This is a genomic window from Chryseotalea sp. (genome assembly GCF_057350905.1).
Map to the genome: position 1 here is coordinate 115,343 of NZ_JBMRCF010000012.1, position 57,671 is coordinate 173,013.

Here is a 57,671-nt window from a genome sequence, read left to right on the forward strand (position 1 = left end):
GGCGGAGTAGTATGGCAGGTACTATTATATTCCCGAAAGGAATTACCATAAAGGCTAACGAGGCTATGTTGATCAGCTTTACGCGATCAAGGTCAAGAGCTGGTACGTCTTCTTGTTGAAGTTCTTCAAAAAGTGTCTTACTCTCTACTTCCAATGCCTTCGCTATACTTTTTAGAGAATAACCCTTGGGCACCATACCGGATTCAATGCGCTGCACAGTTCTCAGTGACAAGCCGGCCTTTAGCGCAAGTTCTGCCTGGGTTAAGCCCAGGCGATTACGGTGAAATTGAACTTTGTTATTCATGACTAAACACAATTGTTACTATCATTTCTGTTTAGTTACCAATCATAATAAAAGCCCCCCAGTAATAAGGTTCCTTGTATTTAGTCATGAGTTGAAGCTGTGCTTGCTTAAATGCTTTTTGCTTGTCGCGTAGCTTTATCCAATTGGTGTAGAAGTTAGTCATGAGTAATTGGGTGGCGGCATCATCTACCTTCCACAGGCTCATAATCAGGGCATCTGCACCGGCCACTAAAAAAGCACGTTGTAAACCATAAACACCCTCACCGTTCTTAACATCACCCAAACCTGTTTCGCAGGCGCTGAGAATGATTAATTGCGTGCCCTCTAAATTTAAATTCATGGCTTCGTAGGCAGTAAGCACTCCGTTGTCGTTGCTTTCCAGACTAGGCTGACTTACGCCACTAACTGTTTTACTGGCGCCTGCCAACATCAGGCCTGAGCGCAGGAGTGGATTCTCCAACGCATTCTCTGCACTAACGCCATAGGCATTGTCTTTTCCTTCTACATCCTGTAAGAAATAGCCATGCGTTGCAATATGAAGTAATTCTGGTGCTTTGATATTTTTCAGATTTTTCTCGCTGGCATCTTTTTGCATAAACTGTGTAACCTGATAACCGTTTAGCTTCAGCATTTTATTAATACCATCCAATTCTGTTTTGGTTCCTGGCAAGCTTGTTAGTTCAGGTCCGCCATAATCCGGGAAACCAATGAGGAAGGCATTCTTTTTAGGTGTGCTTGCTTTACGACCTTTAATCGCGATGAGGTCTTTAGAATTACCCAGCAAGATCATTTCGTATTTCTTAACCAGGTAATCGCCATCAACTTTTTTAAGCGTGTTCAGATTCAATTGGTTGTAAGCACCATCTAAAGACAAATACAATACTTTCTTACCCGTTAAGGCGGGTTCTATTTTGCTCCAGTATTGTTCGTAAGAAACATTGTCTGGTTGCTTTTGTTGAATGGTGTTGCGATAATATTTGGCATAACGTGTTTCCAGTTGATTGCCGTTGTCGAGTTTAATCAACACTGGTTCTTTTGTTCCCTTGGTTAATACAAGTGCCAGATAAACAGACTGGTCAGTAAAGCTTTGCTCGTAAGTATGAACACGTACAATTTCTACAATGGCCTCCTGATCATTTAACAAAGCACTTAATTGTGCATAGGAAATTTTCTGGTTGCTTATGCCTTCTGAGAAATCCTTGGAGCGTTCAGAAATTCTTTTCTCCAATGTATTGGCGGCACGTTCGGTGGAGTCGAGATTGATTTTTTGTTCCTTCAGTTCTTCCTTTGTGTAAGCGTAGTAGCGTGCCAGTGTTTCTTTCTGATCGAGCCAGTTGAAGTAGTCTGTAATCAGTGCTGCATCTTTGCTGGCAATAATACTTTGTTTGATTTTGTTGGTGGAACTTAATAAAAGTGCTTTGGTAGCAATATGGTAATCATATAAATCTTTGATCACCTCTTTGTTGGTAGCTGCAGATGCATTGGCAAAATTGTAGAAGCGTTGAAAACGCGGTGAAAGCACATCCCAATATTTGGTTTTTTCTGCTTCGCTCATGGGAGGAAAATACTGATTGATAAATTCAAGCGACTGATCCATGACAACTTTATATAATGTATACGCTTTATCAACTTCTCCTTTTTTCCAATAATGTATGGCCAGGTCTTCCTGCGACTGTGCATATAGGGGATGCGTTGTGCCTAACGCTTTTTCTCGTATGCTCAACGCCTTCGTCAGCAGTGGTTCTGCATCGGCATAGCGCTCTTTACTTCTGTAAAAATTACCTAAGTCGTTAAGTGTTTTGGCATATACAGGGCTCTCGTCACCCACATTGCTTTTATAAATGGCCAAGGCCTTTATCAAGGGCTCTTCTACTTTTTCATCTTGCCCCATTACACGGTATAACAATGCTAGATTGTTCAACAGGGCTGCATAGTCCGGGCTGGTCTTGCTGATTTTATTTTGCGTACTGAGGTATAATGTCTCTGCTTCCGCATATTTACCTGTTTGCTGATATAGTAACGCCAGGTTAGATATAAACTTCAAATGATTTTTAGATTTGCTGCCCTGCAATTTTTCAGAGATGCTCAGTACTTCTTTCAGGTCTTTGATAGCATCATCGAAACGACCGATGGTTTGCTTGAGCATGGCGAGGTTATTAAGTGCAATGGCATATTGCATGGCCTCTTTCAGATTGTTTTGCGTAAGAATAGATAATGCCTGTTCTATATCTTTTTCTGCTTCATTGTATTTGCCCAGGTTATAACGTAGTACAGCATAGTTATTATAAGAAGCCGCTACACCTGCGTTGGTTTCGCCAAGTTTGCTTTTGCGTAAATCTAAGGCTTCTGCAGTATACGCCTCAGCTTGTGTGAAGCGCCCCATGGTGGCATAGAGCAAACCCTGGTTAGCAATGGTTTTCGAATACCCAATGTCCTCAGTACCGCTGCCACTCTCAAACAATTCGCGTGCTGAGGTGAAGCGCTTCTCTGCAATCGTATACTTATTTTGCGCGTAGAATATCTCGCCAAACTCTAAATGAGCCCTCGCTTTTTCAAGCTCAGTAAGCTCTTCATTCTGCATAAACTTATTGTAGAGGTTAGCACTGGTAATCAGCTTTGCATTTCTTTCACCTTTTTCCTTCACATCGAATAGCCCTGAGTTGTCTGTGACAATAATGGAATAATCGAAATCTGTAGAGTCAAATTGTGCCCTGGTTTTATCGAGATCGTTAAGGACGAGCGTGGTGGCCTTGTTCAGGTTTTCCTTATTAGCGAGCCCCTTGGCTTTATCAAGCGCTGCTTTCTTTAAGCCTTGCAGCGGACTTTGTGCTACTACACAAACTGGAAATAAGAGGATGAATAGGTATTTCATTGTAAGAAACATATAAATTCCATGGTAAAGTTATGAAACAAAGCACAATCTGTGCCTTTACTTTAAGTACTATCCGCCACAGACACCACAGATTTACACAGATAAGGTCCAGTTATCTGTGGGCATTTGTGAAATCTGTGGCAAAAGAAAGTTTTGTGGGATAACACAGACATTTATAAAGCACAATTACTATTTCTATCTTGCAGCGTGAAATTGTATAAAAACACCACCCAGGCCGTTATTGACTCGCTTACACAGATTTTTGGCGAAAAGAAATATGCCGATAAAGTAATTGAGAAGATTCTGAAGCAAAATTCCAAGTGGGGTGCCCGCGACAGGCGCTTTATAGCTGAAACAACCTACGATATTGTGCGCTGGCATCGTCTGCTGATGGAGGTAACCCCCTGCGGCCCGCATGACTACTGGAAATTGCTGGGCGGCTGGTGTGCCATGAATGAACAGGAATTGCCGGAATGGGTAGAGTTTGAAGGCTTGAGTCGAAAGGCTATTTTGCGCAAGTGGGAAGAAGTAAAAACGGTAAGAAAAATAGCTGAGTCTATTCCTGATTGGATGGACGAACAAGGTGAGAAGGAGTTGGGCAGAATCTGGCATGATGAGCTTAAAGCTTTGAACGAAGAAGCGCGCGTGGTGTTGCGTGTCAATAGTCTCAAAACAAATGTTAAGAAGTTATACAAAGAGTTTTCAGAGGAAGAAGTAGAGGTAACGTTGGATGAGCGTTATCCTGAAGCGCTGATTCTGGCCAAACGACAAAACGTATTCAAGCTGCCACAATTTAAAGAAGGCTTGTTTGAAGTACAGGATGCTGGATCGCAGGCCATCGCACCTTTTCTGCAGGTTGAACCAGGCATGCGCGTGATCGATGCCTGTGCCGGAGCAGGAGGGAAGACTTTACATCTGGCTGCACTGATGCAAAACAAAGGCCGTATTATTTCTATGGATACAGAAGAGTGGAAGTTGACAGAGCTGAAATTGCGTGCCAGACGTGCCGGTGTTGGTAATGTAGAAACCAGGGTGATTGAGTCTACCAAAACGATCAAGCGCATGGAAAAAATGGGCGATCGTGTGTTGTTGGATGTACCGTGTTCAGGACTTGGGGTGCTGCGAAGAAACCCCGATGCAAAATGGAAATTGTCACCTGAGTTTATTGAGAAAGTTATTGACCTGCAACAAAATATTTTGCATGACTATAGTATGATGGTGAAACCCGGTGGCAAGCTCGTATATTCTACTTGTAGTTTAATGCCAACCGAAAATGAAAAGCAGGTAGCAAAGTTTTTAGCAAACAATCCTGATTTTACCTTAGAAGAAGAAAAACACATCTGGCCGAGTGAAGGCTTTGATGGTTTTTATATGGCGAGGGTGGTGAGGAAAGCGTAAGGGTAGTGTTGATAGTCGATGGTTGATAGTCGATAGTCAATGGACGATGGACAATGAACCATTGATCTATTATGTTCTCTTAAGTTGCCTCTGTTAAATATTATCAATCGGTGAGATAGGATCACTATTCCTGTAACCTTATACACTTTTTGAAGTATTCCTGCAGTAATCGGGTGCACGGTAGAACTAAATACTTCTCTTGTGCATCTAGGCATCATTAAAACCTACGTCATGCTAAAAAACTATCTCACACTCGCCATTCGCAACCTTTTAAAGCGGAAACTCTATTCCTTTATCAATATTTTCGGACTTGCCTTAGGAGTGGCCGTCTGTTTGGTTATTCTTCAATATGTTGATTTTGAATTGAGTTATGATAGTTATCACACCAAGGCAGATCGCATTTACAGAACAACAAGTTCCTATTATCAAGCGGGTGAATTCAGAGGGACAGGTATAGTGTCCGGTTACGCACAAGGACCGGCCATGCTGGCGGACATACCAGAAGTGAAGTCTTATGTGCGCACACATCCAATGTACGGAGGTGCTGTGGTAAGTTATAAAAGAGAAACAGGCGATCCTTCCACTTTTTTTGAAGAGAACATGCAGTTTGTTGACTCCACTTTTCTGGATGTCTTTACTTATAGAGCCATACAGGGTGATTTAAATACTGCCCTTGACAACCCCAAATCAATAGTACTTACAAAAAAGATGGTTGAAAAGTATTTCCTGCGGGAGGAAGATCCCCTTGGAAAGATTGTACAGATATCTGGCGGTTGGGCAGATGGTGAATATGAAGTGACAGCCGTAATTGAAAACGTGCCACAGAATTCACATTTTCCATTTGATATACTATTACCCACCCATAATTTATTAGAGGGCGGTCAGTATCAGCAAGATGATGGCTGGGGCTGGAACAATTTTATTACGTATGTAGAGTTGCATGAAAATGCAGATGTGAAAAAAGCAGAAGAAAAACTTCCTGCGTTTGTAGACAAGTACCAGGGCAAAGATCTGGCTCAATCGAACAGCAAAAATGTGATTGAATTACAACCCATCCGCGAGATCCACTTAAGTCCCGGACTCCGACATGAATCCAATGCTACCATCAGCATGAACACCATTTATTTCTTTATCATCATTTCCATTTTTATTCTTGCCATTGCCTGGGTTAATTATATCAATCTTTCTACAGCGCGTGCATTGGAAAGAGCGCGTGAAGTGGGTATTAAGAAATCCATTGGAGCGCACCGCACACAATTGATGATGCAATTTATTTTTGAATCGGTATTGGTTAATTTCTTGGGTGTAGTGCTGGCAGTACTAATCGCTTTGGGCTTGCTCCCTACCATGGGTGAAATTGTAGGTAAAGATTTCTATTTCAATTTTAGTGATCCACGTTTCTGGATGATCCTCACCGGATTATTTTTGGTGGGCTCTTTTATCTCAGGCGCTTATCCGGCCTTTGTTTTATCCTCGTTCAACATTACAGAAGTAATTAAAGGGAAAGTTGAAAAAGTGGGTGGAGGATTTTCATTGCGCAAGGTGTTGGTGGTGTTTCAGTTTGCTTCTTCATTGATTTTGATCGCTGGCACCTTTGCTATTTACAGACAGGTAATGTTTATGCGCAGTCAGGACAAGGGACTGACCATGGAGCAAATGTTGGTAGTAAATGGTCCGAGTGTACTCGAGCGACAAGGCGCCAGACAACGACTCATTTCTTTGAAAAATGAATTGAAAGAAATTCCAGGCGTAAAAAATGTGGCAACATCGGGTGCTATACCGGGGGGTGGTTATAACTGGGGCACAGGCATGCGCAAAGATGGAGCAGCTGTTGAAGAAAGTAAAAATGGAAGTGTGGTGTGGGTAGACCCTGATTTTGTGCCGACTTATGGTATTACGGTGTTAGCAGGTCGGTCATTCAACCCTGCTATTGTTTCCGATATGGAATCAGTGTTGGTGAATGAAGCGGCTTTAACGGCTTTTGGATTAGGTACACCAGAACAAGCATTGGAGGAACGCATTATTTTGGGTGGTGATACCGTGGCCATTGTGGGTGTACTTAAAAATTATCATTGGAACTCGCTGAAGACAGAGCACTCGCCCTGGTTGTTGAAGGCGGATAGTATTTCACGCAGAAGTTTTTCCTTGCATTTGAGCAGCGATAACATGCCAGAAACCATCCGTCAAGTAGAAGCTAAATACAAAGAAGCTTTCCCGGGCAATCCATTCGATTATTATTTTCTTGACGACTTCTTTAACAAACAATATAAAGACGACCAGCAGTTTGCCAGCATCTTCAGTTTGTTTGCCATACTGGCCATACTCATCGCCTGTTTGGGTTTATGGGGTCTGGCTTCATTTACCACTACACAAAAGTTGAAAGAGATAGGCATACGCAAAGTATTAGGTGCTTCGGTGAGCAGTATCATGTCGCTTTTATCGTGGCAGTTTTTTAAACTGGTGTTAATTGCCAGTGCGCTGGCCATACCCCTTACCTGGTACGGTATTGATACGTGGTTAGACAACTTTGCCTTTCGCATAGGCATACAGTGGGATATGTTTGTGGTGCCGATTGTAGTGCTGAGTGTATTGGCTATAGGCACTGTTAGCTTACAAATATACCGGGGTGCGAACATTAACCCGGCTAAGACCTTGCGCTCGGAGTAAGAGTAAGTATAACTTGTTAAACAGGATAAAAGTACCCCGCGCGGGGTGCTTTTATTTTTATATGCGTTTCACTATTTCTCGTCTGGGTGAACAAAAAATATATCAAGGAGAACAAGCTGATTTTGAGGTTTTCGGGGTATTTTAGTGGTGTTTTTATAAGTGAAATATATACACGGACGTTGTATGCAATAATTATGACAGGGCAACCAAGAAATAACATCACGACTGAGAGAGCGACCGACCTGTTAACGAAGGGACGACCTTTAACTGATTGTTGTATCGATGGGCAAGTTGAAATTGAAACTAATCAAACTTGGGACAAGGAAGTTGTAATTCAGAACTGCATTTTAGAATATTTTTCGGGTAGTGGGACACGGTTTCAAAAACCTGTAAGATTTATAAACTCGCATTTTAAAAAATGTCAATTTGTCTTCACATATTTTCCTGGAGGACTAATTATTGACAACTGCACATTCGACAACTATTTAGATTTTCAAGCAGGGGGGCATAATGCAGATGGAAATGAAGTCAGAATAACAAACAATGACTTCAATGACTTCGTTAACTTTTTTGACTGTTGGTATCAGGACAAAGTCACTATCTCTGATAACAAATTCCGAAAGGGGACAAATTTGTTGGGAAAACCAAACAAGATTCCTGTAACGTTTGGCATTGAACCTACAATAAATGGCAACATTGGACAGATTGATTTGGATCACGAAGGAGAAAGCGAATAATAAAAACAAACCTCGATATATAGAGAGGATGAGGATAAAAACATTAGTTCTGATAATTGCTATTTTATTGACAAATTATTCGTTCGGACAAGTCAATAAATCTCTTGGATCACTCCCACCATTTACGAAATGGTATCAAAACCCATTAGGAATAAGTCCAATTTCACTGCACACTGGTAATGGAATCTACTTGCCTGCTATAGCTGCAACAGCAATTATAATTTTCACAACGAGGGACACGACACTAAGAAATCGAATCACTTTTTATGACGACATTGGTGTTTCTTATGGATATTACGCAAGTATGACGACTGTCTACCAAAATAACATTGGCCTTTTGTTTAAAATTAGGAAGTATATGTCTTTGGGAGCCGAATTTTCTACAGTCCATGTTATAGACGACAAGAACAATACTTGGGGAGTTGGACTTCGACCTTTTGTGAGATTTTACGCAATTCAGAGAGCCAGTTTTAAACTATTTTTTCAAAGTGGCGCAGGTCTCATTTTATTTGCTGACAATTATCCTAAACCATCAGGCTTCTTTGGTGACAACCGAGAAGGAACACAACTAAATGGCAGTCCTAAATATGGTATAGGGACTGAGTTTAAAATCAACAGCCAATTAGCAGGACAAGTTGGACTTTGGCATATCCATTTCTCAAATGGTGACCATCCAAGTTATGAAAGAAACCCTGGACACGACAGTAATGGATTTTCGATAGGACTAATTTATCGACCAACTAAAGATATGGAGTGATTTTATCTGCGGTCGGTGTTATCACCGATCACCTACTTAAGTGACAAGTTTTGCAATAACCTGATAAAATACACACTGTAAAAGTGAATGCGGTTCGGTGAAAACACCGACCGAGTGTGAAACTACAAGATAGGGTTTGCCATCATTTGAGAGATGGAGTTTGAGCGCTACGAGAATTCAGAATTTTACATCGTCTAATTGTAGGAGTATAGACAGCTACCACCAACAGCAGTTTCTTAAATAATTTCTAAAACTACTTATTGACGGATTTAACTGTTTCGGCCCCTTAATAACATTGTTTTACTGTGCGATCGCTTGATTGTATTTAATGATCTCACCACCAGTAATACCAGAGAATGGCGGGTTAATTTTTTACAGGCTAGGTGTATCACTCATTTTTTTGCTTCTATTTCATTGATGATAGCAAAAAAGCCCTTAAGCTGTGGCGGTTTTATGTTGAGAAGCGAAAGCTGCTTTGTCTCACCATTCATTTTTATTTGAATTTTAGTGGTTCCTCCATCAAGTATATGTTCGTTTGCATATTCTTCCTTCATCTTCATGATCTTTTGGTCTACAATCTCCTGGTAAAGCCTGAGAACGTCTGCATGATTGACAGCGATAGTGAAGTTCTCAACTTCTGAGTATTGTACCAGTTCGAACAAAATCATTTCGGAGGAATCGCCCTTTCGCCTGAGCTCTTTGGAGTAGCCAAAGTCTCCCGGTCCTGCAGGGATAAGTCTTATTTGCAAATTAAAATCAGGTGGAACTTGTCCCTGTTTGGTCATGCAGGTAAGCTGGAGAAACGTAAGTAAAAAGAATAAAACTATAGTGCTTATTTGATTATTTACCCACAACATGGATACGACTATTAAATATTTCCTTCAAAAACTAATGCTCCATTGCCAGATAATTATTAATGGATTTCAATTTATTTCGTTGATTCTCATCTCCAATGATTAAATGTAGGAAATAACATTTGTTTCCCCAACAGGCGCAAGCGTTACGCTTGTGCCATCACATATAGTTATAATTCATTAGGAAGCTCATAATTCAATATAAATGTCCAAGGAAATGCAGTTGAATTAAATTGTATTGTTTAAATAGCAGCACAAACGAGACGTTTACGCCTTTCGAGTATAAGTATCAAATACGCATGAGTAATTTAAATTTCGTTTGCCCATCAGCGCCTGAAGATAAGAGAAAGTATATTGCTGATCTTGGCAAAATTCTGTTAACAGATTATGGAAAAAAGAAGTATTACAAGCCAGAGGAAGTAAAGAAGGCACACAAGAAGAGTCAATGGAGTCATTATGACTTTAGTTGTTGGGGCATGAGTACCTACTCATCGCATACTGACTTCGATAATTACCATGAAGAGGCTGGCGAGCTTTGTGATTATACCACAATGAAAGCTGAAATGTTAGAAGGTATTTCGCTAACAGATTCAATTCATTTGACAGACTTACCTGACATTGACCTGGATGCCTCCTGGCTGGATATTGGTGAATTAACAGACAGTATTCTGGAGGGCGTGGGGGAGTTCTTCTCTGCAATTTTAAGTAATATCGATTAGTAATAAGGGATAAACCAGTAAAGAGGTTATATGACTAGTGTTGTGTTGGTAATCCCCTACAGGTGGGAGTGTCTCACTTGTGTCATTTACCTGTGGTCAGTGTTATCACCGACCGCCTACTTAACAAGTTTTGCAATGATCTGATAAAACACACACTGTAAAGGTGAATGCGGTCGGTGAAAACACCGACCGCAGGTGAATAATTTGATTATCAATTAAAATTTGCCATTAAAGATACATCTCCTTCAATTATATTTATGATTTAAATTGATAGCTAATCAATGAACTATCAAACATTTCAACCTCATCCAGACTTACAAGCGCTAGTCAAGTGTCATTGGACATTAGAGGTACCAGCAGAAATTGAGGCGCCAAAGCAAAGAATAATTTCTGATGGTTGCATTGAAATGGCTTTTGTACTGGGCGATGACATCAAACGCTACACATCAGAGACTGATTTTATTCTACAGCCACGCGCTATGGTGATCGGACAAATCATTGAGCCTTTTTTTATTCAACCCACAGGTTATGTCAACACCTTTGCCATTCGCTTTTACCCTTATGGTTTTGCTAATTTCGTAGATACGCCTATCAATGCCTTGTCTGATAAGGAAACAGCACTTGCAGAACTATTTGGCGAGCCAATAGCTATGGCACTGGAACAAAAAATAGTGGAAGCCCACGATACAAAAGAACGAATAGCGATTGTAGAGGATTTTTTATTAAGTGCACTCAATAGTAAAATCACGATTGATAAAATTGTGAAAACAACTATTGATGCCCTTGTTTCCACAAGGGGGAACAAATCGATCAACAGCATACTCAACAGCGATTCATCCAAAAGACGACAGCTGGAGCGCAAGTTTGCTAAACAAATAGGGCTAAGTCCCAAACAATTGGGTAAAGTAATCAGGTTACAGGCGGCCCTGAAAATGTTGTTAGGCGAAAAGTCAGCGAAACTTTCCAGTATTGCTTACGAGAGTGAGTATTATGACCAGGCGCACTTCATCAGAGATTTTAAGGAATTTACAGGAACCAACCCGACAGCATTTTTAGAGGATAAAAATATGCTGCTTTCTTCCCTGATTTATAAAAAAGACTAAGCTTGTCGCATTTGTACAATTAAAGCATTTTACCTTACAGTAAATTGCCTGCATAATTTAAATTAGAAGCTAATGAAAAAATTGATTATCAGCATGGTCGTGTTTTTTGGATTGAGCTTTATGGCTTGCACAAATCAGACACCATCGAACGAACAAAAAGCAAGTGTAACAGAGCTAGCTAAAACAGATAGTCCTATGAATAATTTAGTGTCGATTGTGGAGATTCCAGTAACGGATTTAGGAAGAGCCACCAAATTTTATCAAAGCATTTTAAACGTCAGCATTGAAGCAGTGGAAATGGGTGATACACAGATGGGTGTTATACCCAATGATGTAGGAACGGTTAATGTGGTGTTAGTAAAAGGAGGTGATTATAAGCCTACCACAGAAGGCGCTGTTCTTTACCTAAATGCAGGTAAAGATTTGCAGGTGATGCTGGAGAAAGTTGAAAAGAGTGGTGGACAGGTAATAGTGCCTAAAACTGAAATCAGTCCTGAGATGGGTTTCTTCGCACTCTTCATCGATACAGAAGGCAATAAACTCGGCTTGCACTCAACTAATTAGAAAAGCCCTAAACCAGGTCGTACTACTTATGGATGTTTAAATTTTGATCTGGTTTGTTGTGGAATGAATCTTTAGATTTCATTGTGAAAAGATGTGTCAAGAAGAGCAAGTGTATTTTTTTGGGCAAATCTGTTTTACTGCCAGTAAATTACAAAAACAAGATCTTTAACTACTAATTATATCTACCAAATCACACTGTTTTGTAACTTGCTGCTACCGGATGTGGGTTAACAACAAGTAGGATGACAAATAAGAAAAAAGTATTAGCCATCGTTGGTAGTGCCAGTGCAGATTCAGCAAATCACAAACTTATTGAGCATATCAAGATAGTAAGTCATGCGTATTTTGACCTAATCATTTTTAACGATCTGAAAAGTCTGCCACATTTTGATCCAAAACTTTCTACGGATAATCCACCCTTAGCGATTATCGATTTCAGAAAAGCCATTGAGCAAGCAGATGGAATAATAATTTGTACGCCAGAATATATTTTTAGTATTCCGAGTGGATTGAAGAATGCCATTGAATGGTGTATAGCAACTACTGTTTTTATGGACAAACCAACAGGGCTGATTACTGCATCAGCACATGGGCAAAAAGGGCACGAAGCATTACAGCTGATCATGCAAACAGCCATGGCTAATTTTACCCATGAGACTACTTTACTGATTCAGGGTATCAGTGGGAAATTTGATAAGCAAGGGGATTTGACAGATACAGAAACCTTACAACAAGTACATGGTTTTATTGAAGCCTATAACAGGCTGGTGAATGGTAATTCTTAACATGATCTTGAATCGAAAAACGGAAGAATTTGGCTGCCAGACTTCAATAATCAATTAACTATTTTGTAATCTTGAGCTTGCAACAGGTAACAAAACTGATGCTATTCATAACGAATTAAGTTAACGAACATGGCTAGAAAAAATACGATGAAGATTATACTAAACAAGGCCATGAAGCCACTGGCCGCCATCCTGTTTTACTTCTTTTTTAGTGTAAACGCTTTTGGACAAGACAACACCAGTAAACTTGAAATATCCCGTTTAGCGGAAAACTTTTATGTATACACTACTTACAGTTATTATCAGGGAAGTCGGATATCGGCTAATGGACTTTATTTTTTAACCGATAGGGGGGTGGTTATGATCGACTCCCCCTGGGATACCACCCAGTTTCAGCCCTTGCTGGACAGCATAAAAGTAAAGCATAATAAAACGGTGGTCATGTGTATTGCTTCTCACTTTCATGAAGACAGAACAGGAGGGCTTGAATTTTATAGAAGTAAAGGGATAAAAACCTATACCACCAGACGGACAGACGAGCTCAGTATAAAAAGAGGAATGAAAAGAGCCGAATTCTTAATTGAGAAGGATACGGTGTTTACGGTCGGCCAATATTCCTTTCAGGTATTTTACCCAGGGCATGGTCATACACCCGATAACATTGTGCTTTGGTTTGAGAAAGAAAAGATCCTGTACGGTGGTTGCTTAATCAAAAGCATGGAGGACAATACCCTCGGTAATTTAGCGGATGCAAGTATTAAAGACTATGCCACTACACTGAAAAACGTGCAGCGAAAATGTAAAAACCCCCAATACATCATTCCCGGCCATAATAGCTGGTCGAATGCAGAAGCCCTGAGCCATAGCTTACGTATGGCCGAAGCACTTAGGTTGAAGACCTATCCGAAGTAAACGAAGATTATTGACGGCCTGATATTCTACTGATGCCCGCTTAAAAATGTGATAAATGATTGGATAAGGATTGATATTTAACAACTTTCCTTTCAGAACTTTATAAAAGCTCCCGATATTAGAGGCTATATACCACAGCCGGGGCTCCAGATATTGGAAATATATTCAATAGTTGAATATAGTCGGACGTAGTAAGACATGTTTCAAATACAGATGAGAACTATAACTGGGGTAATAATACTACTGACTACATTGGTCATCATTAGTTGCAGCGGACAAATCAACATTAACGACTACATAGTCTCATCCCGACCGATTCAATTAAAAATTTACGACAGGACTGACTCAATATCAAGTTTCTATACACCAAGGTTGACAATCGCAAAGGAGGATCAAAAATTTAGAGATTTGATTCTTTGGGGAGGTAAGAATCTGGATAAATGGAAATCGTCTCCAGTAAGTTATGCAATGGCTGACCTTTATGTGACTCAGGACGACTTTCATCTGCGTTATTGGAAATCGGGTTTTGTCGTTGTTGAATTCAAAGACAAAGAAGGGAGACAAAGACAAATGACAAGGAAAACAAGGGACGGAGAATTTGACTCCTTATTTAAGTGAGGAGAAGAAACAGGCCTTACAACAATGTGCCTGTGCAGTTTAAATTTTATTAATTATTTTTAAAGGAAAACTTAAACTGCACATACACGAACGTTGTGGCCAATTGTACCAGCTCGTGAACAATGACTTATAAGCGGACAATTTGATCAAGGGTCATTTAATCGTAAAAGCAAATTTGAATGTTGATTAGAATAAGCTATGGAATTTGATCGTATACTTCATAATGTTGCCAAGCATGTTCAACTTGATAAAACCGAAGCTGATTTCTTTAAATCATTACTGCAAAAAAAGTCTATAAATAAAAAGGACTATTTGCTAAAGCAAGGTGAAATTTGCAAAACAGAGAATTTTATTATCAAAGGTTGCTTGAGAACTTACACAATAGATGGTAATGGCTTTGAACATATCGTCATGTTTGGTATTGAAGACTGGTGGGTCGGTGACCTTTATAGTTTTCTAACTGAAACACCTGCACAATTTTTCATTGACGCAATAGAAGAAACAGAAGTCATACAAATTACAAAGCATAACCTAGATATTTTGTATGAAAGAGTACCGAAATTTGAAAGATTCTTCAGGCTAATTATTCAAAATGCATTTATTGCCCAACAGAATCGAATCAACCAAAATCTCTCGTATACAGCAGAGGAGCGTTATCTTGAATTTGTTAAGAAATATCCGCTCTTTGAACAGCGAATTCCTCAAAAACAACTTGCTGCCTATCTGGGGATTACGCCCGTTTTTTTAAGTATGATTAGGCGAAAGCTTAGTCAAAAGTGATTTATTAAAGTAGTTTAATTTTTTCCATTCCGCCATCCTGCTTCTTTGTGCTGTAAAATCAAAACAAGCACATGGAAACAATCAAAAAAAAATTGGAAGAATTAAATCAGTTGGTATTAGAGGGCAAAGCTTTACAAGCCTTTGAACAGTTTTACCATCAAGATGTGGTAATGCAGGAAAATGACCAAGTCCCGACAATTGGAAAGCAAGCTAACCGAATAAGAGAACAATCTTTCTTTAGTAATATCACAGAATTCAGAAGCGCTAATGTCTTGGCAATTGCAGAAAGCAATAATGTAAGTTTTGTCATTTGGAAGTATGACTACACGCATCGAGAGTGGGGAGTTCGCAACTACACTCAAGTGTCAGTTCAGCATTGGCAAGAGGGTTTAATTGTAAAGGAACAATTTTTTTACGGCAACTAATTTAGCTTAATATGAAATCTATTTTATTTAAGACGAATAACGACTGGGTTGGTTTTGTAAATCGACTTACTATCGGAATCATACTTTTTCCCCACGGTGCTCAAAAAATGTTTGGGCTATTTGGCGGATATGGTTTTTCAGGCACAATGAATTTCTTTACTTCTACAATGCATTTGCCTTGGTTGATTGCTTTTTTAGTAATTATTATTGAATTTTTTGGTTCTATTTCATTAATCATGGGATTTTCAAGTAGAATATGGAGCGCACTGTCAATAATTTTAATGGTAGGTATTATCTTCAGTTCACACATTGACAATGGCTTTTTTATGAATTGGTTTGGTAACCAAAAAGGGGAAGGTTATGAGTATCATTTGCTAGTGATAGGACTTTGTATTACAACTTTAATTAATGGAAGTGGTAAATTCTCTATTGACGGACTAATGAAAAAATAAACAACGACAAATGCCTTTTAGTTGATAAGTCGGGGCTGATACTTAAATTATAAGTAAGCCCCCTTATTTTTTACAGTCGACAGTGACAAAGTGGGTAAAATGAGAGAAAGACTTATGCACTTGTGCAGCAATCCGAGGGCTTCAGAAAAAAATGTTGCCCAACATCAGGCTTAGCCGTGCTCTGGAAATTGGTACATCCTTAGGTTTGTACTGGTTTTCAGATTGCTTACCTTAGTGATTAAACAGATGGAGCCGTATGAAGAGATGCATTCCGGATATATCGGCTTACGCTTTGTGAGAACCTGAGGGAACAACTCCTTGAGATGACTCGACTGGCAAGTATTAAACCTTTACGAGATGAGCAGACTTTTTTGTGGCATACTACTTTTCCTGGTCCTACTTTCTTGTAAACAAAGTACTACGGGTGACATTTTAATTGAAAATGTAAATGTTGTAGATGTAGAGGCAGGTATTATTATTGCCAATCAGGATGTAGTAATTACTGGCAATAAATTAACAAACATCTTTGATCATGGCAGTGAGAATGTTATATCAAAGATTTTGATTAATGGTGCCAATCAATTTCTTGTTCCTGGCTTCTGGGATATGCACGCGCATATGATGAGAGATAAATGGTATGCATCACAAATGCCGCTATTAAGAGCAAATGGCATTACAGGATTTCGGGAAATGTGGGGCGACCGTAATACAGCGAATTTTGTGAGGTCCCAAATTGAAAATGACAGCTTGCCTTATTTTCGTTTTGTTGCCGCTGGACATATACTCGATGGTAAACAACCTTTTTGGCCTGGCGCCATTGCAGTGGAAAGTGAAAACAGGGCCATACAAATTGTAGATTCATTAGTAAATGGTAAAACAGATTTTATTAAGGTCTATAGTTTTTTGACGCCTGACGTGTTTTACGCCATCGCTAAACGATGCGAAGAAAAGAGAATCACATTTGCAGGACATGTACCTCATACCGTTTGGCTAACCGATGCCTCTAAAGCTGGCATGGCTTCCATGGAACATTTATATGGGTTTTTAATGGAGGCTTGCTCAAAGAGTGATTCAGCCATGGCATTGATGCAACGATCTGTAAAGGCTTTCGAAGAAGGAAACAAGAAAGAGCGGAAAAGCGCTTCACTTCTTTTTCATTCTCTTGTTTTAAATCATTTCTCCAATGAGAAAATGAGAACTATCGCGAAAACGTTAAAAAAGAATAATACATATGTTGTACCAACACTTGTAACATTGCGGGGCGAGTATTTTACAAATGATACATCATTCACAAATGATAGTAGATTAGACTACATGTCTGCGGAAACACTGACCTACTGGAAAGAGACAACTGAATATGATATAAACAATAATACAGCGATTGACTGGGAGAATAAAAGAAGGCGTTGGCAGATAGAACAAGAAATAATGAGAATCCTGATTTCAGAAAAAGTTCCTATCATGGCAGGTACTGATGCAGATAATCCCTACGCATTCCCTGGCTTCAGTTTACATGATGAAATGGCTTTATATGTTGAGTGTGGAATGACACCTGTTGAAGCATTACGTTCAGCAACGCTTATTCCGGCAAAATTTCTTAAAATGTCCGATTCGATTGGTACAATCCAAATAGGAAAACTAGCAGATTTGGTTCTATTAGAAGCAAATCCCCTGGAGGATATAAAAAATACAACTAAGGTAACTACAGTGATTGCTAATGGAAAACTATACGACAGAAGTTATATTGATTCTATTTTAAAAAAATAATCATTAGAGCTATCATTACTTATCTTTTAAATCCTTCAAAAGTAATTCTTACAACTACCTATTAAAGAATTAAACTATTTCGGCTTTTTAGTAGTATCAATCAAGCTCTTTCTTTAATTGAGTTGCGCAAAAACCAGAGCAGTCTGTATAGGATAGACACAGTAAAGCCTTGTGCGGATGAATGACCAGTCACACAGCCCTGATCTTCTCAGCGTCAGTAGTAATTAAGAAAAATAGAGTGGCAAAGTGCTGTACTCCTGACGCGCGCGGCATACGTGTTTATCCTCCCTGGGTTGTTGTTACCAGTAAGCAGGCTGCCAACACACAAAGCTGGCAAACAAAGTATTTTATTGGTATAGAACCTAAGAATGAATTTGATCAAAATATAGTAATTTCATATTTCGGAGAGAATCATTGAAAATTGTAAATGTTGAAATATGCTACTAGTAAAATGATGAATAATATAGAAGATCAGGCTTTTGATAAAATCAATTTTCAAACTGAACTCTTTGAGAAAGGTGAGTATGAAAAGTGTATTTTCAATCAATGTGATTTTTCTAAGGCCGATTTGTCTACTTGCCGATTTACGGATTGTGTCTTTACTGCTTGTAATTTGAGCCTTGTTAAATTGAATAAAACAGCTATTCAGGATGTGTCCTTTAAAGAATGCAAGCTACTAGGCTTGCATTTCGAAAATTGTAATGAGTTTGGACTTTCTTTTTCTTTTGAAAATTGTCAGCTTAATCACACTTCTTTTAATAAGCTTAAAATTAAAAGGACAATTTTTAAAGAATGCAAGATTCAGGAATGTGATTTTACTGAGAGTGATTTGACAGGGGCTATTTTTGAAAATTGTGACCTCACTAAAACGTTATTTGAAAACACAATACTGGAAAAAGTTGATTTCACATCGGCCTATCAGTATTCGATTGATCCGACCAATAACCGTATCAAAAAAGCAAAATTCTCTCTTTCAGGTTTGCCGGGTCTCTTGAACCAATACGATATCATCATTGAGAATAATCTTTAAAAGTTTATTAACTAGGCTGGCATAATAATATTGCTCCTTCGGAAGCAATGCGAGAATTGAATGAATTTTAATTCGATGTATTGGCCCAAACTAGATACTTGCCACATTGAGTGCTAGAATACCAGGGGTAATTGAAGTGGGCTACTGCAAAACTGCATCGTCCCTTCGGAGACGATGCGAGGCGTAGTCAGGTTAGCTTGTAAACCCTTGTCCGCTCCTTGTCTCCCGAAGGGGACGAGGAGCTTAAAATATTGTACTATGCTTACTTAACAATCTGTATTCTTGAGAATCTAGTAATGGGTGAATTGAAGATTCCAGGATGAAACTGCATCCTCCCTTCGGAGACGATGCGAGGCGTAGTCGGGTTAGCTTGTAAACCCTTGTTCGCTCCTTGTCTCCCAAAGGGGACGAGGAGCTTAAAATATTGTACTATGTTTCCTTAACAATCTGTATTCTTGAGAATCTAGTAATGGGTGAATTGAAGATTCCAGTATGAAACTGCATCGCTCCTTCGGAGACGATGCAAGGCGTAGTCAGGTTAGCCTGTAAACCCTTGTCCGCTCCTTGTCTCCCAAAGGGGACGAGGAGCTTAAAATATTGTACTATGTTTCCTTAACAATCTGTATTCTTGAGAATCTAGTAATGGGTGAATTGAAGATTCCAGTATGAAACTGCATCGTCCCTTCGGAGACGATGCGAGGCGTAAGGGCTCATTCATTTAACCCAAACCTCATCTGTAAAAATATAGGCATCACCAGAAAACGAATAACCTTGATGCCAGGCTGGTAGCTTACCATAGTTGTGTGCAATAATTTTTACATAACGACCTTTTGCTTTCGATACCATGGCACTAAAATCCTTTGTTTGCTCTTTGTAGTCGTCAGCAGCAATGGTATTTTTCACTTCAGCTATTTTCTTGAAATTTTTTCCATCAGCAGAAATAAAGAACTCAACCAGGGTCGGCATTAAAATCCAGGCACGGGTGTCTTGCAGAAAGCCTGCACCCACTTCGTTTATTTTTTGTGATTTGCCCAAGTCAACAATGGCTTCAAAATTTTGCTTCTGATAGCCCTGCCATTCGCCTTTGCGCCAGTTTACATCACCACGGATACCATCAATAATGCCCTCATCGCCACCGGCTGAGTACTGTGCACTATAAGTGGATTTGATTTCGACTTTTCTATTCGGAGGCATTTTATAGAAGTCAGCCTTAACAATACCACTGATTACATTTGATTCATTAACAGCGATAGCCCTTAATGAAGTTGTCTTGGTTAGTTCCACGGCTTTTTGGTAACGCATAGACTGAAGGTTGGGCTGCGAACCGTCTGTGGTATAGTAAATTTTACAATCAGGTGCGGCACTAATTTTTACTTGTATACTTTCTTTAAAGCTTTTGCCGGGAGCATCAATCACTGGCAGACTTACCCAATCTTTTATTTTTACTTCGGTAGCAGGCATATCTTGTTTACGCTTGCCGAAATCAGATGAAGCTTTGTTACTCATTTTAAAACTCAGGTTACCACCGTCCAGCAATTGTTTGTAACTGATGTAGCTCTTCGCGTACGCCTGATTATTGAGACTTACTTGTTGAATGTATTGATCTTGTTCGTTTGTTCTTTGTCTGTTAATAACAAGCACGGCACCATCTTCAAACTTGATCGTGCTTTTATCGAAGAGTGGATAACCAAAGGTGAAATCTGGCTGGCCAGGTGTCACTTGATAGATGCCTAAACTACTTAAAACAAACCAGGCACTCATCTGTCCGCAATCTTCATTACCGGAAAGGCCATCGGGTGCGTTGTGATAGAGTTCCGTTAAGATTTGTCTGATACGCTCTTGTGTTTTTTCTGGTTTACCTATGTAATTGTATAAATAGGCCATGTGATGACTGGGTTCATTTCCATGCGCATACTGACCAATCAAACCTGTTATGTCAGCCTGATCACGTCCGGTGGTCTGACTACTTTCTGTAAATAATTTATCGAGTTGTGCTTCGAAACGATCGGTACCACCCAGCATTGTAATATGTCCGCTGACATCGTGCGGTACAAAGAATGAGTACTGCCATGAATTGGCTTCGGTAAAATGATTATTAACTTCCCGTGGCTCAAAGGGAGATAGCCAACCGCCATTTTTACGCGGACGCATTAAACCTGTTTCCGGATCTAAGGTATTTTTATAATTGAGTGAGCGTTGCAGAAATTTTTGATGGATTTCATCATTGCCTAATTGTTTTGCGAACTGCGCTATGCACCAGTCGTCATATGCATACTCTAATGTCTTAGAAACAGATTCATGTTCATCATCTATGCTGATAACACCATTGGCCATGTAGGCAGGTAAACCTAAGTGAGACCATGTAGCACTTTTTACCATAGCCTCTAATGCTAGTTTCTGATCGAAGTCAGTGATACCCTTGCTCGCAGCATCATTAATAATGCTTACACTGTGGTAGCCAATCATACAATCCGTTTCATTGCTGGCCAGTTCCCATACAGGTAAACGCCCGCCTTGTTCATACATATTTAAAAATGTATGCACAAAGCTGCGAGTACGTTCACGGTCGATAAGACTGAGCAATGGGTGTAAAGCACGGAAGGTATCCCATAATGAAAATATGGAGTAATGTGTGTAATTCTCTGCCTTGTAAATCTTCTTATCCATGCCACGGTAACGTCCATCCACATCGCTGGCTACGTTAGGGTGTATCATTACATGATAGAGTGCTGAATAAAATTTAACTAAGTCATTTCTGTTTTCACTCTCCACCACAATTTTATTTAACTCCAGATTCCAGCTGATCTGTGCATTTTGGCGAACTGTTTTAAAACTCCAGTGAGGTAATTCGGCTTCCAGATTTTTCTGCGCACCATCAGGGCCAACGGGGGAGAGGGCCACTTTTACTACAATAGGTTTACCATCGCTAATAAAACGAAAGTTAAGCTTGGCATGAGGATCTGAAATACTTCTTTCTGTAGTGGTTATTCCTTTTTGATTGGCGACTGTAAAGTCTTCAAAGGGTCTGGAAAATTCCATGACAAAAGCAATGTATTGATCCGTGGCCCAAGCCTTACTCTTTCTATAACCGACCAGACGGGAATTGCTTTGTACGACCAAGAGTGTTTCTGTACACAAGTCACGGTGCATAAGATCGAACACAAGGTTGGCACTATCTGTTTTAGGGAATGTATATTGATGCATACCAACGCGGGTGCTACTAGTTAACTCTACCTTTACTTTATTGTCGAGTACTACACTGTAGTAGCCAGCTTCTGCTTTTTCATTTTTATGACTGAAACCCTGTGCATATTGCTCGGGAAAATATTTAGCTCTTCCCAAAGTTGGCATTAACATAATGTCACCATAATCACTTACTCCTGTTCCACTTAAATGTGTATGTGAAAAACCATAGATGATGCTATCCGAATAATGGTAGCCCGAACAACCATCCCAACTGCCATCAATTCTTGTATCAGGCGAAAGTTGTACCATACCGAAAGGCATTGTCGCTCCCGGGAAGGTATGTCCATGTCCTCCAGTGCCAATGTAAGGATTTACATATTGAGCTAGATTTTTTTGTGCTGAGGTAGTATGGCTCAACAAGGAAAATACAAAAAAAATTATGAGCGTGAATAATTGATATTGCTTAATGTTCATACGTATCATACAGGCTCTTGAGTTGAAGATGTTTCTTTATTTTTTGCACGGAAGACGGTGTTGTAAAATTAATACGAATTGACTCCCCGGCATTTAAATCGAAATAGTTTTTACTGATTTCCATTGCGGGATCGGCCAAAATTTGTATGTTTTTGGCAAGTGCCTTGCCATTTTTAATGGTTATGACTTTTTTCTTCTGGTTGATTGACCAGGTGAGTTGGGGTTTCGTTAAAGCTAAATCTTTAGGTTCAACAAAGTAAAAGTAATTTTTGTCAAGCAGCCTGCCTCCAGTATCTGATATGCTGGCAATAAGCACCAGGTCTGACGACTTATAATTTTGCAATAGATTAGCACTGTCTTGCTGATACACTACCTGAGCAAAGAGTGCTTTGGTTTTAGTAGTGCTTGTTTCTTCCCATATTTTTTCACCATTTAATTTTTGCAAAACCAGCTTTACAGTAAGTGTTGAAGCATGATCGCTAACCAGGTAAACTTTATATTCATTTCCTTCTTTAATGATAGAGGTAATGTTGGGTGCGAAAGCCCGCATGATTGCATAATGACTTGCCTTGGGAATATTAAGGTGATCGACACTGCTCCAGGATGTAACCGGCCAGCAATCGTTTAATTGCCAATACAAACTTCCCATACAATAGGGTTGATTTCTTCTATGCGCTTCAATAGCCACCTTCATACCGTCAGCTTGCACCAGCTGAGATACATAGGTATAGTCAGTAAACTCTTTCGGTGGGATATACGATTGCTTCACATAATGAGCAATGGTTTCAAAACCGGTGGGATGTTTTTGATGATGTTTTACGGCAGCAGACTGTAAGCTAAGATTTCTGTCATTTGTGATAGTAGCAAATACTTGTTGGGAGGGCATGCTTTGAAATCCGTATTCGCTCATGAATCGCCCGATTTTTTGATTGTATACAACGAATGGTTGCATGCCCCACCAGACGCCCCAGTAGTGGATGTCACCTTCCAATAAACTTTGCTTACGTCCCCAACCATGTTGTGGAGATGATGGCCAGTAGACAGTAGGTTGGTCATACTGTTTTACTACGGCTGGTAGGACTTTTTCAAAGAGATTTAAATAGTCATTCCAAATTTTAGCAGAATCACTTTTGCTGTAGCCTAATTGTTTTTGCCAACCCCAGTTGTGCCAGCCTTCACTGATTTCGTTGTTACCACACCACAATGCAAGACTTGCGTGGTTCCGCAGACGGGTCACTTGCTCAATGGCTTCCTGCCTTACATTATTTATAAAATGATCATCACCCGGGTACATGGCGCAGGCAAACATAAAATCCTGCCAGACTAAAATGCCGGCTTCGTCACACGCCTCATAGAAAGCATCATCTGCGTAAACGCCACCACCCCACACACGCAGCATGTTCATATTGGCTGCCTTAGCCCGCTCAACAATTTCCTGATACTTTTCTTTTTTTACACGTGGCAGGAAATTATCTGGTGGAATATAATTGGCACCCTTACTAAAGATGGGGCGACCATTCAGTTTAAAATAGAAGCTTTTACCAACACTGTCTGGTTCCTGAACTAATTCAATGGTTCGTATACCTATTTTTATTTCCTGTTGCTGTTTTGCTTTTTCCTGTAATGCTTCCGTCTCAATTCTCAGGGTGTACAATTTGGCTTGCCCATAACCATTGCACCACCATAGCTCAGGTTTGTATATGCTTACGGGTGTATGCAGTACACTGTCATCGTTTATTAAATGAATGCTGCTGCCCAAGAGCATATTACTCTCTTTATTGAAAACAGTTATTTTAACGGCAGAGGATTTACTGGCGCGAACGGTAGTCTTAACGATGCCTTTTGCTTCCTGATCATTAAGTTCCGCAAGTAAAAAATGATGATGGTCAACAAGTATATTGCCATGCTCAATAACAAGGCTCACTGGTTTCCAGATGCCACTGGTAACAAAACGCGGCCCCCAGTCCCAACCATAGTGGTATGCTGCTTTACGGGTAAATACTTTTTCATCACCAGGTAAAATATGAGTAAGCTTTTTGGCTTCTGCCTTTCCAAGAAGTGAGGCTGGTTCAAAGAGAACACGAACTGTATTGCTACCTTTTTTTATATGTTGTGTGACATCAAATTTCCAGGCACGGAACATATTATCTGCAAGACCAATAGGGGAGTCGTTGAGGTAGATGGTGGCATACGTGTCAAGTCCCTCAAAATGGAGGAATACCTTACTATGCACTTCACTGAATGAATAATTAAATTCAGTCTGATATTCCCAACGAAGTGTATCAATCCACTGAAGTGCTGCTTCATTAGTTTCGAAAAAAGGATCTTCAATTTTTTTATTGGTCAGTAAATCTGTGTGTACTGTTCCGGGCACAGTTGCATTCAGCCAATCCTGCTTACCGACTTGCCTGAATTTCCAATGTTGATCAATACTTACTTTTTCTACCTGGCAGAACGCAGTAATCCCCTGCAGGCAACAAAGCAGAATGAGTAAGTACTTCATTTCATTAAGGCTTGTGGTTCAGAAAATGTTTGGCATAGTTGGCTTTTTCTACATCCAATACCTGAGCATGTTTCTGCAAGCGAAGGATAAAAGCATTGTAATCTTTTTGCTTTGAATTCGCCCAGAGTGTTTCAGCCAGCGCACACATGCGAGGCAAAGCCATGTACTCTACTTGTTTAAAATCAGGTACATACTCTGTCCATAAATTAGCTTGTGCCCCAAGAATATATTGTTGTTCCTCCTGATTTAGTTCAGTAGGCATAGGGTTATATGCGTATACAGCCTCAAGCGGATTGTAACCGCCAAAGGCCAGGGGTTCTTTATCTTTTTCTTTTACCTGATAATGATCGAAGTAGCAAGGTTGACCGGGAGACATCACCACAGGGTGTTTAAGTCGGGCTGCAGCAATACCACCCTCTGTACCTCGCCAGCTCATCACAGACGCATTGGGGGCAAGTCCTCCTTCAAGTATTTCGTCCCAACCGATAATCTGTCTTCCTTTACTGTTTACGAATTTTTCAATGCGTGTTATGAAATAGCTTTGCAGATCATGTTCGTCTTTTAAACTATGCGCAGTAATTCTTTTCTGACAACGCTGGCATTCCTTCCACCGTGTTTTAGGACATTCATCGCCTCCAATATGGATGTACTTACCAGGAAATAAGTCAACTACTTCAGCCAATACATTTTCCAGAAAAGCAAAGGTCTCATCCTTACCCGCACAGAACACATCATCAAAGACACCCCAGGTAATGGCAGATTGGAAAGTACCATCTGTGCAGGCTAGTTCAGGATACGCAGACAAGGCTGCCAAAGCATGACCAGGCATTTCTATTTCCGGCACTACTGTAATGTGAAGTGTTTTTGCATAAGCGACTACCTCACGAATATCGGCTTGTGTATAAAAACCGCCATAAGGAATGTTATCGCTTGGTGCTGTGGTAGAGTAGGGGCCAATAATGGTTCCGCTGCGCTTTGATCCGACTGTGGTAAGCAATGGATATTTTTTAATTTCAATTCTCCAGCCCTGATCATCCGTTAAATGCCAATGAAAGGTATTGAGCTTATGAAGTGCCAGGTAATCAAGATACTTCATAACTTCTTCTTTATTGAAAAAATGCCGACTCACATCTAAATGCATACCTCGCCACTCAAAGGAAGGCTGATCTTTAATAGTAACCAGTGGTAGTGTTATTTTATTGGTAACCAATTCATGGTTATTAACTATTAATTGATACAAGGATTGTAATGCATAAAATACACCAGCGGTTTTTCCGCGAATGATAATTCCCTTTGCCGTGATATCAAGTGTGTAGGCTTCAGCGTGTGCAGTTGAATTATCCAACACCAGCTTTATTGTTTTTTTAGATTTTGATTTTATAATTGTTTTGAGCGTAAAGCCAAGCGCCTTATTTAATTGCTTATTAAAAACATTGATTTCATTGTAGAATACATTATCCTGATCAACGATTTTAAAGTCGGGGTTAACAGTCAGACTCCCATCTTGAAGAATAGCAGAAGCAGGCTGCGGAATGATATTAATCCCCTGCTGGGCATAAACGAATGTTCCCAGGCAAAGTAAAAAGGCTAATGAAACAATTTTTTTCATACACGAATATCGTTGATGTAAAACACAAAGAGAAGCTACTATTTTTCATTCTGCCAAACAAGCGAAGCAGCTCCCAATATGGCAGCATCACTTTCATGAAGTGTTGAAGTAAGCAGTTTTACTTTTCCTCGGTAAAGATTATGCAGATTTGATTCGAAATATTTACGTGTAGGTTTCATTAACAAATCTCCGGACCGTACTAAGCCACCAAAAAGAATGATAGCTTCCGGACTGGTGTATGCTACTGCATTGGCCAACGCAAGCCCTAGGCGCTTTGCGGTTAATTCAAAAGCCTCTAGGGCCACTGCATTACCTTCGCTGGCCAGCTGATAAATTTTATGTGCGCTTAATGATGATTGTTCACCGCTTAACTCCTGGTATGTTTTAACAATACCAGTAGCTGAGCAATACGTTTCAAGGCAACCTTTACGTCCACAACCACAAGCTCTTCCGTCAGGCTCAACAATAACATGTCCTAATTCTCCGGCAAATCCATCATGACCATATACTAATTGACCTTGCACGACCAAACCACTACCCAGGCCTGTACCGAGGGTGATTAAAATAAAATCATTAAAAGGTTGAGCAGCACCATATAACTTCTCACCTAATGCTGCGGCATTGGCATCATTAGTAACAATGCTATTTACCTGGAGTGCTTGCTTAAAAAGAGCTGCAACGGGTACAATACCTTTCCAGACCAGGTTTGGTGCATATTCAATGGATCCGGAATAATAATTGCCGTTGGGTGCGCCAACACCACAACCGATTAAGTGAGCATTATTTAACTGCAGAACAGCAGTTTGTATTATTTCTGCAGCATGAGAAACAAGCAAGGTGAAATCATCAAATTGTTTCGTAGAGAAACTGTCTTTCCAAATGATTTCACCTTGCCTGTTTACAAGACCAAGGGCAACGTTGGTACCGCCAATATCAATGCCCGCTACCAGTGCTTGTTGTTGCATCGTAGTCTATTCCTTGCGATTTTAAAATACCACTGACCTTCCAGGCGTAATAAGCCAGGTATGCAAAGCAGGCCACACCCACCAGATAACTCCATTGAATGCCTAGTAAATAATCTGAAACTACTCCTTGTAATAAGCTGATAACACCACCCCCCATAATCATCATGATCAGGAAGCTTGAGCCTTCGTTGGTATGTTTACCCAAGCCAGCTACAGCCAAGGTAAATATACATGGCCACAAGGTGCTGCAGAATAAACCTACACTGATGAAAGCATATACACTTACCATTCCATCAGTAAGCATTCCAATAAATAAGGCTGCGATACCCATTAAAGAGAAGATGAGTAATTGACGGGCAGGATTGCCCTTACTCATGTAGTCACCCACAATCATGACTAAGATAACCAATGCATAAACATAGAAAGGTGTGATGTCGTGATTAGCTATTTTAATAACACCCAGGAAGAAGGCGAAAGCGATGTATGGCATGATAAAACGTAACGCTTTTTTAAAACCGTCACCAATATTAAAGGCGCCTACCGATCCTGTTAAACGACCGATCATTAAACTTGCCCAATACAAGGATACAAAAGGAGCAATACGGTCGGTTGGTGTTTTAAGGTATTGCTGCATAAACTCAGGTAAGTTACTGGCAGTGGCTACTTCCACACCTACGTACAAGAATATGGCAATCATACCCATCCATAGTTGAGGATACTTTAAAGCACTCGATTTTTCCGCTGCAACAGGAATATTTCCTTTAACATCATCGGTTACCGCATGAATTTTATTCGGAATGTTTGAAAATTTAAAAATGACAGCAACAATAATAAAGGCCGCGCCTAATATCAGATAAGGCGTTTTTACACTTTCAATGCTGGCCACAGAGGCAACACCTGTAGTTGATAAGCTGCCAAAGATGGCAAAGCTTACAATGAGTGGACCCACAGTAGTACCCATGTTATTAATACCACCGGCAAGACTTAGTCGTTGTGAACCTTTCTTAGGGTCGCCCATGACAATAGCCAGTGGGTTGGCAGCTGTCTGTTGTAGTGAAAATCCCAGACCGACTACAAAAAGTCCAGTGATCATGAGATTGAAGGAAGCGGACTCTGCCGCTGGGTAAAACAATAAGGTACCTAACGCAGAGATGATAAGCCCGATGGCAATACCATTTCTATAACCGATGCGATTAAGAATATCACCACCAGAAGCTTTGGAAGCAAAGAAGTAGATAATGGAACCGACAGTATAAGCAACATAAAAAGCAAAAGAGATCATTTGAGACTGCCATTGCTCCAGGTTTAGTTTCTCTTTAAAAACCGGGATCAGAATATCATTGCTGGCAGCCACAAAGCCCCAGAAGAAGAATACTGAAATGAGCGTGAGGAGCGCTACGTTGTTGGATTTATTTGAAGACATGAAATAACAGGGTTTAAGGGCTGTAATATATCTAAATAAGTTTGAGAAATAAGGAGGATTTTGGCAAATGGTTTATTCCTCATCCTGAAGAGACAACAATTTGGCTACGCAGGAATCTTCTATAATGATTCCTGCAAATTGACTACGCCTTAAAACGTCCAATGAAAAGCTAAAACGTCCGAACAAGTGATAGGTAAATCGGTAGTCCGATGGTAATGTTCAATGGAAAAGTGATCGCCAGCGCCATTGGAAAGTAAATGCCTGGGTTCGCTTTTGGCGCTGCTATTTTCATGGCTGCGGGCACGGCAATATAGGAAGCACTGGCAGCCAATACGGCAAGGATAAACCTGTCGGCCACTTCATGGGTTACAACGCTACTGATGGCGGCCACCAAGGCACCGTTGAAGAGAGGAATGATGATGGCAAACACAGTAAGGAAGCGTCCACTTTTCAGGAAGTCACTCAGTTTTTTTCCGCTCACAATACCCATGTCAAGTAAGAAGATGGCTAAGAATCCTTTAAATAAATCTGTTGTAAAAGGTTTGATCCCTTGTGCTTGCTGATCGCTGGCCAGTAGACCTATAACTAAACTGCCTAAAATAAGCAATACACTTCCATTGGTGAGTGAATGTTTAAGAATGCTTCTCATTTTTGGTGCCTCTTGATTCTTTTCACTGCATAAACGAATCAACATAACACCAATAACAATGGCCGGTGCTTCCATTAAAGCCATCACGGCTACCATGTGTCCGCTGGATTTTAAATTTTGAATCTCAAGAAAGGAGAGTGCAGTAACAAAAGTAACCGCACTAACCGAACCATAAGCAGCAGCAATGGCACCGGCATTCTCTGTGCTCAATCTTTTCTTTAAAATAAGGAAAGTGTAAAGCGGTATAATGCATGCAATGGCGATGCCGAAAAGAATAGACCAAAGAATGCTGATGGAAAAATCACTGTGTGCCAACTCTTGTCCTCCTCTGAAACCAATGGAGAACAAAAGGTATAGTGAGATAAACTTGGAAGAGTTTGGAGGTATTTCAAGATCGCTTTTTAATCTTACCGCCAAAATACCTAAGACAAAGAAAAGTAAAGCAGGATTAGTAAGGTTATCAATGAGCAGCTTATAGTCTATCATGATGCCGATTGCACAGATTTAATATTTAATACGTAGCTTATACAAGCTCTATAGTAATAGGACAAGAAATTTTTACCTCTCGGTTATTTTTCTCTGCCTGGATAAGCACCTTCTTTAATACTTCCATGGTATCCAGGAGCTCATTCATCCTGTTTTCAGAATGTTGGGTATTGCCTCCCGAATGCTCTTGTATTCTGTGAATTTGCCTGCTGTGAAAATTTACTTTGTTATTAAGCATTTCCAGCAAAATTCTTTTTGCATCTTCTGCCTTAAAGGTACCCTGAATAAGTTTGAACTTATGGACATCGCCATCCTGTTGTTGATCGATAGATGATAAAAGCGCTTCAATATTCATATACGTCTGTTTTAGTTTGGTGCTGCAAAACTCATCATCTTTAAACATATATTTTTATATATATTTGTAATGATTAACATAAATAATATTTATGAATTATACCCTTCATCAGCTTCAGGTTTTCTTAAAAGTCACCCAGGTGAAAAGTATCACCAAAGCAGCCGAAGAGCTGCACCTGACGCAACCAGCGGTTTCCATTCAGTTAAAAAACTTTCAAGACCAGTTTGATGTGCCCTTAACCGAGGTAGTGAGCAGAAAATTATATGTCACTGATTTTGGTGCTGAAATTGCCAGGGCAGCTGAAGATATATTGGATAAAGTAAATGCCATCAATTTTAAAACAGTTGCTTTTAAAGGTCAGCTAAGTGGGCGATTGAAGATCTCCGTTGTGTCAACTGGTAAATATGTAATGCCATACTTTCTCACTGATTTTTTAAATGCTAACCCTGCTGTGGAGTTGTTGCTTGACGTAACCAATAAGAGTAAGGTTATAGATGATCTTGAAAAAAATGCAGTAGACTTCGCGCTGGTATCTGTACTTCCACAACACTTGCAAATTGATAGGATAGAACTTTTACAGAATAAACTTTTCATGGTAGGCAATAGCGATCAGAAATTTAAAAGTAAAGAGTATGACAAAAAGATTTTTGAAGCACTACCCCTTATTTACAGAGAGCATGGATCGGGCACACGTTATGTGATGGAGAAATTTATACAAAGAAACAACCTGCCGGTAAGAAAGAAAATGGAGTTAACAAGTAATGAAGCGGTTAAACAAGCTGTAATAGCCGGACTCGGCTATTCCATTATGCCCTTGATTGGTATAAAAAACGAACTGCAAAATGGAGACTTACAGATTATTCCGGTGAAGGGATTTCCAATTAAATCTGTTTGGAATTTGATTTGGATAAAGGGTAAAAGCTTTTCGCCTGTTGCCAAGGCCTTGTTAGCGCATTTAAAAACGGAGAAAACTAAAATAGTAAAAGAGCGATTTGAGTGGTATGAGGCTTATTAGTGAATGAAACGGAATTTTAATAATTTCAAAGATGCACCCTTATCTTATCCAGCACCAATGGCATCTCCTCTAATTCCTCGTTTTTAAATCTAATTACTTTATATCCCAATTCACTAAGTATGCCATCTCGAGCCTGATCATACTTATACTGTTCTGGTTGTTCATGAATGCCACCATCTAGTTCAATAATGAGTTTCTTCTCTGCACAATGAAAGTCAGCTATGTATGAGTAACGTTTGTTTCCTTCAACTTTATAAATAATGGGATACTGTCGATTGAACTTTTTTCCTTTTATTTTTCTATTCCTGATAAAGTACCAAAGTTTAGCTTCTGCTTTAGTTTGATTTTTTCTTAGGGATCGGCCCAGAGAGGTAATACTCATGCGTTGAAAGTATAATTTTCAACGCACTTTTGAAATTCTTTAGTTTAATTATTACCAAAAAGATTTAGTTGATCATTTAGATATAAACAATCTTTATTTCATTTAAACTTTTATCATACGAATTTGACCTATGTACAATATTTCTACTCACCCCGGCTTTCTTGCGAAAGCCACCCCTCTCTACAAGTAGAGGGGGGAAAGATCATCGAAGATTATCAGATTTAGCTCTAATGTTTTTATTTTTTTTCAGGACGAGTATAATCACTAACTCAATTTTTTTACGAAAGCCACCCCTCTCTGCAAGTAGAGAGGGGAAAGATCATCGAAGATGATCAGGGGTGAGTCAGCCTATATTCTACTCAAACTCTCTTCAATTGCTTTGATCTTCGCTTCTGCATCTGCCTTCTTCTTTCTTTCGTTGTCGACAATTTCAGCTTTGGCACTACTTACAAATTTTTCGTTAGCCAGTTTTTTCTCTATTGAATTCAAAAAGCCTTTTTGATACTCAAGGTCTTTCAACAAAGTCTCTTTCTCTTTTGCGGCATCAATTTTTCCTTCCATCGGAATGAAGAATTCCATGGAGCGGATAACAAACGAACTGGCATTGCTGATGCTGGCATCAGTCATTTCTATCGCCTTCAAATTGGATAATTTTTTTACGATAGGTAAAAAGGTGTCCAGTTTTTCTGAGCCATTGTTTTTAATGTGCAAGGCCAATGCTTCTTTTGGCGACATGCCTTTGGCATTGCGCAGGTTGCGTATTTCAGCAATCACTTCAAAAGCAAGATTAGCCTCTGCTAAAATACCTTGATCAAAAGATTGTACTGTAGGCCACTCCGCAACGATGATGTAGTCATTGCCTTTACGCTCACGCAGTTCCTGCCATAATTCTTCTGTAATAAATGGCATGAAAGGATGTAGTGCCTTTAGCAACGTCTCAAAGTACTGAACTGTTTTCTCATAGCTGGTTTTATCAATGGGTTTACCAAATTCAGGTTTCACCATTTCTAAATACCAGGCGCAGAAATCATCCCACACAAGTTTGTAGATGCACATCAAGGCGTCAGACATGCGGAACTTGCTGAAGTGATCGTTCAGTTCTGTCAGCGATGCATGTAACTTAGATTCAAACCAGGCAATGGCCACTGAATTTTCCTGCGGTGTTGCAATATCGCTTACTTCCCATCCCTTTACTAAACGGAAAGCATTCCATATTTTATTAGAGAAGTTTCTGCCTTGTTCTACTAATTTTTCATCATACAATAAGTCGTTACCTGCTGGTGAAGAAAAGAGCATACCCGTACGCACGGCATCAGCACCAAAATTGGCAATCAAGTCCAAGGGGTCAGGCGAGTTACCCAAAGACTTCGACATCTTGCGACCTTGTTTATCGCGAACAATACCTGTCAGGTATACATTCTTGAACGGCATTTCATTGCGATACTCATATCCGGCAATAATCATACGTGCTACCCAGAAGAATAAAATTTCCGGAGCAGTTACCAAATCATTGGTAGGATAGAAGTAATTCAGATCTGCATTACCCTTGTTGCCATCCTTAAAAACCGAAGCATCAAATACAGCAATCGGCCAGAGCCAGCTGCTGAACCAGGTATCCATCACATCTTCATCCTGTCGAATAATTTTAAATTTCAAATTTGAAATTTGAAATTGTTCCCTCGCTTCAGCATCAGTTTTTGCCACCACAATTTCTCCATCTTCATTATACCATGCCGGTATGCGATGTCCCCACCACAACTGACGCGAAATACACCAGTCGCGAACGTTGGCCATCCAATGATGATAGGTATTCTTGAATTTAGGTGGAATCAACTGAATATCATCATTCATCACATGCTCAAGTGCAGGCTTGGTGATAGTATCCATTTTTAAAAACCACTGTAGCGATAAACGCGGTTCAATAACAGCATCGGTTCTTTCAGAGAAACCTACGCTGCTTTTATAATCCTCAACTTTTGCCAGGTGTCCCTTCTCCTCAAGTTCTTTGGCAATTTTCTTACGCGCAATGAATCGGTCTTCACCTATGTAAAGTTGTGCCTTTTCATTAAGTGTTCCATCGTCATTTAAGATATCAAGTACTTCAAGCTTGTGTTTTTGGCCAAGCATGTAGTCATTCATATCGTGAGCAGGCGTTACTTTCAAACAGCCTGTCCCAAAATCCATGGTCACATAATCATCTTCAATAATCGGAATACTTTTATTGATTAAAGGAATGATGGCACGCTTACCTTTTAAGTGTGTGTAACGTTCGTCTTTTGGATTAACACAAATCGCACTGTCCGCCATAATAGTTTCAGGACGTACCGTAGCGATGGTCACAAATTCATTGCTTCCTTCTATTTTATATTGGATGTAATAAAGTTTAGACTGTACATCTTTATGATTTACCTCATCATCCGCCAAGGCAGTTTTACCGAGTGGATCCCAGTTTACCATACGCAGCCCGCGATAGATATATCCTTTTTTATGGAGGTCAATGAATACATCAATGACCGCTTCATAATAATCATCATCCATGGTAAACTTCGTACGATCCCAATCGCAGGAAGCTCCCAGTTTCTTTAATTGCTCTAAAATAATTCCGCCATATTTCTCTTTCCACTCCCAGGCGTATTTCAGAAATTCTTCTCTGGTCAGGTCAGATTTTTTAATGCCACGTTCCCGCAGCATAGCTACTACCTTCGCTTCTGTGGCGATCGAGGCATGATCCGTTCCTGCTACCCAAAGTGCTTCTTTGCCCTCCATACGCGCTTTGCGAATCAGCACATCCTGAATGGTGTTGTTGAGCATATGGCCCATGTGCAGCACCCCCGTTACGTTGGGAGGTGGGATAACTATCGTATAGGGTTCTTTGGCTGGATTAGGCTTGGCTTTAAAGAAACCACGTTCTAACCACAGTTGGTACCACTTATTTTCAACTTCTGAAGGATTGTATTTTGTAGATAAAGACATGCTAAAACGATAAATAAAGGGCAAAAATACAGAAAATGACCGAAAAGAAGATTTTTTAAGTACCAACAAATCCAAAAGCATGATCAGATTCGTAAGTTGATTCATTAACCCCAAAAAACAGCTAAAAACATGGAAGCAACTATTTCAAAACAAGGTGAACAGGACGAAATTCAGTGGAAACAACTCTGGAGCCTCGCTGCCCTTTATGGTTCGGTAGTCATCGGATGGATCGCCTATCAGCGCTATCAACCCAAGCTACTCGTACAATTTGAGTTCACCGATTTTACATTCTTATTAATGGTGGTTCAAGGTGTTATCCTTACCATCACACCCATGATTGCCGGTCGTATTGGCGACCGCTATCGTTTTGAGCGCGGTAACCGGTTACCCATTATTAGTGCGGGCATTTCATTCGCTGCCATGATTTTTATGGCGGTTGCTTTTACACTATTAGGAAACCCTGGTGAAATATTTAAATGGATTTTACCGGTGTTGATTGTTTTCTGGTTAATGGCCATGAGCATTTTTACAAGCCCAGCGCTATCTACCATTGAGTCGTTTATGCCAGTTGAAAAATTACCCCGCGCCATGGCTATTTTAACTATCGTAGGTAATTTATTGTATGCTCTAGAACCCGTTATTGTAGATATCATTGATTTCTTAGGTGCACCGGCAACCTTTATAACGGGCGGGGTAGTGGTGTTTGTTTCTGGCTACGCTTTGAAGAAAAATGCTGCTGCTTCTTTGCTAAAGTCAGATAATAAAGATGCAAGACCTCAAGCGGCTTTTAAACTAGACACACAGCGTTCACAATATGGTTTCATTTTGTTAATGGGTATTGCCCTTGGTGTTGCTACTTCATGTCTCTTCAATATTTTCCCTGCCATTATGGATGCCAAACTTGCCGATGTATTGAAGGGAAATAATGGAAGTATCATCTCTGTTGGTATCCTGATTATATCAGCATTATTGTCATTGCCTTTTAGTTCGCTGGTAACCAATTACGGCCTGATACGCTCTTTCTGGATCAGCTTTGTACTCGTGTTGGTAAGTCTTGCAGGTATTTTGTTCCTGCAATCACCTTTGGCTGTGTTATTAATGACTGCGATTTTCGCTATTGGATTTACTGCGCTTTCCGTTAGCTCCTTACCGCTCGCTATTGGTAAAGCCAATTATTATCAGAAAGTATTTTGTGTTGGTATTTTCTTTGCCGGAGTTGAAGGTGTAGAAGCCATCATGGATATTATTCAAGGCTTATAACAACAAAGTCATTGCCTGTATCGAATCGATGCAGGTAATTTTTCTATCCTCTGTTAACCTATCTTGGGGAGGTAGAAACAAGGATAGAATGCAATCCACTGTTTACGGGTTGGTTAAGTGGCCGTGCAACTTTTAGTTGCCGGCCATTCTTATTCTCCAGTCGGCCGGATAGAGATTGTTAAGTCTGTTATCCAGTACATTGGCCCAGCCAAGCGTAAAATCTTCATATTGAATTAAAGAAAATCCCTTGGTGAGTCCTTCTTGCCAAAATACGTCCTTGCGTAGAAAAGTAATTGCTTCTTCATAACTGACTGGTACATGAGGAAAATTTTCCTTGTTTAGTTGAATGCTCATAGCCAGCGCATGATCAGGAATAAGTTTCTCGTGTTTAAGTGTTCCCATGGTTGTGCCTGCTGAAACTGTTTTCAGGTTTGAGCAAACAAAAGCAATGGCCTCTTCCTGTTCTGTTGGAATGGCCAATAAAAATTCCCTGAACTGTGTGAGTTTTACTTCATTGCTATTAAGCCATTGTTGGTAACGCCCTGCTGTACTAGGTATTTTAGTAAAAACAGTTTTTACGCCACGCATACGGCCACTGGCCTGTGTTTCTTTTTTTTGAAGTATAGCAATATAAAACCCCTCTCCCTTTACCTTATCAGGAAAGCACTGGTAACCGTAATCCAATGGTTGCACGCCCCAGTTTGCATCGATGTTGAGTGGTAATACTTCGGCATTTAATTCTTGCGCGAAACGCGCTATGTTTTTATTATTTTCTTCCGGATTATACGTGCAGGTGCAATAAATTAAAATACCATTTTCCTTTAGCGCAGGCCACACATCATGTACAATACGCTGCTGGCGCATAGTGCAAAGCTTGGCATTATCGACTGACCACTCTTTCATGGCTTCTGCATCTTTTCGAAAGAGGCCTTCACCAGAACAAGGTGCATCCACAACCATTACATCAAAAAAACCTTTCAGTTTTTGGAAATCCTCAGGGTCGTTATTGGTAACAACAACATTAGCATGACCCCACTTGGTAATGTTCTCCGCTAAAATTGTTGCGCGGCTGCGAATGACTTCATTGCTTACCAATAGACTGTTAGTTGAAAGTAAACTGAGCAGATGTGTAGACTTACCTCCGGGTGCAGCACATAGGTCCAGTGCGCGTATTCCTTCAGCAGAATTTACATGCTGTAGAATAGCTTGTTCTAACAACATAGAACTAGCCTCTTGCACATAATAAGCACCGGCATGAAAGGCAGGATCTAGCGTGAAGCTAGGACGCTCACTTAAATAAAAACCATGCTTTGTCCAGGCCACCGCTTGAATGTTTTGTAAAGCCTGTTGCTTTAGTAGAGTAGTATAGTCTTTAGTTTTCGCAGGATTCAAGCGTATGCTTACGGGGGAAGGCTCTCCATGCACGGCTGAAAATGCCTGCCAGTCATGGCCGCGTTGTGCGCGAAGCCTTTCTTCAAATTCATGCGGAAACAAAAATCGTTGCATGCTGCAAAGCTAAACTACTATTTAGATTGCGCCTATTATAAGTATTTAGAAATATACCTTAACCTCAGATTTCGTAATGCTTGGCAAAAAAGAAAAAAGCTCTCTGCGAACCTTGACGTTCTTTGCGGTTGTAGAACTAGTTAACCGCGGAGCGCGCAGAGGGTCGCAAAGAAAGAATATCTCTGCGAACCTTTGCGACATTTGCGGTTATTACTTTAACTAATGTAAGGGTTTGCAAAGAGATAGCGAATGTCTTTGCGAATCTCTGCGTCCTTTGTGGTTATTGATTGTGTTTAAACTCAAGGTTAATTCAATCTGCACAAATGCACAATAAGCATTAACTTGCCCTCATGATTGACGCAAACCATCCTTCGCTTAAAAGCTGGGTAGAAGTACCGAAAGGCTCTGACTTCCCAATACAAAATCTTCCCTTTGGTATTTTTAAAACCAAATATTTATCAGCCGTAGCCGGTGTGGCTATAGGCAACCATGTACTGGACCTGGTTTATCTGCATGAAAATGGTTACCTCGATGGCTTAGGCCTGCCCTCTGGCATTTTTAATCAAAAATATTTGAATGATTTTTTTGCATTAGGCAGAAAAATGATTTCCGCTGTGCGTAACCGCGTTTCTGAATTGTTAAGACACGACAACGATGAATTAAATGCAGCAGTGCGTGAGATAGCGCTGATCCCTGTGAGTGAAGTACAGATGCTGATGCCAGTACGCATTGGTAACTATACCGATTTTTACAGCAGCGAAGAACATGCCACCAACGTAGGGTCTATGTTCCGCGATCCTAAGAATGCCCTATTACCCAACTGGAAGCACTTACCCGTTGGCTATCACGGTCGTGCATCCTCTATAGTTATATCAGGTACTAACCTGCACAGACCAAAGGGTCAGGTTAAACCAATAGATGCTGAGTTGCCTGTGTTTTCACCTTCAAAAAAGGTTGACTTTGAATTAGAGGTCGCCTTCATTACTTGTACCGAAACGAAGTTAGGCTCATCAATTTCTACTAAGCAAGCTGAAGAACATATAGCAGGCTTAGTCTTGTTTAATGATTGGTCTGCACGCGATATTCAGCAATGGGAGTACGTACCACTGGGTCCTTTTCTGGCCAAGAATTTTGGTTCGACCATGTCCCCATGGGTTGTTACCCTGGATGCATTGGAACCCTTTCGAGTGAAAGGCCCGGATCAGCTTCCGCAGGTATTACCGTATTTGTCATATGAAGGTGCACGCAATTTTGATATTCAGTTAGATGTGTACTTGCAAACAGATAAATCGGAACCCACAACCATCAGCAGATCTAATTTTAAATACATGTATTGGAATATGTGCCAACAGCTAGCGCACCACACGATTAATGGTTGCAACATTCAGGTTGGTGATCTATATGCTTCGGGCACCATCAGCGGACCCTCACCGGGTTCGTATGGCTCTATGTTAGAGTTGACCTGGAATGGACAAAAACCATTGCAGATGCCAGATGGAAGTGAGCGCAAGTTTATTGAAGATGGAGATACAGTATTAATCAAGGGTTTTGCAGAGAAAGACGGAGTACGCATTGGCTTCGGAGAATGTAAAGGAAAGATACTTCTAGCACGGTAAATCCAAAATTCAAAGAATCCAAATTCAATATTGAGTTTGAAATTTGAAATCTGAAATTATGATAATCGATCCTAAAGAAGTTACCGTAGGTAAAATGCACAGCTACCTGCTGGGTGCTATTGCTCCACGGCCAATCGCTTTTGCCAGTACTATAGATAAAGAAGGAAATGTAAACCTGAGTCCTTTTAGTTTTTTTAACTGCTTTGGTGCCAATCCGCCCATCATTATTTTTTCTCCAGCCAGAAGAGGAAGAGACAATACAACCAAGCATACCTACGAAAATGTATTGGAAGTGCCGGAAGTGGTAATTAATATTGGTAATTACGATTTGGTGCAGCAGATGTCGCTGGCGAGCACTGAGTATAAAAAAGGTGTCAATGAATTTATAAAAGCAGGCTTAACATCCGTTGCCTCAACAAAGGTTAAACCTCCCAGGGTAGGAGAGGCACCGGTTTCTTTTGAGTGCAAAGTACTTCAGGTAATTCCGACCGGATTAAATGGCGGTGCTGGTAATCTCGTCATCTGCGAAGTTATACTGGCACATGTTAAAGATGAAATACTGGATGCTGAGGGAAGGATTGATCCTTTTAAGTTAGATGCAGTTGCCCGCATGGGTGGCGATTGGTATTGCCGGGCTAATGGTAAGGCTTTATTTACCGTACCGAAACCACTTGAGAAAATCGGCATCGGTATAGATCAGCTCCCTGAAGCTATCAGAAAGAGCACCGTGCTAACAGGCAATGACCTGGCGATGCTGGCAAATATTGAACAATTGCCTGAAGGTGCCGAATTGGGTGATTATTCAAGGGAGAGCCAAATGAAGGCAAAAGAATACCTAAAAGACTCAAAAATTGAGGAGGCTTGGTCTGCCTTGCTTTCCTAACTCATGCATTTGGGCAAACAATATCATTCGTTTGTTCCCCAAAACGACCGAAAACGTTGGAAATGCCTTTTTTTAAAGAATTTTTACTCGGTATGCAGATCAAAAGCGGTTTAATTTTGTTAAACTTGTCATCAATAAACTAACCAATTGAGAAACATGAAACTGTTTTTGAACTTTAAAAAATTCACCCTGCTGGTGGCGGTGGTGTTTTTTGCATCGATCGCTATGACTTCTTGTGATGATGATGATCCTGATGGGCCAGTAACCTTTGATGGTACTATTGCAGAATTACTTAACGAAGATGAGTACAAGCAAGCTGTTAATGGTGATCCTTTAAAGTCTTTCGACTCTTTATACAAGTATTTATCCGTGTATCCTGATTTAGTAGCTGTTGCTTCTGGTACAACAAATATTACTTTGTTTGCGCCTAATAACACAGCCTTTGTTAATTTATTGGCTACACCTGGTTTCCCTGCTAAAATAACGCAGATTAGCCCAAGTGTTATTAAAGGTGTTTTGGCTTACCACGTTGTGGCAGGTACAGCATTAATGAAAGCAGATTTAACGCCAACAGGTACAGGAGCTGGTATCAATACAGCTTTCACTCAGCCTGATAATTGCAATCCATCAGCTGCGGGTACTGTGCAGGTTATTAAAGTGAATAATGATGGTACTTTATTAACAGGTTCAACAAACAATGCAATTGACATTACCACACCTGATTTGGTTGCTGATAATGGCGTTGTTCATATTGTAGAATCAGTAATGATTCCCCCATCAGTAGGTGCGAGTTTAACACCAATTTTGGGTAAACTTTCAGGAACGGTTCTTTTGGGTAGTGATTTCAGTTACTTAGCAGCAGCGATTACTTATGCTGACTGTGCAGCTGGCTTAACACTTGAAACAAAGCTTGCCTCCATTCTTTCTGGCCCTGGCCCTTATACTGCCTTTTTACCGGTTAATGCTTACTTCACAACACCGGCTGCACAAGGTGGTGCAGGCTACACAAGCACATCGCAGCTAATTGCCGCTTTAGGAACACAAGCCCAAGCAAGAGCTACCATACTTAATCACGTGATTACGTCTGGCTCATTTAATACAACTGCTTTAGCAACGGGTGGTAACAGAATGGCAGCAAGTCAAGTAACATTAAGTTTTACTCCAGGAAACTTCCCTGGCACAACAACACCAACCATTTTTGTTAAAGATGTTGATTGTGCAAATGGCGCTCCAGTAGCATCAGCAAACATTGCCAACAGCAATGGTACTGCACACGCTATCTTTGGTTTAATACCAAATTGCCCTGCTCCAGTTACAAGAGGTGGCAACTAATTGACTACTTAATTGCAATAAAAAAAGGCTTCGGAATCCGAAGCCTTTTTTATTGCTGTGCTCTCGTCCTGAAATAAGTTGTCACGTGAGCAATCCTTTAAAAAATTTATCTTAACTGCAGAAGCCTGGGCACAAAATCTTCTGCATAAGGGAAGAAGCCCGTGTAGTGTGTGACACCTTCGAGTGTAAAGAACTGAACAGTATTTGTACTCGCGCCATTTTGTATATACTGCGCATAACTTGTAACAGAGTTTTGGTAAGGTACAGTAACATCAGCACTTCCATGGTACATAAATACAGGGATAGTTGGTGTAAAATCGACAAGACTGTTTTCATTAAAAGCATCAACGATATAGCTATACTTAGGATCAGAGTCGATATTCTCCAATAAATCGTTATTGACTAAGCCCAGAATGGAGGTGGTTAATTGTTGATTGATAGCACTGCCTGATTTAGAACCATCAAATAAACCCGGTACTTGAGTAGCATAAGGTTCATTGAAGAAATTGCTCAAAGGCTGTGTCCAGTCAAATGCAGTTTGATAAGCATACGCTACATAAGGAATGAAGAAAGGTTCGTCATAGGTTTCAAGGCTGAAAAAATATTCCTGCACACCTTTAATATCGTAACCTCCAGCCGCAGGAAAAGAGGCGATAAGTTCATATCCCGGGAAACCATTTTCCTCTATTGCCTTATGTGTTGCCATGGTTGCATAACCACCCTGGGAATAACCCGCTAGAAAAAGTTTTTGATTAAACTTTACGTTTTTCTGAGAGGCCAATTCTTTCCCTGCACGGATATTATCCAGTATGGCTGAGGCCGTGAGGTCTTCAACATAGTAGGGATGCATCAATTCTGCGGAGGCCCCAAAGCCAATGAAATCAGGAATCACAGCGATAAAACCAGGAGATGCTAATGCTGCATACAGAATTAATTCGCTGCTGTTGAGGGCAAGGGCCGTAGGCGCCTGATTGTGTGCAGCAATAGTGCCATGTTGAAAACTAAGTAAACCTACAGGGCTGTTTGTTTTGGGTAAAATAACCAGGCCTGAGGCAGTAATATCATCTCCTTTATAGGGTGTAGTGTAGGTGACTTTATAAATTTCCACATCATATATCAACTCACTTAAGGGTAGATCTATCCCTGCCACGCTAATAAAGGTTTGTAATTCACTGGCTGATCGTGTTAAAAATAAACTTGAGCTGACTAATACTTTCTTTTCTGAGACCTCTTCCTCCTGACACGATACTACCAAAACGAGAAGGGTAAATAGCAAACTGACTTTGAGCAATTGTTTTTTCATAATGTTGGGGCTTAGTTTTAAAAAAAGAAAGCTGTACCAAAGACATTTCATATTCTAATCCTACCCGGATAAGCATCCTCAAAAGTCTTATCTATTGAGAATCACAGTGTATATCTGTGTAAATGAAATGATTCTGATACAGCCTTCCTGCTTTGTTTAATTAGTTTTTATCGGAATAACTCATCGAATGTTAATGAAACATAATAAAGTGCTCCAATGTTCGGACCACCTAAGCTTTGAATGTACTTTTGGTTCATAATATTGGATCCGCCCACTTTTAACATTGATTTAAGGCCGGTAAGTTTGTAAGAAATCTGGGCATCCACTGTTGAATAGGAGGGCACCATGCCATTGGCGGGCACCGTAAAGGATGATTGCCATTCAAACTCATCTTGCCAGCGGTAAGAAACATTGAAACCCAGCTTATCAGTCACCTTACGGTTACCAAAGGATAAATTAAATTTATGTTCCGGTGTATTGAATTCTGAAAAGAATTGACTGGGTGTATCGTTGATTACATTCCAGCTGTAGTTACCACTGATGCTATAACCTTTTAAAAGATTATACTGAAGCCCTAATACTGCTCCTTGCGAGCTGATCTGTCCATCATAGTTTGAATAAATCTGGGATGTATTTCCATCAATACCAAATGGTGTAACATTATGTGCCGAACCATTTAATAATGTTGCGTAATTAGGCGTGCCAGGTGCTGCAACATTACTAAAGGTGAATTGATCGCCTGCGCGGTCGATAGCACCTGCTCCATTATCTGAATAAATTGCATTATTGGTAAACTCATTTGCTGTTACTACTCGAATTTGTGTAATAAAATCAGTATACAAATTATAGTAGTATGTCATATCTATCATAAAGTTGGTACCCAACACACCTTTATATCCAAACTCTATATTCTGTACATTTTCTGGTTTTACAGGATTGAAATCAGTGTAAGGAACTAACAGACTTAAAGCTGAGGCGGCATTGGGGTTACCCACCCTAAATACTTCATCGCGGTAAGCCTGAACAGATTCACCAGTATAAGCTAGCGGTTGTCCGTTTACTGTTGATTGTCTTACAAGATCATACTTGTTTACATACCCAGGAAGACCACCACCTAATCTAGCAGAGATAATATTCAAATCAATGAACTGACCTTGCGTTGTTGGAATACGGAAACCAGTCTGGTATGAAACCCGCACAACATTATTTTCATTGAGCTTCGTTAAAAAAGAAATACGCGGATTTAAACGGCCCTTGAAATTTTCATTCTTATCGTAACGTGCGGATCCACTAATTTTAAATTTACGATCGCCTAACCACTTACCAGCTTGTACATAAGCACCATATTCCTTAATAGTAATACCGTCTACGTCATCGAAAATAGTACCGTTGGAGTTAAGGTCATACATTCTGAAGCTTGCACCCGCCTGTAATTCCATAAAGTCAATTTCATTTTTGAAATCGTACTGGCCTTCTGCGTGATACATTTTTGTTTTGTCATTGAAAAAGGGCCCTTTAGGTACTACGCCATTTTCTGCTGTTTTTCTTGCCCGGTTAAAATCAGCTCTGCCAGCTTCAGTCGACAAATCATAGATGAATTCGGAGTTGACAACACCACGGGCAAAATTATGGGCTCCCTGTTGGGTTGCAATTCTTAAGGCATCGTCCGCTATATAATCCGGATCATTGGGATTCATGGCACCTGGCTGAAATCCGTTATTGTAGAGGTAACGTAAATATTCAGTACCGTAAGTGGCCAGAAAACCTGACACATCCTGGAAGAGTGGATTAGCTGCTTTTACTGATTCATCAATAACTCGCTTGGCCAAAAATTCTGTTATATAAGAATCACCTGAATTTTCAAAGGTTCCGTAAGCTCTTACATAAAAGTTATCGCCTCTCAATTGAAGCCTGTGTTGTTGAATACTGAAATTCTTTAATGAATAACGTTGTGCACCCGTGTAGATACTGGTTCCAAAACCGGCATTCCATAAGTAGCTTAATTCAACCTTATCATTTAAGCGATAGTATAAACCTATATTGCCTTTATAATTTTTAGCATTGTAATCAATCAGGTCTACTTCTCTGTAAGGTGTTACAGAAACAACCTGGTTGGGTAAGTCACCGGCATCTGCATAACTCTTTGCAGTAACTCCAGGCTCAAAGATGTTGTTGTAAATTGAGTTGCTGGTAGAAGCAAAGGTATTCCATGAAGAACTGAATCTGAAAATCGATAAATTGATAGAAGCTTCATCGCCCATATAATGTAGTCGATCTGAGCCGGGGTTAACATCCCATTGTCCTGCCGTTCCGAAGCCTGGAGTTCGGGCCACTTCTCTATCTACAGCACTGGTTCCTTGCCAATCTTGCGCCTGCATAGCTGCCAGGTTAACTTTAAAAGCAAACTTGTTATTATAGGCTTTTGCATAGCGAATAGCACCTTCCCATACAGGGCTTGGGCCACCTGCGTAATCAGCATCGGAGCCAACATGGTTAACACCCATCTTAGCAAAAGCGCTTAAGCCCTGGTATTCAAAGGCATTTTTACTGTTAACCAACAGAATACCGTTGAAGGCATTTGGTCCGTACAGTGCTGAAGAAGCACCTGGTATTAATTCAAGACTTTCCACATCTAATTCAGAGGGTCCATTTAAATTACCTATTGGAAAATTAAGAGCGGGTGCTTGTGTATCCATACCATCTGTTAACTGAACAAATCGTGTGTTACCGGTAGAACCAAAACCACGGGTGTTTATAATCTGAAAATTGATACTGCTTGTAGCTACATCAACCCCCTTAAGATTACCAAGGGCTTTGTAGTAATTATCGGCTGGCGTATTCTGCACAGCCAATACATCCATTTTTTCAATAGCCACGGGAGACTCTAATATGCTTTCTTCAAAACGGGATGCTGAGATTACTACCTCCTGACCCAGCAAAGTTTGTTCTTCCAGCTTAATTTCCAGCCCTGTTGTATTGGCATTTTTTATTTCAATTTCCTGGGTTTTAAAACCGATGAATGAAAATGAAAGGGTGATAGGGGGGGCATCGTTTACTTTTAAAGTAAAGTCGCCAGTAGCGTTGGTGATAGTACCCACCACGCGGCCTTTTACAATAACGTTAACACCGGCCAGTTCCATGCCGCTGCCACCGTCTTTAACTTTACCTGAAATTGTTGTTTGGGCTAACAACGTTCCACTGCAGACTAGCAGTAGGAGTAAAAAGAATGGTCGAAGGTATAAAGTCTTCATACAGTTTAGTTTATCAGTTTCTAAGGTAAGGAAATTAGTATAGAAACCGCAACCGATTTCAGGATTTTGAAATCATAAAATGATGATAGGTTTTATGCCTTCACTATGACAAAAAATGCCACCATGGAAGTGATGGTTATTGTTTAGGGAATGAAAGCACCAATCACTGATATTTTTGATTTTTGGATTAATCAAAAAGGGAAGAATACATACTTTAGGCCTTTTCAGGATTGACTAGCCTTTTTTGGCCTCTTCTTCTAAATGCTTCACCAATCGTTCACAAAGGGCATTCATTTCGGCACTCATGGTCTCATCTCCGGTAGCACTCAAGACACTTTGTGCCAAACCACCGATACAGTCAACATAAAAGCGCTTCATCTCATTCACAGGCATGTCTTTACTCCAAAGATCGATGCGGAGTGTGTTTTTCTGCTTGTGATCCCACAAGGCAACACTGATTGATTTGGTTTCACTCAAACCGGCTTCGGGTTTATCAGTGGCATCCCACATGATTTTTTCGGGTACATTATTATTATCAAGCTCTATGTTAAAATTGATAGTAGTTTTTCGCATGGATTTAATTCAAAATTTCAGGTCTAAAATTCAACACTCAATATTAACAGATAAGCGCCAATTTTGGGTTTGAAATGTTGAATTTACAATATATTTGTAGCAAGTCCACTCGGGTTTGGGACACGTTTGCTGAACCTAACAATTTAAACAATACCGAGCGAAGCTAGCAGACAAAATCAGGCCTCATCCACGCCTTGGCGTGGTCCTCGCCCAAAAAGCAGGTTAACAGAAGAAGATTGCGGCTGTAGGCAGCTCAAAACTTGTCTTTTCTGGGGTTCAGAAACACCTCACCAAACTGAGTGGATTTTTTTAATCACGCTGTAATCAAAATCTTACAGGCACCTGGAGAATTCAACTCCTGACGATATCCTTGAGCAGTTATGAAAAAATTAGTTGTACTAACCGGTGCAGGTATCAGTGCTGAAAGCGGTATTCCTACTTTTCGTGCGAGTGATGGTTTGTGGGAGAATCATCGGATTGAAGATGTAGCAACCCCTGAAGCATGGCTACGAAATCAGGCATTGGTGCTCGATTTTTATAATCAGCGCAGAAAAAAGGCGCTGGAGGTAAAACCCAATCGCGGTCACCTGATACTGGCGGAGTTGGAGGCAGATTTCGATGTAACCATTGTTACGCAAAATGTAGATAACCTGCATGAGATGGCAGGATCTACAAAGGTTATTCATCTGCATGGTTCATTGTTTGAAGCCAGAAGCTCAGTGGATGAAACACTTATTTATCCAATTAAGGGAGCCGAATTAAATGTTGGTGAAAAATGCAGTAAAGGCTCTCAGCTTCGCCCTAACATAGTTTGGTTTGGTGAAGCTGTACCGATGATGGAGATTGCCATACAATATGCCGCAGCGGCTGATGTGTTTATCGTGGCGGGTACTTCATTGCAGGTGTATCCAGCGGCAAGCTTAATCAGGTATGTTCCCTATGAAGCAAGTAAATTTATGGTGGACCCAAAGCTGCCAGCACTGCCCGCCATTCCATATTTGCAAAGTTTTGAAGAAGCAGCAAGCACAGGCCTGGCCAAAGTTAAAGCAATTTTGATGAGTTGATTGGTTAATGAGTTGATGTGCCAAATCGTTGATGTGTTAATCAATATCAAGCTTCTATCTTCTAACTTCTGTATTCTGCCTTCTTCATTCCTTCGTCTGCAATTATTCTGTATTTTGCCTCATGATTTTTGTGCTAGACATAGGTAACTCCGACATCACGGCAGGTCTTTGGTATGATGCAAGCTGGAAGCAAGTATGGCGCTTACCAACCGATACAAGTTTACCTCAAAGTTTTTACACTACAAGATTACGCGATTCATTTCTAGAGTTTGGTTTTAAGACGGATCATTTGGAGGCCGTGGTGATCAGTAGTGTGGTGCCTGAAATAACAGAGCGTGTTCGGCAAGCCGCGCAGCAGTTGACGGAGCGAGAACCTGTTGTATTGAGTGCAGCGCTCTATCAAAAGTTGCCTATTGGTATTTTAAACCCTAATCAAATCGGGTCGGACCTCGTATCAAATGCCTTGGCAGCCTTTGAGCTCTTTAAGAGTAATTGTGTAGTGGTTGATTTTGGCACAGCACTAACTTTTACAACAGTGTCTGCAAAAGGCGAGATATTAGGTGTCTCTATTGTACCCGGTTTAAAAACAGCCATTAAAGCATTAACTCAAAATACGGCACAACTTTTTGAAGTGCCCTTACTCGTTCCGGAATCTGTATTAGGGAAAGATACGACTCATGCGATACAGGCAGGAGTGCTGCATGGTTACGAAGGACTAGTACGAACCATGTTGCAAAAAATAAAAACGGAGTTGAAAGATCCGAAGCTAAAGATCGTGGCAACAGGAGGCTTGTCCTCTATCTTGCCTGCCCTTAAAGACGAGTTTACCATCATTAATCGTGAGCTTACCTTGGATGGACTCAGGCTGGTCTTGAAATATGCTTAGTATGAATGGCATCACGGATACTGTCCTGCACCTAAACCGTTCAATGTTTATAGGTAGAATTACTCAAGATTATGCGCTACTCCTCAAGTAGTTCTTGTAAAAAATTTCTGAACTTTTTGGTATCGTAATTAGCCGTACCAACATTTTTATAAACGATTTCGCCTTTCTTATTAATCACAAAAGTAGTGGGAATTGAAGGCACTTGTAACACTTCAGGCAACTGATTTGGGAATGGACTTTGCAACAGGTATACAGGAAAAGTAAAACCTTTGGTATTGACATAATTGTTGACCTTATGTGCATCATTTTTTCTGTCGATGGACAGCATGACAAAAGCCAGGTCTTCCTGCGCTATGCCCTTGTAAAGCGACTCGATGGCGGGCATTTCTGCACGACATGGTCCGCACCAGGTGGCCCACAGGTTTAAAAAAATAACCTTGCCCTTTAATTGTTCCATAGGAAAGGATTCCCCGGTAAAGGTTTGTACGGTAAAATCATAAGAGAAATTTTCGCGGGTTACTTGCCTTTCAGCAGAGGCATTCAAGATGCCTGTTTGCAGTAAAATTTTTTGTGCATAGGCGGTGGTACTACTCAATAAGCCTGATAAATGCAGTATCAAGATCGCCAAAACAGGAATTGAAATTGACTTGAACAAGGCTATAACTTTCTTCATTGGCACGATAGATGTTTAACTTTTACAGTAATTCTATTTAATTTCGCTCTATTAACAACAATGATAATGACTTTAGTTCGCTTTTTATTAGTGGCTGTTCTGGTCGGCACCAGTTTTCTGGCAACTGCCCAAAAGGTAAAGTATAAAGACATTTACGTTTGGTTAGCAAATAAGCAGTACGATGAAGCTGAACCTTTTCTGAAGCGTTACCTTAAGGAGAATGACGACAATCCCAATGCCGTTTTATACATGGGCTTGATCTATGAGCATAAATCGCTTAAAAACGATATTTTGAAAGAAGGTGCTATGTCCATAGCAAACATGGATTCCGCCAGTCAATTACTGGATCAGGCATTCAAATTAATAACAGAGAAGGAACTAAGAAAAAACGATGAGTACTACGAGACTTTTAAACGCAGGGACCTGCGCACCGGTGAATACGGAGTAAAAATTAGTGACATTCAGTTTTTTATTGAGAAGCGACTGCAAGAATTGAGAGAGCGGAAAGACAAAATTAAACTGGTTAATTTTTACTTTGCCTTGACCGACTCTACCTATAAAAGATCACAAAGACATTATCAGGCTTTACACAATAAATACCAGAGTAAAAAGAGCATGCTTTTGCGTGCCGATAATGCCACATTGGAACAACTCGGCCAGTTAAGCAGCACCTTCGATTCATGCCAGAAAGCTTTTGATATTTTTAAATCAAATGTACAGGCTTTGGGTAAGACAAATTATAATTACCAATTAGCACTCAATGAAATTAGAGACTTAAGCAAAGATGGAAATAATAAGGTTGATTTTTTAAACGATCAGGTTCAACTTTGGCACTTCAAAAAGTTTGCTGATGAATCTATTAAAGTTATTCGTGATGAAATAACACCATTGAAAGATCATCTTGTATCGGCAGATATTGATATTAATAAGTTACGGGAAAAGTTATTAAAGGACTCTGTTTCAGTGCGTGCCGAGATGGAGAAACTTAGTGCCAAGCTGCTTCATCAAAGACTTACTACCTATGACGATAAGCCCTTGCCAGCCTTACTTTTTAATCTGAAGATAGCCGAAATAAATTATCGTTCGGATTTGGCAGCGCATTTTTTGCTAAGAGACAGTGCGAATATTCCATTAAAACTAAACATAGCGAAAAGTGAATTCAAGTCCATAAAGCTACTGGATAGTCTGGCTAAAGCATTGCCCGTTTCACTGATTGATGAAAAGGCAGAGGATTATGATTACTTTATAAAGAACACCTACAATCAGGCCAGTGTGCTGAAGAGTTATGTTCGCGGTTTGCAGGAGTTTGCTGAACGTGAAATGGCTTTGAAAGATTTTGAAGTAAAATTCAGAACTAAAGGAATTGATTGGCTCGTAGTGGGAGGGGATTCAGTTTCACTACAATTGAACCCAGGCCTGGAAAGGCCATACCAGCCTTTGGCGATTATTTCTGAAAAGTACACGGCAGGTCTGTATTTTAAAGACTCTGTAGCAGTAGAAGGCTATTTGTATGGGATTACACTTTCACGCAGACCAGATCTAGCCATTAAGTTTCCTGTTGATGTCGGTTACAAGCACAAAACCTTGTTGCAATCAAAAGCCTTTATCATTCATGATGCAGGTGAGCAAATATTTTTTGTCATCATGTATAATGAAAATAAAATAAAGGAGAAGCTTTCAGTTACTGTTGCTAAAATCTACCGATCAGACGGACTTGCATGGAGTAATCATTTTAAAGTAGACATGATCCCCGCATCAGCAACTTTTATTAATGGTGAATTAATTGTAACCGGAATTGACGATAAAAAGTGGGTGCTGGATAAGAATGGTAAAATGAAGTAGCATTGTATTGAATACAGCCAGGAAGAATAAAAAAACCGGCTTACTGGCCGGTTAATTTTTTCCAATCTTGAAAACGCAAATCAATTCTGTTTTTGATTCTGTCATAGTTCTCCCAACTATCAGTTACATGATAAATAGAAGGCAAGCCCTTAACTAAAATCTCATCATAATCATTTCTGTAAAGTCCACCACCGTAATAGTAGTAAGTAAACATATTACCCTGTCGGCTAAAGAGCTCGAATCCAAGATAGCCATCCCAGATTTCACTTAAGATTGTGCAAGAAATCTCTTTTCTTTTAAAACGGAAAATCTGAATAGCCGCTTCTTCTTCAAAGTATTCTGAGTATAAATCGTTTTCAATGATCCATCCTAAGTACATACCAATATGAACATACGCTTGTTCAATGGGTAGTGAATCAGGGAAATTACCAAGAAAGTGAGTCTTGGCATTGTCGTAAATAGTTTTTTGGATTTCAGCCTTCTTTTCCATAATCAATGTTAGGGTTATCTCGCCAAGAATGCAAACGATGTACTGATTTTTTATGCTGTGGGGTAGAAAAACAAGTAGGCAATAAAAATGGCAGCGATTGCACCGGCAACATCTGCGATCAAACCACCAGTTAGTGCATAACGCGTTTTTCTTACTTGTACTGAACCAAAGTAAACTGCCAATACATAGAACGTTGTCTCTGAACAACCCCTGAAAATGCTGGCTAGATTTCCCGCGAAGGAATCGGGGCCTAATGCTTTTGATATATCCATCATCATGGCCCTGGAGCCTTGACCGCTTAATGGTTTTAAAATGGCAACGGGTAGTGCATCTACAAAGGCAGTATTAACATGAAAAGCTGTTGTGAAAATCCAGGCTATTCCTTGTGTAAGATAATCAATAGCGCCTGATGCCCTGAACAAACCAATGCCCACAAGCATAGCAATCAGATAAGGAATAATTTTTATAGAGGTTTCAAATCCTTCCTTAGCACCCTCGACAAATGTCTCAAACAAGGGGAGCTTCTTACTGAAGCCAAGCAGCAAAAAAAAGACTATAATGCTCAGGATTGCAAGGCTACTGATCAATGAAGATTGGACCTGTAAAGCTTCAGGGCTGAGGGAAGCAAAGTACATGACCATAAGTAAAATCAGTGTGCTAATGCCAAGGACGTAACCAATCATCACAAGATCCCATTTCAGCTTTTGCTTGAATGATAAATAGATTAACCCAACAAGGGTAGAGCAGAAAGTAGCGATAAGTGTTGGTATAAAAATGCTGGTAGGATTTACGGAGCCAAGCGTTGCCCTGTCAGCAATAATAGTAATGGGTATTAATGTTAATCCTGAGGCATTCAATACCATAAAAGTTATCTGAGCATTTGAGGCTGTATCTTTTTCGGTATTGAGTTCCTGCAATTCCTTCATTGCTTTTAAACCCAGGGGCGTTGCGGCATTGTCAAGCCCCAGCATATTAGCACTGAAATTCATGATAATAGAGCCATTGGCGGGGTGATCTTTGGGTACTTCAGGAAACAAACGTTGAAAGAAGGGGCCTATAACTTTTGATAAAATGGCCACAATACCGCCTTTGTCTGCAATTTTCATTAGTCCTAACCACAGCGACATGATGCCAGTAAGGTAAAGGGAGATTTCAAAGCCTGTTTTAGCTGAGGAAAAAGTAGAGTTCATAAGGGCTGGAAAAACCGCCATATCCTGAAAGAAAATGAGTTTAACCAGCGCCACAACAAAGGCGATTAGAAAGAAAGCAAGCCAGATGTAGTTTAGGGCCATAGGATTGACTGAATTGTGTTTAAAGGTTACAATTCCAGTGGCTAAAGTATGGATTTGGATTGTAGTCTTAAAGCTTGAAGTATAGGGTTTCCAACTGGATCGAAATTTGGATTCTTTATGTAACTTTGGAGAGCTTTAATTTAGTCCCCCCTCAAAAACAACGCGTATGCCCACTTTCTTACGATTAAGTTGCCTATTGGCAATGTTGCTGTCTTTAACTCAGAATAGTTATTCCCAAACTGGTCCTGGAGGTGTGGGGAATGCCACTGGAGCAAGTAGTCAACCTCAAAATGTACTTTGGCTAAAATCAGATGCAGGTATAAGTACCAGTGCTGGCCTAGTTGATGGCTGGTCTGATCAATCAGGTAACAATAACCACGCTACAGCCACCGGAGGCACCAGACCCTCCTATACAGCTAGTAATGTTGATTTTAATAACCTGCCTTCGATAAACTTCCTTAATACAGCCAACTCCAATTTCTTTTTGCGAGTTGCTGATAATGATAATCTGGATAATACAGATCAATTGACCGTTTTTGTGGTGTTGCGGCCTACATCCAATGTGCCTAATACAACGTTGGGTCTATTGTCAAAAAGGACAGCTAATAATACTGATCAGTCTTATTATTTCTCGCTTACGACTAACCCTCGGTATCAAGTAGTAGTGGGTACTGCAGCTGCATCAAATTTGAATGGGACTAATAATACAGCCCTAACCCAGAACGATATTATTGCATTTGTGATGAATGCAGGAACTAAAAATGGCTACAGAGATGGTGGCGCGACTGGAACTGTTACAGGAGATAATTTGATAGCAAATAATACATCAGACCTTTTTATTGGTACCTACGATGCTGCTACAAACACAGGATTAGAAGGATCAATTGTAGAAGTAATAATTTATCGCACAGCTTTAAATGCTGCACAACGCCAGATTGTTGAAAACTATTTGTCAGCCAAATACAACACTGCGTTAAGTGCCGGTGATATTTATACAGGCGATGTAGCGGGTGGATCAACATTAAATCATGATTTTGATGTTGTAGGTATAGGCCAGGTATCAGGAGCGCAACATTTACTGGCGAACTCAAAAGGTTTGATTGTGAGCCCTTCTGCCGGAACCATTAATAACAATGGCGAGTCTCTTTTGATTGGTCACAACGGACTCGCCAATTCAGCCGTAACTACAAACCTTGGAACGGGTGGCGTTGTGCAGCGATGGAATCGCACCTGGTATTTTGACGAAAGCGGAGCTTTCGATGCAACGATAACTTTTGATTTTAGTGAGGGTATCAATGGAGACTTTCCGCAGAATAAAGACAACTATGTTTTATTGAGAAGAAATACAGGTACTGGTAATTATGATGTTGTTGCTATCAGCAATGCAAACAAGTCAATTTCAGGCGATCAACTCACCTTTGTTGTTCCGGATGGGAGTTTAACAGATGGTGTTTATACATTAGGAACATTAAATCTTACCAACAGCCCTGTTAATGGTTTAACTAACAAAACTTGGTACAGTTATCAAACAGGAAATTGGGAAGATCATCAGTCATGGACTTTAGATGGTGGATTGTTTCCCCTTTATGTTAATCCTGGCAGCAACATACCTGGCCCTAGCGATAATGTAGTTATCGGATCGGGTAAGACAATAATCATTAATGCAAATAATGTACTGATCAGTAGTTTACAATTGGTAGGTACACTAGATATTGGTATTACCACAGGACATAACTTCATTGATATAGGTGGTGAAGGACGTTTAAAGATGTCGGGTGCAAATGACAACTTTCCTGCTGGGGATATTACAGATTTTGCAGATCAGGTAGTAGGTGGAACTGTTGAGATTGGTGGTACGGGAATGATTTTAAATCAGCTAAGGACTTTCAATAACCTTGAAGTAAATCTGACAGGAAGTACCAATGTCGTTAACCTTCAAACTGACATTACACTTAATGGCAACTTTAGAATTACAAGTGGTCTCTTCACTTTTAATAACGATGTAACAGTCGCCAATAGAATCATGACTGTGTTTGGCGATGTTGAAATATCATCAACAGGAGGTATTCGTGTAGGAACAGGAAACAATGGTAGCACCAGACATGAGTTTAATTTATACGGTGATTTTAGTAATGATGGGGGTACTGCTTACTTTACCAACAGAACTTCCGCAACGCATGGCAGCGAAGCGAATAACGGTATTGTTGATTTTAACACATTAAGTGCCACGCAAGATCAGGAAATTGAATGTAATGGTGTTACCAGATTTTATAGGATAGAGATCAGCAAAGGAACTAACGATTCTTACAAGACAATACTCAGCGCCAACAGTGTAGCAAATTTTAACTTATTTGGTTTTGCTAACGAAGATCATGGTTCTGTTGCCCAATTAACAACGAATGCGAATGCACTGGGCTTGATTTATGGTACCGTTGAGTTAAAAGAGAATGTCACCATCCCGGTGCTGAGTACAGCATCTAATTACAATATTTCAGAGGGTGCCCAGATTTGGGTTAATGGAGGTACCTTAAATAAAAATAGTGGTAACTCCCTTGTGCCTTACGGTAAAGTCAGAGTAAGTGATGGTATCCTTACCGCTAATGTTGTTGCAGGAATTACTACCCGTGATGATGGCGCCATCATTGTAGAGGGGGGTACAGTAACGACCAATCAAATCAGAACCTCAGTTGAGGGGCCAACCAATATTGGTTCATATATTCAATCGGGAGGTACTGTTACCGTTAACGGAGATGGTCCAGGTGGTACAGGTTTAGATTATTATGTATTTAGCTTAAGCTACCCCGGTAATGTGTTCAACATGAGCGGAGGAGATTTAATCGTAAAAGGAACAAGGGGTGGAACAGATGGAACACGCGGAGCGATCTTTATCAATAGTGATCCATCAAATATTTCAGTAACAGGTGGACGTGTTATTTTTGAGATTAGCAATGCCAATACTTATAAAGTTACCTCTAGGGCACCTTTTTGGAATGTTTTGATGCGCAGAACCGCAGGTGCTGCTACAGTAGTGGAATTAAATCTGGGAGAAACTGGTACAGGTGCAAGTTTAACTTCACTAGCAATACAACCATTGGTAGTGCTCAACGATCTGACGATTGAGAGCCCTGTGAATTTTACGACTAACAATGCCAATGTTACCGTTGGTGGTAATATTGACCTTAATAACGGATCTACCTATACACACGGAACAAATACAACGACCATCACTGGCGAGGGGGTTAGTTCCCTTATCTTCGGTAATACCGCTGCAACACAGACATTTAATAATCTTACAATAAATAAGGAAAATGTAACGGATGAGGTTGTGGTTGCCACGGGTAATGCCACAGCATTACGTGTAAATGGTACTCTGACAATAAGCAATGGCTTATTCAACTATAATTCATTTATTGTCTCTACAAGAGGTGCTGTAACTATTGCCAGTGGCCTTACCGTTGGGAAGAGCACCAGCACCGGTCGTTTGTTATTTGATGGTACGGTAGCCCAAACACTAAATTCATCAGGTGTTACTATTTATAACCTTCAATTAAACAATACAGGTGCAAGCCCGCAAGTAACATTGGCTAATGGAGATCTTACCATTTTAGGTACGCTTACCATGACGAGCGGGGTGTTTAGTATTGGCGTTAATAAATTATCATTAAACACTTCAACTTCTGTTTTAGCAGGAAGTCCATTCAGTGCAACAAAAATGATTCAGACTTCAGGATTAAGTTCAGATGGCGGACTTGAGTTATATGTTGGTGGTAATGGAGCCATAGACTATCCGTTAGGGGTTGCCGGTAAATATGCACCTGCCAGACCGCAATTCCAGTCTTTCAGTGATAATGGTCTGGTTCGTATTGTGCCTGTTGATGCTGTACTGCAGACTACTGCCGGAGCTCAAAGCATTTTATCTTTTTATTGGAAAGTGAGTTATTCAAATTTCACAACGCTGCCAACAGTGTCATATCAATTTCGTTATGATCAGGCAGATGTTGATGCCAATGAGAACCAATATGTGGCTGGTAAAGTTACAGACTTTCCGCCCTATGACAGAATTGAAGATCCCAATACCGGTGGGGTGGATAATGTTGATGAAGGTAATAACTTGATTGTTTTCAATGGTACAACAAATGGATTAACTTTCCCTGGCGCAGGCTTTACTTTGGAGGCGGCTAACTATACTGCAGCACGCACCAGCAGGTTTAATGGTGTGCTTGACACTTATTATAGTGTGGCTTCGGGTGACTGGAACACAGGATCAACCTGGTCAAGAAATGCTACTTCGGGTGGCCCACCGAATGTTCCTACAGCAGGAAGTATTGTAGTGATTCAGTCCAGTGGTGGAAATGGTCACAGAATTAATGTTTTAACAGGCACTATATCTGTTGCAGCCGTTCAATTTGATGCCACTGGTGTGGTAAATCCTAATCCGGAAACTGTACCTCGTTTACAATTTTACGCTGCGGGTACAAATGCCCTTGGTTTTGTAACAGGAGCAGGGATGATTTCTTTTGATGCACCTGATGCGCCCGTAGTAACAGGTGATTTTAATGATTTTGGTACAAATCCAAATTCTTATTATCTCTATTTTGGAGGTAATGCAACGTTGACGACCATACCAACGCCTATTCCTAACCTGATGTTTGAGAGTGCCATCTATACGGTCAATCAGAACATTACAGTTAACTCAGATCTTATTGTTCAGGGTGATGGAGTTGTTCGTCCAATACAGACGGTTGCGATTAAAAGAGATCTTATTTTAGGTTATTGGTTGGGTGGAACTTTCCAATTGCCAGGTGCGGCACCAGCTATTACAGTGACTATAGATAGAAACATAGACTACACACAGGATCCTTTCACTAACCCAAGCAATCGAGCTGTAAATGTTAATAATCCTGGTGTTGCTACCGTAGAGAATACAATTATTGTT

At 40.2% G+C, this 57,671-nt stretch carries 44 protein-coding genes (2 of these 44 running past the window's edge); 25 read left to right on the forward strand and 19 right to left on the reverse strand.

Features of this window, described 5'->3' with window-relative positions:
* Together ACO1XM_RS15900 and ACO1XM_RS15905 are read right to left on the reverse strand one after the other, a co-directional pair.
* Nucleotides 1-304 carry the 5' portion of a helix-turn-helix transcriptional regulator gene (locus ACO1XM_RS15900; protein ID WP_486230754.1) on the reverse strand. It extends 251 nt beyond the left edge of the window, so the window shows 304 of its 555 coding nt (coding positions 1-304); it begins with the start codon at nucleotides 302-304; the stop codon falls past the left edge of the window.
* Between the two features lie 31 nt (nucleotides 305-335).
* Nucleotides 336-3,176: a CHAT domain-containing tetratricopeptide repeat protein gene (locus tag ACO1XM_RS15905; RefSeq protein WP_486230756.1), complete on the reverse strand. Its 2,841-nt coding sequence runs from the start codon at nucleotides 3,174-3,176 to the stop codon at nucleotides 336-338.
* A gap of 207 nt (nucleotides 3,177-3,383) precedes the next feature.
* On the opposite strand from ACO1XM_RS15905, the gene ACO1XM_RS15910 reads away from it, so the two are divergent.
* The 4 genes from ACO1XM_RS15910 to ACO1XM_RS15925 all read left to right on the forward strand — a co-directional run bounded on the left by ACO1XM_RS15910 (nucleotide 3,384) and on the right by ACO1XM_RS15925 (nucleotide 8,735).
* Complete coding sequence (locus ACO1XM_RS15910) at nucleotides 3,384-4,574, forward strand: RsmB/NOP family class I SAM-dependent RNA methyltransferase (protein ID WP_486230758.1); 1,191 nt, start codon at nucleotides 3,384-3,386, stop codon at nucleotides 4,572-4,574.
* 231 nt (nucleotides 4,575-4,805) lie between these two features.
* The gene (locus ACO1XM_RS15915; protein ID WP_486230760.1) at nucleotides 4,806-7,241 is read left to right on the forward strand and encodes an ABC transporter permease; all 2,436 of its coding nucleotides are present in this window, start codon (nucleotides 4,806-4,808) and stop codon (nucleotides 7,239-7,241) included.
* Between the two features lie 194 nt (nucleotides 7,242-7,435).
* Nucleotides 7,436-7,978: a hypothetical protein gene (locus ACO1XM_RS15920; RefSeq protein WP_486230762.1), complete on the forward strand. Its 543-nt coding sequence runs from the start codon at nucleotides 7,436-7,438 to the stop codon at nucleotides 7,976-7,978.
* Complete coding sequence (locus tag ACO1XM_RS15925; RefSeq protein WP_486230764.1) at nucleotides 7,929-8,735, forward strand: acyloxyacyl hydrolase; 807 nt, start codon at nucleotides 7,929-7,931, stop codon at nucleotides 8,733-8,735. Before ACO1XM_RS15920 ends, ACO1XM_RS15925 begins: the two co-directional genes overlap by 50 nt.
* A 392-nt stretch (nucleotides 8,736-9,127) precedes the next feature.
* Here ACO1XM_RS15925 and ACO1XM_RS15930 read toward each other — a convergent pair whose 3' ends face one another.
* Nucleotides 9,128-9,520 (reverse strand): hypothetical protein, encoded by a 393-nt coding sequence (locus tag ACO1XM_RS15930; RefSeq protein ID WP_486230766.1) that lies wholly within the window; start codon nucleotides 9,518-9,520, stop codon nucleotides 9,128-9,130.
* Nucleotides 9,521-9,888: 368 nt separating this feature from the next.
* Between ACO1XM_RS15930 and ACO1XM_RS15935 the strand changes: the two genes are divergently transcribed.
* From ACO1XM_RS15935 to ACO1XM_RS15990, 12 genes are all read left to right on the forward strand, one after another.
* On the forward strand, nucleotides 9,889-10,308 hold the full coding sequence (locus ACO1XM_RS15935; RefSeq protein WP_486230768.1) for a hypothetical protein: 420 nt from the start codon (nucleotides 9,889-9,891) through the stop codon (nucleotides 10,306-10,308).
* 281 nt (nucleotides 10,309-10,589) lie between these two features.
* Nucleotides 10,590-11,411, forward strand: coding sequence for an AraC family transcriptional regulator (locus ACO1XM_RS15940; RefSeq protein WP_486230770.1), 822 nt, complete (start codon nucleotides 10,590-10,592; stop codon nucleotides 11,409-11,411).
* A gap of 72 nt (nucleotides 11,412-11,483) precedes the next feature.
* The gene (locus tag ACO1XM_RS15945) at nucleotides 11,484-11,975 is read left to right on the forward strand and encodes a VOC family protein (RefSeq protein WP_486230772.1); all 492 of its coding nucleotides are present in this window, start codon (nucleotides 11,484-11,486) and stop codon (nucleotides 11,973-11,975) included.
* Nucleotides 11,976-12,217: 242 nt separating this feature from the next.
* Nucleotides 12,218-12,760 (forward strand): NADPH-dependent FMN reductase, encoded by a 543-nt coding sequence (locus tag ACO1XM_RS15950; protein ID WP_486230774.1) that lies wholly within the window; start codon nucleotides 12,218-12,220, stop codon nucleotides 12,758-12,760.
* Between the two features lie 171 nt (nucleotides 12,761-12,931).
* On the forward strand, nucleotides 12,932-13,672 hold the full coding sequence (bla, locus tag ACO1XM_RS15955; RefSeq protein WP_486230863.1) for a BlaB/IND/MUS family subclass B1 metallo-beta-lactamase: 741 nt from the start codon (nucleotides 12,932-12,934) through the stop codon (nucleotides 13,670-13,672).
* Nucleotides 13,673-13,885: 213 nt separating this feature from the next.
* Nucleotides 13,886-14,290 carry a hypothetical protein gene (locus tag ACO1XM_RS15960; protein ID WP_486230776.1) on the forward strand — a complete coding sequence of 135 codons (405 nt, stop codon included), beginning with the start codon at nucleotides 13,886-13,888 and terminating at the stop codon, nucleotides 14,288-14,290.
* A gap of 198 nt (nucleotides 14,291-14,488) precedes the next feature.
* Entirely contained in the window at nucleotides 14,489-15,070 is a 582-nt protein-coding gene (locus ACO1XM_RS15965) for a Crp/Fnr family transcriptional regulator (protein WP_486230778.1), read from the forward strand.
* A gap of 71 nt (nucleotides 15,071-15,141) precedes the next feature.
* Nucleotides 15,142-15,495 (forward strand): SnoaL-like domain-containing protein, encoded by a 354-nt coding sequence (locus tag ACO1XM_RS15970; protein WP_486230780.1) that lies wholly within the window; start codon nucleotides 15,142-15,144, stop codon nucleotides 15,493-15,495.
* 11 nt (nucleotides 15,496-15,506) lie between these two features.
* A complete protein-coding gene (locus ACO1XM_RS15975) occupies nucleotides 15,507-15,947 on the forward strand; it encodes a DoxX family protein (protein WP_486230782.1) in 441 nt (146 codons plus the stop codon).
* Between the two features lie 357 nt (nucleotides 15,948-16,304).
* A complete protein-coding gene (locus ACO1XM_RS15980) occupies nucleotides 16,305-17,714 on the forward strand; it encodes an amidohydrolase family protein (RefSeq protein WP_486230784.1) in 1,410 nt (469 codons plus the stop codon).
* 181 nt (nucleotides 17,715-17,895) lie between these two features.
* Nucleotides 17,896-18,132 (forward strand): MepB family protein, encoded by a 237-nt coding sequence (locus tag ACO1XM_RS15985; protein WP_486230786.1) that lies wholly within the window; start codon nucleotides 17,896-17,898, stop codon nucleotides 18,130-18,132.
* A 36-nt stretch (nucleotides 18,133-18,168) separates the two neighbouring features.
* Nucleotides 18,169-18,744 (forward strand): pentapeptide repeat-containing protein, encoded by a 576-nt coding sequence (locus tag ACO1XM_RS15990; protein ID WP_486230788.1) that lies wholly within the window; start codon nucleotides 18,169-18,171, stop codon nucleotides 18,742-18,744.
* 714 nt (nucleotides 18,745-19,458) lie between these two features.
* On the opposite strand, the gene ACO1XM_RS15995 is transcribed toward ACO1XM_RS15990, so the two are convergent.
* The 7 genes from ACO1XM_RS15995 to ACO1XM_RS16025 all read right to left on the reverse strand — a co-directional run bounded on the left by ACO1XM_RS15995 (nucleotide 19,459) and on the right by ACO1XM_RS16025 (nucleotide 30,394).
* Nucleotides 19,459-22,413 (reverse strand): GH92 family glycosyl hydrolase, encoded by a 2,955-nt coding sequence (locus tag ACO1XM_RS15995; RefSeq protein WP_486230790.1) that lies wholly within the window; start codon nucleotides 22,411-22,413, stop codon nucleotides 19,459-19,461.
* Nucleotides 22,394-24,907 carry a beta-mannosidase gene (locus ACO1XM_RS16000; RefSeq protein ID WP_486230793.1) on the reverse strand — a complete coding sequence of 838 codons (2,514 nt, stop codon included), beginning with the start codon at nucleotides 24,905-24,907 and terminating at the stop codon, nucleotides 22,394-22,396. Before ACO1XM_RS16000 ends, ACO1XM_RS15995 begins: the two co-directional genes overlap by 20 nt.
* Before the next feature lie 4 nt (nucleotides 24,908-24,911).
* Complete coding sequence (locus tag ACO1XM_RS16005) at nucleotides 24,912-26,516, reverse strand: beta-N-acetylhexosaminidase (protein WP_486230795.1); 1,605 nt, start codon at nucleotides 26,514-26,516, stop codon at nucleotides 24,912-24,914.
* Between the two features lie 38 nt (nucleotides 26,517-26,554).
* Nucleotides 26,555-27,481 (reverse strand): ROK family protein, encoded by a 927-nt coding sequence (locus tag ACO1XM_RS16010; protein WP_486230797.1) that lies wholly within the window; start codon nucleotides 27,479-27,481, stop codon nucleotides 26,555-26,557.
* On the reverse strand, nucleotides 27,450-28,904 hold the full coding sequence (locus ACO1XM_RS16015; RefSeq protein ID WP_486230799.1) for an MFS transporter: 1,455 nt from the start codon (nucleotides 28,902-28,904) through the stop codon (nucleotides 27,450-27,452). Before ACO1XM_RS16015 ends, ACO1XM_RS16010 begins: the two co-directional genes overlap by 32 nt.
* A 169-nt stretch (nucleotides 28,905-29,073) precedes the next feature.
* On the reverse strand, nucleotides 29,074-30,036 hold the full coding sequence (locus ACO1XM_RS16020; protein WP_486230865.1) for a sodium-dependent bicarbonate transport family permease: 963 nt from the start codon (nucleotides 30,034-30,036) through the stop codon (nucleotides 29,074-29,076).
* A 40-nt stretch (nucleotides 30,037-30,076) separates the two neighbouring features.
* Nucleotides 30,077-30,394 carry a hypothetical protein gene (locus ACO1XM_RS16025; protein WP_486230801.1) on the reverse strand — a complete coding sequence of 106 codons (318 nt, stop codon included), beginning with the start codon at nucleotides 30,392-30,394 and terminating at the stop codon, nucleotides 30,077-30,079.
* A 91-nt stretch (nucleotides 30,395-30,485) separates the two neighbouring features.
* On the opposite strand from ACO1XM_RS16025, the gene ACO1XM_RS16030 reads away from it, so the two are divergent.
* Entirely contained in the window at nucleotides 30,486-31,409 is a 924-nt protein-coding gene (locus ACO1XM_RS16030; RefSeq protein WP_486230803.1) for a LysR family transcriptional regulator, read from the forward strand.
* A gap of 25 nt (nucleotides 31,410-31,434) precedes the next feature.
* Here ACO1XM_RS16030 and ACO1XM_RS16035 read toward each other — a convergent pair whose 3' ends face one another.
* Nucleotides 31,435-31,791, reverse strand: a complete 357-nt coding sequence (locus ACO1XM_RS16035; RefSeq protein ID WP_486230805.1) for an endonuclease domain-containing protein — start codon at nucleotides 31,789-31,791, stop codon at nucleotides 31,435-31,437.
* Nucleotides 31,792-32,139: 348 nt separating this feature from the next.
* Nucleotides 32,140-34,764, reverse strand: coding sequence for a valine--tRNA ligase (locus ACO1XM_RS16040; RefSeq protein ID WP_486230807.1), 2,625 nt, complete (start codon nucleotides 34,762-34,764; stop codon nucleotides 32,140-32,142).
* A 129-nt stretch (nucleotides 34,765-34,893) separates the two neighbouring features.
* Here ACO1XM_RS16040 and ACO1XM_RS16045 point away from each other — a divergent pair, with 129 nt between their 5' ends.
* Nucleotides 34,894-36,024 carry an MFS transporter gene (locus ACO1XM_RS16045; RefSeq protein WP_486230809.1) on the forward strand — a complete coding sequence of 377 codons (1,131 nt, stop codon included), beginning with the start codon at nucleotides 34,894-34,896 and terminating at the stop codon, nucleotides 36,022-36,024.
* 132 nt (nucleotides 36,025-36,156) lie between these two features.
* Here the strand turns inward: ACO1XM_RS16045 and ACO1XM_RS16050 are convergent, their stop codons facing one another.
* Nucleotides 36,157-37,530: a methyltransferase RsmF C-terminal domain-like protein gene (locus tag ACO1XM_RS16050; RefSeq protein WP_486230811.1), complete on the reverse strand. Its 1,374-nt coding sequence runs from the start codon at nucleotides 37,528-37,530 to the stop codon at nucleotides 36,157-36,159.
* A 350-nt stretch (nucleotides 37,531-37,880) separates the two neighbouring features.
* Between ACO1XM_RS16050 and fahA the strand changes: the two genes are divergently transcribed.
* The 3 genes from fahA (at nucleotide 37,881) to ACO1XM_RS16065 (ending at nucleotide 41,361) form a co-directional block, all read left to right on the forward strand.
* Complete coding sequence (gene fahA, locus ACO1XM_RS16055; RefSeq protein ID WP_486230813.1) at nucleotides 37,881-39,146, forward strand: fumarylacetoacetase; 1,266 nt, start codon at nucleotides 37,881-37,883, stop codon at nucleotides 39,144-39,146.
* Between the two features lie 58 nt (nucleotides 39,147-39,204).
* Complete coding sequence (locus ACO1XM_RS16060; RefSeq protein ID WP_486230815.1) at nucleotides 39,205-40,029, forward strand: flavin reductase family protein; 825 nt, start codon at nucleotides 39,205-39,207, stop codon at nucleotides 40,027-40,029.
* 156 nt (nucleotides 40,030-40,185) lie between these two features.
* Nucleotides 40,186-41,361, forward strand: coding sequence for a fasciclin domain-containing protein (locus ACO1XM_RS16065; protein ID WP_486230817.1), 1,176 nt, complete (start codon nucleotides 40,186-40,188; stop codon nucleotides 41,359-41,361).
* Nucleotides 41,362-41,467: 106 nt separating this feature from the next.
* On the opposite strand, the gene ACO1XM_RS16070 is transcribed toward ACO1XM_RS16065, so the two are convergent.
* The 3 genes from ACO1XM_RS16070 to gldC form a co-directional block, all read right to left on the reverse strand.
* Nucleotides 41,468-42,664 carry an alpha/beta hydrolase family protein gene (locus ACO1XM_RS16070; RefSeq protein WP_486230819.1) on the reverse strand — a complete coding sequence of 399 codons (1,197 nt, stop codon included), beginning with the start codon at nucleotides 42,662-42,664 and terminating at the stop codon, nucleotides 41,468-41,470.
* 167 nt (nucleotides 42,665-42,831) lie between these two features.
* Nucleotides 42,832-45,915 carry a carboxypeptidase-like regulatory domain-containing protein gene (locus ACO1XM_RS16075; RefSeq protein ID WP_486230821.1) on the reverse strand — a complete coding sequence of 1,028 codons (3,084 nt, stop codon included), beginning with the start codon at nucleotides 45,913-45,915 and terminating at the stop codon, nucleotides 42,832-42,834.
* 234 nt (nucleotides 45,916-46,149) lie between these two features.
* Nucleotides 46,150-46,488, reverse strand: coding sequence for a gliding motility protein GldC (gene gldC / locus ACO1XM_RS16080; protein ID WP_486230823.1), 339 nt, complete (start codon nucleotides 46,486-46,488; stop codon nucleotides 46,150-46,152).
* 380 nt (nucleotides 46,489-46,868) lie between these two features.
* Between gldC and ACO1XM_RS16085 the strand changes: the two genes are divergently transcribed.
* Together ACO1XM_RS16085 and ACO1XM_RS16090 are read left to right on the forward strand one after the other, a co-directional pair.
* Nucleotides 46,869-47,552 (forward strand): SIR2 family NAD-dependent protein deacylase, encoded by a 684-nt coding sequence (locus tag ACO1XM_RS16085; RefSeq protein ID WP_486230825.1) that lies wholly within the window; start codon nucleotides 46,869-46,871, stop codon nucleotides 47,550-47,552.
* Between the two features lie 121 nt (nucleotides 47,553-47,673).
* Entirely contained in the window at nucleotides 47,674-48,438 is a 765-nt protein-coding gene (locus ACO1XM_RS16090) for a type III pantothenate kinase (protein WP_486230827.1), read from the forward strand.
* Between the two features lie 76 nt (nucleotides 48,439-48,514).
* On the opposite strand, the gene ACO1XM_RS16095 is transcribed toward ACO1XM_RS16090, so the two are convergent.
* Entirely contained in the window at nucleotides 48,515-49,111 is a 597-nt protein-coding gene (locus ACO1XM_RS16095; protein ID WP_486230829.1) for a TlpA family protein disulfide reductase, read from the reverse strand.
* A 66-nt stretch (nucleotides 49,112-49,177) separates the two neighbouring features.
* On the opposite strand from ACO1XM_RS16095, the gene ACO1XM_RS16100 reads away from it, so the two are divergent.
* Entirely contained in the window at nucleotides 49,178-50,953 is a 1,776-nt protein-coding gene (locus tag ACO1XM_RS16100) for a hypothetical protein (RefSeq protein WP_486230831.1), read from the forward strand.
* A gap of 40 nt (nucleotides 50,954-50,993) precedes the next feature.
* Here the strand turns inward: ACO1XM_RS16100 and ACO1XM_RS16105 are convergent, their stop codons facing one another.
* Both ACO1XM_RS16105 and ACO1XM_RS16110 read right to left on the reverse strand, forming a co-directional pair.
* Nucleotides 50,994-51,443 carry a DUF7832 domain-containing protein gene (locus ACO1XM_RS16105; RefSeq protein WP_246011927.1) on the reverse strand — a complete coding sequence of 150 codons (450 nt, stop codon included), beginning with the start codon at nucleotides 51,441-51,443 and terminating at the stop codon, nucleotides 50,994-50,996.
* A 50-nt stretch (nucleotides 51,444-51,493) separates the two neighbouring features.
* Nucleotides 51,494-52,735, reverse strand: a complete 1,242-nt coding sequence (locus ACO1XM_RS16110; RefSeq protein WP_486230834.1) for a nucleoside recognition domain-containing protein — start codon at nucleotides 52,733-52,735, stop codon at nucleotides 51,494-51,496.
* Nucleotides 52,736-52,901: 166 nt separating this feature from the next.
* Between ACO1XM_RS16110 and ACO1XM_RS16115 the strand changes: the two genes are divergently transcribed.
* Nucleotides 52,902-57,671, forward strand: partial view of a LamG-like jellyroll fold domain-containing protein gene (locus tag ACO1XM_RS16115; protein WP_486230836.1) — the 5' portion only. 4,089 nt of this gene lie beyond the right edge of the window; 4,770 of the gene's 8,859 nt are visible here — the first part of the coding sequence; the start codon lies at nucleotides 52,902-52,904; its stop codon lies beyond the right edge, outside the window.

Coding starts and splice junctions, on each gene's coding strand:
- ACO1XM_RS16085 (WP_486230825.1), top strand. CDS start 46,869: ATGAAAAAATTAGTTGTACTAACCGGTGCAGGTATCAGTGCTGAAAGC.
- ACO1XM_RS16040 (WP_486230807.1), bottom strand. CDS start 34,764: ATGTCTTTATCTACAAAATACAATCCTTCAGAAGTTGAAAATAAGTGG.
- fahA (WP_486230813.1), top strand. CDS start 37,881: ATGATTGACGCAAACCATCCTTCGCTTAAAAGCTGGGTAGAAGTACCG.
- ACO1XM_RS16110 (WP_486230834.1), bottom strand. CDS start 52,735: ATGGCCCTAAACTACATCTGGCTTGCTTTCTTTCTAATCGCCTTTGTT.
- ACO1XM_RS16010 (WP_486230797.1), bottom strand. CDS start 27,481: ATGCAACAACAAGCACTGGTAGCGGGCATTGATATTGGCGGTACCAAC.
- ACO1XM_RS15940 (WP_486230770.1), top strand. CDS start 10,590: ATGAACTATCAAACATTTCAACCTCATCCAGACTTACAAGCGCTAGTC.
- ACO1XM_RS15920 (WP_486230762.1), top strand. CDS start 7,436: ATGACAGGGCAACCAAGAAATAACATCACGACTGAGAGAGCGACCGAC.
- ACO1XM_RS16095 (WP_486230829.1), bottom strand. CDS start 49,111: ATGAAGAAAGTTATAGCCTTGTTCAAGTCAATTTCAATTCCTGTTTTG.
- gldC (WP_486230823.1), bottom strand. CDS start 46,488: ATGCGAAAAACTACTATCAATTTTAACATAGAGCTTGATAATAATAAT.
- ACO1XM_RS16065 (WP_486230817.1), top strand. CDS start 40,186: ATGAAACTGTTTTTGAACTTTAAAAAATTCACCCTGCTGGTGGCGGTG.
- ACO1XM_RS15930 (WP_486230766.1), bottom strand. CDS start 9,520: ATGACCAAACAGGGACAAGTTCCACCTGATTTTAATTTGCAAATAAGA.
- ACO1XM_RS15935 (WP_486230768.1), top strand. CDS start 9,889: ATGAGTAATTTAAATTTCGTTTGCCCATCAGCGCCTGAAGATAAGAGA.
- ACO1XM_RS16035 (WP_486230805.1), bottom strand. CDS start 31,791: ATGAGTATTACCTCTCTGGGCCGATCCCTAAGAAAAAATCAAACTAAA.
- ACO1XM_RS16050 (WP_486230811.1), bottom strand. CDS start 37,530: ATGCAACGATTTTTGTTTCCGCATGAATTTGAAGAAAGGCTTCGCGCA.
- ACO1XM_RS15960 (WP_486230776.1), top strand. CDS start 13,886: ATGAGAACTATAACTGGGGTAATAATACTACTGACTACATTGGTCATC.
- ACO1XM_RS16075 (WP_486230821.1), bottom strand. CDS start 45,915: ATGAAGACTTTATACCTTCGACCATTCTTTTTACTCCTACTGCTAGTC.
- ACO1XM_RS16070 (WP_486230819.1), bottom strand. CDS start 42,664: ATGAAAAAACAATTGCTCAAAGTCAGTTTGCTATTTACCCTTCTCGTT.
- ACO1XM_RS16090 (WP_486230827.1), top strand. CDS start 47,674: ATGATTTTTGTGCTAGACATAGGTAACTCCGACATCACGGCAGGTCTT.
- ACO1XM_RS16005 (WP_486230795.1), bottom strand. CDS start 26,516: ATGAAAAAAATTGTTTCATTAGCCTTTTTACTTTGCCTGGGAACATTC.
- ACO1XM_RS15990 (WP_486230788.1), top strand. CDS start 18,169: ATGAATAATATAGAAGATCAGGCTTTTGATAAAATCAATTTTCAAACT.
- ACO1XM_RS16105 (WP_246011927.1), bottom strand. CDS start 51,443: ATGGAAAAGAAGGCTGAAATCCAAAAAACTATTTACGACAATGCCAAG.
- ACO1XM_RS16015 (WP_486230799.1), bottom strand. CDS start 28,904: ATGTCTTCAAATAAATCCAACAACGTAGCGCTCCTCACGCTCATTTCA.
- ACO1XM_RS15915 (WP_486230760.1), top strand. CDS start 4,806: ATGCTAAAAAACTATCTCACACTCGCCATTCGCAACCTTTTAAAGCGG.
- ACO1XM_RS16025 (WP_486230801.1), bottom strand. CDS start 30,394: ATGAATATTGAAGCGCTTTTATCATCTATCGATCAACAACAGGATGGC.
- ACO1XM_RS15995 (WP_486230790.1), bottom strand. CDS start 22,413: ATGATACGTATGAACATTAAGCAATATCAATTATTCACGCTCATAATT.
- bla (WP_486230863.1), top strand. CDS start 12,932: ATGAAGCCACTGGCCGCCATCCTGTTTTACTTCTTTTTTAGTGTAAAC.
- ACO1XM_RS16045 (WP_486230809.1), top strand. CDS start 34,894: ATGGAAGCAACTATTTCAAAACAAGGTGAACAGGACGAAATTCAGTGG.
- ACO1XM_RS15905 (WP_486230756.1), bottom strand. CDS start 3,176: ATGAAATACCTATTCATCCTCTTATTTCCAGTTTGTGTAGTAGCACAA.
- ACO1XM_RS16060 (WP_486230815.1), top strand. CDS start 39,205: ATGATAATCGATCCTAAAGAAGTTACCGTAGGTAAAATGCACAGCTAC.
- ACO1XM_RS15975 (WP_486230782.1), top strand. CDS start 15,507: ATGAAATCTATTTTATTTAAGACGAATAACGACTGGGTTGGTTTTGTA.
- ACO1XM_RS15985 (WP_486230786.1), top strand. CDS start 17,896: ATGACCAGTCACACAGCCCTGATCTTCTCAGCGTCAGTAGTAATTAAG.
- ACO1XM_RS15980 (WP_486230784.1), top strand. CDS start 16,305: ATGAGCAGACTTTTTTGTGGCATACTACTTTTCCTGGTCCTACTTTCT.
- ACO1XM_RS15950 (WP_486230774.1), top strand. CDS start 12,218: ATGACAAATAAGAAAAAAGTATTAGCCATCGTTGGTAGTGCCAGTGCA.
- ACO1XM_RS16030 (WP_486230803.1), top strand. CDS start 30,486: ATGAATTATACCCTTCATCAGCTTCAGGTTTTCTTAAAAGTCACCCAG.
- ACO1XM_RS16000 (WP_486230793.1), bottom strand. CDS start 24,907: ATGAAGTACTTACTCATTCTGCTTTGTTGCCTGCAGGGGATTACTGCG.
- ACO1XM_RS15945 (WP_486230772.1), top strand. CDS start 11,484: ATGAAAAAATTGATTATCAGCATGGTCGTGTTTTTTGGATTGAGCTTT.
- ACO1XM_RS15970 (WP_486230780.1), top strand. CDS start 15,142: ATGGAAACAATCAAAAAAAAATTGGAAGAATTAAATCAGTTGGTATTA.
- ACO1XM_RS16100 (WP_486230831.1), top strand. CDS start 49,178: ATGACTTTAGTTCGCTTTTTATTAGTGGCTGTTCTGGTCGGCACCAGT.
- ACO1XM_RS15925 (WP_486230764.1), top strand. CDS start 7,929: ATGGCAACATTGGACAGATTGATTTGGATCACGAAGGAGAAAGCGAAT.
- ACO1XM_RS15965 (WP_486230778.1), top strand. CDS start 14,489: ATGGAATTTGATCGTATACTTCATAATGTTGCCAAGCATGTTCAACTT.